Below are 57671 nucleotides of genomic sequence, written 5' to 3' on the forward strand. Positions count from 1 at the left end.
CCGGCAACCAGTCCGCCCACAGCACCGGCGTCACCGCCACCACCACAGGCGGCGGCGGAGGCGGCGGCAACAAGGTCCTCGGCTACTTCGTCCAGTGGGGCGTCTACCAGCGCGCCTACCACGTCAAGAACATCGACACCAGCGGCTCGGCCGCCAAGCTGACCCACATCAACTACGCCTTCGGCAACGTGCAGAACGGCCAGTGCACGATCGGCGACAGCTACGCAGACTACGACCGCTTCTACCAGGCGGGCGAGAGCGTCGACGGCGTCGCCGACACGTGGGACGCGGGCGCGCTGCGCGGCAACTTCAACCAGCTGCGCAAGCTCAAGAAGAAGTACCCCAACATCAAGGTGCTGTTCTCCTTCGGCGGCTGGACCTGGTCCGGCGGCTTCGGCCAGGCCGCGCAGAACCCGACCGCCTTCGCCGAGTCCTGCTACCGCCTGGTGGAGGACCCGCGCTGGGCGGACGTCTTCGACGGCATCGACATCGACTGGGAGTACCCGAACGCCTGCGGCCTCACCTGCGACACCAGCGGGCCCGCCGCGTTCAAGAACCTGATGTCGGCCCTGCGCACCCGCTTCGGCTCGAGCAACCTCGTCACCGCGGCCATCACCGCCGACGGCAACAACGGCGGCAAGATCGACGCGGCCGACTACGGCGGCGCCGCGCAGTACGTCGACTGGTACAACGTCATGACGTACGACTTCTTCGGCGCATGGGCGGCCCAGGGCCCGACCGCCCCGCACTCGCCGCTCACCAACTACAGCGGCATCCCGACCCCCGGCTTCTACTCCGACAACGCCATCCAGAAGCTCAAGAGCAAGGGCGTCCCCGCGAGCAAGCTTCTGCTCGGCATCGGCTTCTACGGCCGCGGCTGGACCGGCGTCACCCAGTCCGCGCCGGGCGGTACGGCCACAGGGCCCGCGCCCGGAACCTACGAGCAGGGCATCGAGGACTACAAGGTCCTCAAGACCCGCTGCCCCGCCACGGGCACCATCGCGGGAACGGCCTACGCCTACTGCGGCAACCAGTGGTGGAGCTACGACACGCCGAGCACGATCGGCGGCAAGATGAGCTACTCGAAGAACCAGGGCCTGGGTGGCGCGTTCTTCTGGGAGCTCAGCGGTGACACCACGAACGGTGAGCTGATCACCGCCATGAAGAGCGGCCTGGGGTGATCCCCGGCTAGCCCGTCAGGGCCGGTCCCCTCACACAGGGGACCGGCCCCTCGACTCTCCGCGAGAGCGCGGCTGATTTCCGGGAGCGCGGGACTGGTTTGTGGCAGCGCGGGGGCTGGTTTTCCGGGCGCCCCGGGAGGTGGCCTGGGTGGTCGGGCGGCGGGGTTCAGCGGGTGCCGACGAACAGCGAGTGGGTGGCCGAGCGGCTCAGGTCGTGGCGCTTGATCTGGCCGAGCCCGGCGTCCGCCAGCCAGCCCTCCACGGTGCGGGTGCTCGGCACGCCACCGCCCTGGGTGTGCCACAGGTTGAGGCCGAACCCCGCGGTGAAGGCTCCCTCCGCCACGCCCGCCCGGTGCTCGGCGATCGTCTCCAGGACCAGCACCTGCCCACCGGGCCTGGTGGCGCCCGCCGCCTTGGCGACGATCTCCGCGGCCTGAGCGGCGGGAAAGCCGTGCAGGACGTTGCACAGCAGCACCATGTCGTGCTTCCCCTCGATCGGGTCGCGGGTGAGGTCGGCCGCCACCCATCGGATGCGCTCGTGGTCGCCGTCGCCGAGCGCGCCTGGCAGGTCCACGACCGTGGCCGACAGCTGCGGATGCGTCCGGCAGAACGCCGCGCTGTAGGTGCCGTGCCCGCCGCCCAGGTCGAGCAGCCGGACCTCACCGTCGGGCGGCGGGGCGAGCGCGACCACCTCTTCGGCGAGCCATCCGGCCAGGCCGCGTTGGAGATCCTGGAACCTGGCCGACAGCTCAGGGCGTTCGGCGAGCCAGGGGTAGAAGTCGCCGCGGGGCCGTCCGGTCTGTACGGCGGTGGGCAGGTCCGCCCACAGGTCGCCGAGGATGGACTGCCAGACCAGCAGGACCTGGCCGTAGGACGACGGCGAGGCCGAGCACAGCCAGGCCGTGGCGGTCGGGCTGTTGGCGTAGCGCCCGTCGTGGAGCTCCACGTAGCCGGTGGCACGGAGCAGGTCGAGGAGCCTGGCCAGGCCTTCGGTGCCCGCACCGAGCCTGGCGGCCAGGTCGGCCGGGGTGCACGGTCCCTCGGCCAGCGCGTCGAACACGCCCGTCCGCAACCCGGCGGCGACCGCGTGCGTGGCCATCGCGCCGACCAGGTCGAGCAGGGGCGCGGGCGCCTGGCCTGTGGCGAAGGCGCGCACCTCGTCGGGCGGCAGGTCGAGCGGCATGCGGGATCCCTTCTACGGTGATCGTCGGCTGCGGAAATCGCTGCGGAGGCGCGGGCGGGTGCCGCCCCCGGAGACGGGTCGGATGTCAGCGGGCGGGGACGGGGTCGGATGTCGGCCCCGGAGACGGGTCGGATGTCGGCGGGTGGAGGCGCGGGTAGGTGCGGGCGCGCGGAGACGGGTCGGACGTCAGGGCGCGGGGACGGGGGCGGGCGCGTCGTCGGGCGCGTCGTCGGGCACGGCGTCGGGGAGGGTGGTCTCCAGCCTGCGCAGGCCGGGCGTGAACGCGGTGATGGCGGCCAGCGCCGCGAGCAGTACCGCGTCCAGGAGCAGCACGAACGCGATGCCGCGCCCCTCCCCCACCCCGATGAGCGGGCCGAAGCTGCCGGCGAGTCCGCCGCCCGGCATCAGCAGCGGTCCTGTGACGAACTCGGCGACCGGCGCGGCCAGCAGGTACGCCACGGGCGTCGCCGCGGTGCCGAGCGAGTGGGCGGTGCCGAGCACCCTGCCGAGGACCTCCCGTTCGATCTTGGTCTGCATCACGGCCTGCGCGCAGCCGCCCACGACGGGCAGCGTGAACAGGAAGGCCGCGGCGGCCACGCCGACGAGCAGCGGCGAGGGCCGCAGGGTGTGCAGGAACAGGGCCACGCCACCGGCGGCCATGAGCACCGCCATCCCGCGCACTCGCCCCTTCGGCCCGCCCCAGACCCCCATGAGCAGGCTCCCGCAGAACATGCCTGCGCCTCCGGCCAGCATGAGCACGCCGAGGACGTCCGCCGTGGCGAACGACAGGATCAACGGTTGCACCAGGACGCCCGCCGTGGCGAACACGAAGTTGAACCCCGTCTGCACGAACACCAGACCCAGCAGTTGCGGCCGCCGGCGCAGGTAGCGCCACCCGACGACCAGGTCGGTCCGCAGGTCAGGCGCCCCGGCCGTTCCGGCGGGCCGCAGGACGGCCGCGGGCAGCCGTACGAGCAGGAGGGTCAGCACCGCGACGGCGAACGTCGCGAGGTCGACGACCAGCACCCCCGCCGTCCCCACCGCGACCAGCAGGGTGCCGGCCAGCACGGGGGCGGCGATCTGCGTGGCCCAGGTGATCTGCATGAGCCCGTTGGCCCTGCCCAGGTGCCGCTTCGGGATCAGCAGCGGGGTCATCGCCTGGTAGGTGGTGGCGTGGAAGGTCCCGCAGGCCGCGGTGATCGCCGACGCCAGGTACAGGTGCCAGACCGCGAGCCGGTCGCCCTGGATCAGGAACACGATGGCGAGGGTGGGCAGCGCGGCCAGGCAGTCGGTGACGATCAGTACCCGGCGACGGTCGAAGCGGTCCACCACGATCCCGGCGAACGGGCCGATCAGGATGCCGGGCAGCAACCCGCAGAGCATGACCAGCGCGAACTGGGTGGGCGAGCCCGTCACCTGGTACACCCAGACGCCGAGGACGAACCCGGTGAGGCTGGAGCCGACGCCCGACAGCAGCGAGGCGATCCAGACGGCGGCGAAACGCAGGATGTCCGCCCTGGCCCTCACCGCCGGATCACCGCCACGACGCCCGCGATGGTCGGGTTGTCGAAGAAGTCGTCCAGCGGGACCTCGACGCCGAGCCGCTTGCGCATGCGGGCGATGATCTGTGTGATCGTCAGGGAGTGACCGCCGAGGTCGAAGATGTCGTCGTCCTGCTCGATGGGGGAGATCTGCAGCACTTCCTCCCAGATCTCCCGGATCTGTACGGCCAGCGCGTCCCCCGTTCCCCCGTCGTGCTGGTCCGAATGAGCCGAAGGCGTGGACGCCCCGGACACCGCGATGGACACGGAAGGCGTGGCGGGAGCATCGGTGAGAGCGGGCGCGATCAGCCGGCTCAACGGCCGTCCAGGATCGTCGGCCACGGCGTCGAGGACGGCCCGCAGGTCGGCGGCGAAGCCGGGCGCGTCGACCGGCTCCTCCGGGTCGTACCGGAGGCTGGCCTCGACCCCCGACGGCCCGTCGGCGAGCTGGAGCTGAAGGGCGCCCCGCACGCCGTGGTTGAACGCCAGCCACTCCACCTCGCCCAGCCGCGGCTTCTCGCCCACGCGGCGGTAGCTGATGGAGACGGGCGCGAGCGCGGCGTGCGGTTTGATCCCCGGCACCGCTCTGGCCAGCGGAACCTCGCGGAACCGGTAGAGCCGCCTGAGCTCGGCCCGCACCTCCGCGGCGAAGTCGGCGAACAGCGCGTCAGGCGAGGGGCCGGTGAACAGCGGCAGCTCGTTGACGTGGCATCCGACGCGGTCCTCCTCGGCGGGTGTCCTGGTGGACAGGTCGAGCGCGGTGACGACGCCGGCGTTGCCGTACGACCGCAGCAGCGCGTGGACCGCGGCGACCAGCACCTCGAACCTGGTGAGGCCGGGCAGGTCGGGAACCTCGCAGGGGAACTCGACGACAGCGCCCGCCGAGGCGCGGCGAGAGCGCAGCCCGCCGCCGCGCACGACGATCTCGCCTGGCTCCCGCCACCGGGGCGTCCAGAACGCGCCGGCCTCCTCCAGCAGGCTCTCGACGCGCTCCCGCTGCTCGGCGGCGACATCCGTATGGCGTGCTGCGGCGTCGACGCCGGGCACGGGCAGGGACTCACCCTCGAGCAGGGCGGTGAGGTCGGCGACGAGCACGTCCTTGGACCGCCCGTCGAAGACCACGTGGTGGGCGACGACCAGCAGCGTGTCGCCGAGCAGGGAGAAGCGGATCAGCGGTCCCCGTTCCAGGTCGAACGGCCGGACGACCTCCGCCCTGACCGCCTCCTCCCCTCCTTCCCCGACGCGGAGCGCGGGCGGGCAGGCGGCGGGGACCAGGTGGAGCACGCCGTCCCTGTCCTCCAGCGCGCACCCCAGCAGCGGGTGCCGGTCCACCACGCCCCTGCACGCCTTGGCCAGCGCGTCACGGTCGGCTCCGCCGTTCAGCCTGATCGGGATCGGCAGGTGGTAGACGGTGCCCGCGCCCGTCAGCTCGGTGATCCACATGCCGTGCTGGGTGAAGGAGACCTGGCTCATGTGAGCACCTCTCGGGTGGGTGGCTCGTCGGGGATCCGCCGGGCGGCGGCGATCGCCTCGCGCAGCGGGGCGGGCGGCCGGTCGCCGAATCGTTCGAGGTAGGCCCGCACGTGGCTGGGCACCTCCTGCAGGAAGGGGAAGTCGCTGGCGACCATCTGCCGGATCGCGAGCAACGGCACGGGGCTGTTCAGCGGCAGGAAGTCGGGGTTCCATAGACCGGACTTGGGCGGGGGGCCTGGATGGAACTCGCCGATCATGAGTCCGGCCTCCACGTACGCCGACTTGAGCTCGAGCTGGGCCGCGTCGACGACGGCGGCGGCCCGCGCGTCCGGCAGGTCGGGGAACAGCACGAGGATGGTGCGGAACTGCGGCGCGACGCCCGGCGGCGCCGCCAGCCGCTGGAACCAGTCGCGGTAGCCGGCGAGCACCCTGGAGATGTCCAGGACCGTCGGCTCGCCCTGGCAGACGGCCAGGTAGAACGTGCCCCTGTCGAGCGCGGTCTGGGCGTAGGGGCAGACGGCGCCCTTCCTGCCGAGGTCGGGGTGGGGGTTGCACAGGTACTCCCGTGCCCAGGTCACGATGCGGCGCAGCGGCTCGCCGTACCGCTTGACCAGCTCGTCTTCTCCGTCGAGGTCGCTCAGCTCGATCAGCGTGCGGGAGGGGTCGGCGGGATCGATGAGCATGGTCAGTGTCCCTTCCTGACGATCTTTCTCATCGCGGCCAGCGCGGTGGCGCCCGCGGCTGTCACGGCGGCCCAGCGCAGGATCGCGTCCTGGCGGCGGGCCTTGGCGAGTGCGTCCGCGTACGGCATCGTGGTGTGGGAGATCATCGTGTAGAGCGGGACCCAGCGGCCTGGGAACGTCCTGGCCAGCAGCAGGTCGGCCTGCCTGCGCAGATGGTGGAACGGCGAGCGGACGCGGTCGCGCAGCTCGACGAAGTTCTGCCTGGACAGCTCGTCCAGGACGTCGGTGTGCGGCCTGCGCGCCTGCTCGAACGCGGCGAACGCGCGCTCAGGATCGCCGGGATGCTCGCCCAGGCACCGGTCGAGGACGAGGCAGTCCTCCAGAGCCGAGTTCATGCCCTGGCCGTAGAAGGGGTAGACGGCGTGGCAGGCGTCTCCCACGAGCACGACCCTGCCCCGGTGGTGCCACGGCGCGGTGCGGATCGAGACCAGGTGCCCGACGGGGTTGCCGGCGTACTCCTTGGCCAGGTCGGGCATGAGCGGGAGCGCGTCGGGGAAGCGCTCGGCGAAGAAGGCCTCCGGATCGGTGATCTCGGCGAACCCGCCGGGCCCCTCGTGAGGAAGGAACAGGGTGGCGGTGAGCGAGTTGTCCATGTTGGGATGGGCCACGATGAGCCCGTCGCCGCCGGGCCACACGTGCAGCGCCTCCAGCCGCACGCGGGCGGAGCCGTCGTCCGCGGCGGGGATCGTCAGCTCCTTGTAACCCCAGTCGAGGACCTCCTGATGGAGGTCGGCGCGCAGCCCGCGGTGAAGCTGCGTCCTGATGGCGGAGAACGCGCCGTCCGCGCCCACGATCACATCGGCCGTGACCCTGCTGCTCTCGCCGCTCTCCTCCTCCACCACCTGGACGGCGGGCGCCTCCCTGTCCAGCTCGACCACCCTGTGTCCGAAGTGGAAGCTCACCTCCGGCCGGGCGTCGGCGTGGTCGATCAAGAGGGACACCAGGTCCCTGCGCAGCACCGAGTGAAGGATCTCGTCGTCGCGGGCGCCGTACGGATGGAAGGTCGTCTGGCCGCCAGGCACGTGCACGGCCCTGCCGCGCATCGGCACCGTGAGCGGCCACACCCGGTCCATCAGCCCGATGCCGCCCAGCGCGCGCACGCCGCGGGCGGAGAGGCCGAGGTTGATCGACCTCCCTTCGGCATCGGCCTTGCCACGCGGATCGGGGCGCCGCTCGTAGACGGCGACCTGATGCCCGCGTCCGGCCAGGTAGCACGCCAGCAACGTGCCCGCGGGCCCGGCGCCCGCGATCAGGAACCTCATCCGCGCTCCTGTGCGGTCCACGCGGCCGGCAGGATCACGCGTCCTCGCGCGATCTCGTGTTCCGCCTCCAGCGCTTCGTCGTCCTGCAGTGGTTCGGGTGACAGAAGGGGTTCACTCATGGCTCTCCTTGGAAGCGGCGGCCCCGACCAGGACGCCGGCTGCGATGAGGTGATCGAGATGACCGTCGAGCAGCGCCGACGCCGGCGGGCAGGTCAGCCCGGCCGTGGCCAGCGTGCGTTCTGTCGCCGCGCAGTCGAAGACGGGGCCCTTGGCGTCGCCGTACTCGGCGAAGAAGCGCGGGAAGGCGGCAACGGGGAGCGGCTCGCCCGCCGCCAGGCGCCTGCGTACCTCCGCCCGCCACCGCGAGCCCTGGACGAGGCGCACGGGAAAGCCCTTCGCGCGCAGCCCCTCGACGAGCTCGGCCGAGCTCAGCGTGCGGGGGTTGTAGTAGTGGAAGTCACCGGTCGCCCGCGTGCGCGCCAGGTGCCCGATGGCGGCCGCCACGTGGTCGACGGGGGCCAGGTCCAGGTTCTCGCCGTCGGGGACGCCGCCCATGGCGACGCAGGTGGCGAAGAATCTGCCGAGGAAGTCGTCGGGCGGGCACGCGCCGGTGCGGCTGTCGCCCGCGATCCTGGCGGGCCGGTGGATCGCGACCGGCACTCCCGCCTCGCGCGCCGACGCCGCCAGCCGGTCGGCGACCCATTTGCTCTGGTCGTAGCCGGGATGCAGCAGTTCGGGGTCGGGCAGCGGGTCGCACTCGCGCACGATGCGCTCGCCCGGCGTCAGGTGCACGCCGAGAGTCGAGACGACGTGCACGGGCGTGGTGAGCGCGCCGCGGCCGGCCAGGCGCAGGATCTCCAGGGTGCCGCCGACGTTCGCGGGCCGCAGCCTGCCGTACGGCCTGGCGAAGTCGACCTGGCCACCGCTGTGCACGATCAGGTCGAGGGTGTCGGCCAGGTCGTCGAGCCGCCCGGCCGGAAGGCCGAGCCCCCGCGCGGCCAGGTCGCCCTGCTCGGGGACGATCCTGGCCAGGTAGGCGTCGCTCCAGAGCCCGTACCGCTCCAGGTTGCGCCGCACGCGCTTGACCGGGGACTCGCCCCTGACCAGGCAGTGCACGACCGTGTCCGGGTCGCCGAGCAGGTCGGCGAGCAGGTAGGCGCCGAGGAAGCCCGTGGCCCCTGTCATCAGCACCCGCCGAGGTGGGGCGGCGGGCACGGGTCCGGCCGGCGGCGGGAAGTCGGCGGGAAGCGTGGCGTCGGCCATGAGGTCGGGCTTTTCCGCTGCGACGTCGTGCCCGTCGATGCGGGCGGCCAGCTCCGCCAGGTCCGCGGCGGCGAAGAAAGCGCCCAGTTCGACGGCGACGCCGGTGCGCGCGGCGATGCGGTTGACGGTCTTGGGCGTGAGCAGCGAGTGGCCGCCGAGGTCGAAGAAGTTGTCGCGCCGCCCCGCGCGTACGCCGAGCGTCTCCTCCCAGGCGGCGGCGACGGCGCGCTCGGTCGGGGTGCGCGGGCTCTCGTACGGCACGGCCTCCGCGTCGGGTGCGGGAAGCGCGCGGTGGTCGACCTTCCCGTGCGGGGTCAGCGGCAGCCCGTCGAGCATGACGACGGCCTGCGGCACCATGGCGGCGGGCAGCCGTTCCGCCAGGAATCCGCGCAGCTCGGCCCTGGAGACGGGCGCGCCGGCCAGGTAGGCGACCAGCCGCCCTTCGACGGCGGTGACCACGGCCTCGCGCACGGCGGGGTGGGCCAGGCAGGCGGCCTCCACCTCGGCGGGCTCGATGCGCACGCCGTTGATCTTGAGTTGCCTGTCGACCCTGCCGAGGAACTCCAGCCGGCCGTCGGGGCGGCGCCTGGCCAGGTCGCCCGTGGCGTACATCCCGGCTCCCGGGGCGAACGGGTCGGGCGGGAACCTCTCGGCGGTCAGCTCGGTGCGGCCCAGGTAGCCGCGTGCCAGGCAGGGCCCGCCCAGGTGGAGCTGACCGGGGACGCCGATCGGGGCGAGCCCGCCGACGTCGTCGAGCACGTAGGCCCGCACGTGCGGCAGCGGCGAGCCGATCGGCAGGTGCGTTCGCTCGCCGAGCTCGGAGCCGTCGACCGTGCGGTAGACGGTCGCGCAGACGGTGGCCTCGGTGGGGCCGTAGTGGTTGAAGAAGGCGAGGCGTCCGCCGGTGAGGCGGGCCCAGGTGCGCAGCCGGTCCACCGGGACGCTCTCGCCGCCGACCATGACCGTGGCCAGCGGGCCGGGGTCGACCGCGTCGAGGCCGGACAGGTCGTCGACCCACTGCTGCCAGAGCGCGGAGGGGGCGTCCACCATGGTGATCGCGTGGTCGGCGCAGAGCCGTAACAGCTCGTGGCCGGTGAGCGCGACAGGATCAGGGTGCAGCACGATCGCCGCGCCGCTGACGAGGGCGGGGTAGAGGTCGCCCGCCGAGGCGTCGAAGCTCAGCGGCGGGACCATCAGGACCCGCTGGCCGGGCCCGAACCCGTGCAGGTCGACGAAGGCCCGCGCGAGCCGCGCCACTGTGTCGTGCCCGACCACCACCCCTTTGGGCGCCCCTGTCGAGCCGGAGGTGTAGATCACGTACGCGGGGGCGTCGCCTTCCGCTCTCAGGCTCGGGGCGTCGGCGGGGGCGAGGAGTTCGTCGACGCGGGCGGTGGGCGTGCCTGCCACGCGGAGTCCTTCAGCCACGATGGCCAGGGCCGCTTCGCAGTCGGTCAGCAGCGCGGCCAGCCGTTCGGCCGGCTGCGACGGGTCGAGCGGAACGTAGGTCGCCCCCGCCTTGAGCGTGCCGAGCACCGCGACGATCGCCTCGGGGCCGGCCGTGGCGCAGACGGCCACCCGCTGTCCCGGCCGCACTCCGCGAGCGGCCAGCCCTCTCGCCAGCGCCTCCGCCTGGGTGTCGAGCTCCAGGTAGGTCATGGTCCGTTCGGGCGTGACGACGGCGGGCGCTCCAGGTTCGCGGCGCGCCTGCTCGGCGAACAGCTCCTCGAGGCGTACGGACGGGGCGGCGGCGGGCGGCGGGCCGTCAGGCAGCAGCACCGCGATCTCCTCGGGCGGCAGCATCGCCAGCTCGCTCAGTCGCGCCTCGGGCCGTGCCGGCATCTCCCGCAGCAGCCGCTCCAGATGACCCGCCATGCGCCGCACCGTGGCGGCCTCGAACACCTCGGTGCTGTAGGTGAACAGGAACTGCAGGGCGTCCGGGTACACCACGACATCGAGCGCCAGGTCGAACCGGGCGGAGGCGAGACCGGAAAGGACGGGCTCGCCCTCCATCCCGCCCAGCCTGAGCGGTTCCCCGTCGGGGTTGCCGAGCATGAGCATCGTCTGGAAGACCGGCGGGATCGCCGGGTCCCTTCCCGTCCCCAGCTCGCCGACGACCCGCTCGAACGGCACCGCGGCCCTGCCGAACCCGCGCAGCAGGCGCCTGCGCACGCGCTTGAACAGCTCCCTGACAGACGGGTCACCGGTCAGGTCCGCGCGCACGGCCAGCGTGTTGACGAAGAGCCCGAAGACCGCCTCGAGGTCCTCCTCGTCCCTGCCCGCGACCGGGGTGCCGACGCAGAAGTCGTCCTGGCCGCTGTGCCGCCGGAGCAGCACCTGGTAGGCGGCCATCAACACCATGAACGGCGTGCAGCGCTCGGCCCTCGCCAGCTCCGTGACGCGCTCCCACACCTCGATGGGCATCCGGTGGATGGCCATGGCGCCGTTCCCGCTCCTCACGGCGGGCCTCGGCCGGTCGATCGGCAGCTCGAGCGGCGGCACCCCGGCCAGTTCCTCCCGCCAGAAGGCCAGCTCTCCCGCGTGGTCCACGGCGCGCTGCGCCACCGCGTGGCTCCGGTACGGCGTGGCAGGCCGCGAAGGCGCGACGCCGCCCGAGGCGAAAGCCGTGTAGAGCTCGTCGAGCTGGGGGAACATGATCCGCTCGACCGACCAGGCGTCGCCGATGATGTGGTGCATCACCATGACGAGCACGTGATGGTCGACGCCGAGACGCATCAGGGTGACCTTGAGGAGCGGGCCCTCGGCGAGGTCGAAGGAGGCGTTGGTGCGCGCGGCCACGAGCGCCGCCAGCCGTTCCTCCGTCTCGTCCTGGGCCTCGACCAGCTCGACGACGACGGGGGCGGCCGGCCGTACGGACGCGACGGGGGTGCCGTCGATCTCCGGGAACACCGTTCGCAGCGACTCGTGGCGGGCGACGAACTCGGTCAGCGCCCTGGCCAGCGCGGACTGGTCGAGCGGGCCCCGCAATCGCACGCTGACGACCATGTTGTAGCTGGAGTCCCCGCCTGCCAGACGGTCCAGGAACCACATGCGCTCCTGGCCGTGGGACAGCACGGTGGTGAACTGATCTCTCGGGTTCCGACCTCGCGCCACAGGCAAGGACATCCTGACCGTCTCCCTCAGTGGGTGAGCCTGGTTTTCTGACCTGAGACTTGACAAAATAATTCTTAGGAAAGTTTCCTATTAATTAGCCGACCTGATGCTACACACTGGGACCGGAGGCGGACAAGCGCCTGCGGCCCATCGGCCATTCCACCTGCGCGATGGAGGAAACAATGGCGAGCCAGGGTGCCAGGAGAGGCGAGAGCCCCGTCCTGGCCGCACTTGCCGACGCCGTGCTTCAGCCGGGATTCGTCGGCACCACGCTGCCCGAATGGGTGCGACGACGGCTTTCCAGCGGCCTCGGCGGAATAGCCCTCTATTCACGAAATATCGTGACAAACGAGCAGGTCATGGACCTTACTGCGGCCATCAGGGCCGAGAATCCGCACGTCGTCATCGCCACCGACGAGGAGGGCGGTGACGTGACCCGCCTGGAGGCCAGGACGGGCAGCTCCCGTCCGGGCAACCTCGCCCTCGGCGCGGCCGACGATCCCCGGCTCACCGGACGCGTGGCCAGAGGACTGGGCCTGGAACTCGCGCGAGCCGGCGTGAACCTCACCTACGCCCCTGTCGTGGACATCGAAGGCGACCTGGACAACCCGGTGGTGGGCACCCGCGCGTTCGGCTCCGATCCCGCGCTGGCGGCCCGCCACGCCGCCGCGTGGGTCACCGGCGTCCAGTCGGCGGGGGTCGCGGCGTGCGCCAAGCACTTCCCCGGGCACGGGGCCACGTCCGCCGACTCCCACGACGAACTGCCCACCATCACCTATTCCGCGGAGGACCTGGCCCGCCTCGCCCTGCCACCGTTCAGGGCGGCCATCGACGCGGGGGTCAGGGCGGTCATGACAGGACACCTCCTCGTGCCCGCCTACGACCGGGACTCCCCCGCCACGATGAGCAGCCGCCTGCTGGTCGAACTGCTTCGAGGGGAGCTCGGCTTCGACGGGCTGATCGTGACCGACGGGATCGAGATGGCACCCGTGTCAGGGCGGTACGGCCTCGGCGGTGCGGCCGTCAAGGCGCTCGCGGCGGGCGCCGACGCCATCTGCGTCGGCGGCGAGAACGCCTCCGCCGGAGTGGTGGGACTGATCCGCAACACCATCATGGCCGCGGTGATGGACGGCACCCTGCCGGAGGAACGCCTGGCCGACGCCGCCGCCAGGGTCCGCCTGCTGGCCGACTGGGCCCACGAACACCGCCGAACCACCACCCCTGACTCCGGCACCACTACCGACACATCGACCACCACCGGAATCGGGACCGAGGCCAGGACCGGGACCGAGGCCGGGGTTGGAACGGGGCCAGAGTCGGAGGCGGCCCGGCGGGCGTTGCGCGTCACCGTGAACCGGCGACCCAGACCCGGCGCCCCGCCGCACGTCATCGAGCTGGCCTCCCCCACGAACCTCGCCGTCGACCCGATCACCCCGTGGGGCATGGCCGACGCGCTGACCTCACGCCTCCCCGCCACCACGGTGACGCGGCTCGCCGAACCGGACGGCCACGAACTCCTGAGAGCCGTGGAGGCGGCCCGAGCACGGCTGCTCGTCGTGACCGTCCGCACCGCACACCGGCACGCCTGGGTACCGGCCGCGCTGGACCAGATCCTGGCCAGGCGCCCCGACGCCGTGGTGGTCGAGATGGGCACACCCAGCACGGCCACACCCGGCGCGATCCACATCGCGACGCACGGCGCGACCAGAGTCTGCGCGCGGGCCGCGGCGGAGGCCCTCGCCGACCTCGGCCTGCTCGACCCGGACAACCTGCTCGACCCACCCGCCGGGCTCGACCCGCTCCGCTCGTTCGGCTCGTGAAGGCCGAAGCGATAGCCGGCGCCGGGACGTGGAGCTCGGCGGGGGATCTTGCGTCCCACCGGGCCCTGTGATTCCGTGCAGAAATGTAAAGGTTCTTTCCAGTTTCCTCCGCGGCCCACACCGTCCGGAGGCGAGCCGAGGCGAGGACGTCATCACCACGCTCACCGTGCGCTTCGAGGGACAGACCGACCGCCGCGGCCCGCTGACCATGGGCCAGGCCAACATGGCACGTTGCGTGCGGAGGGACCCGCCTCCGCACATGAACTTCCTGGTGGTCAAACGGCTGCCGAAGCGGGCCACGCTGGACCGCGTCGAGGCGGCCACGCGCGCGCTGCTCTGCCGGCACGAGGGCCTGCGCACGACCTTCACCGACGATGGCCAGCACGCGCACGGCGCTGGCGAGCTGGCCGTCCCCGTCCATGACGCCGACGGCGAAGCCAGGCTCGCGGCGGAGGAGGTGGGCGCGGGCCTGCGGGCGGCGAGGTTCGATCTGGCGGCCGAGCTGCCGGTCCGCATGGCCGTGGTGCGAGAAGGGGGGACGCCGCGTTTCGTGGTCTTCGTCCTGCCACACACCGCGGTCGACGCGATCAGCCTGGCCCAGGTCGTCAGCGAATGGGAGGGCCTGCTGCTCACCGCGCACCCCACGGACCCGCCACCCGCGCAACGGGCCGACCCGGCGGACCCACCACCGACACATCAGGGCAACCCGGCGAGCCCGCCACCGGCGCAGCGGGCCGACCCGGCGAGCGCGCCGCTGGTGCAGCCGATCGATCTGGCCGCCGCCGAGCGTACTCCGCAGGCGTCGCGCAGGGCCGCCTCCACGTTGCGCCACTGGCGTTCCGGCCTGGCCAGGGCGCCGCAGTCGATGTTCCCCGTGGCCTACGACGTCGAGCACGCTCTGCTCCCCCGGCTGCGCATCCGTTCGGCCGCCGTGGCCACTTCGCTGGAACGTGCTACCAGGCGGACGGGAGCGAGCCGTTCGGTCCTCGTGATGGCCGCGCTCGGCGTCCTGCTCGGCCGCCGCACCGCCCAGCCCACCTGCCTGCTGGCGTCGCTGTCGAGCAACAGGACCCATCCCCGGCTGCGTGGGCACGTCGGCCCGCTGGCCCAGGACGCGCTGATCGTGGCGGATCTCGACGCGGCCACGTTCGACGATCTGGTCGGCCGCTTCAGGGTCGCCGCGCTGAGCGGCTACCAGCACAGCAGGTTCGACGCGGCGGAGCTGTGGGAGACCATCCATGCCCTCGACGCCGAACGCGGCACCAGGTACGCCAGGGACTGCGTCTACAACGACATGAGCCTGCAGGCCGTACCGGCCGGGGAGCCGAGGCCCGCCTCGGACGTGGAGCTGAGCTGGTTGCCCGCGGCGTCGCTGCCGGCCAACCTGTCGCTCTGGGTGAACCGCCTGGACGACGAGCTCGACCTGGTGCTGTGGGCCAACCCGGAGGCCATGCCCGCGCGGGAGGCGGAGCGGTTCGGGACCGGGCTGGTCCGGCTGCTGGTGGCGGCGGGTGAGGGCGCGGTGGACCTGGCCTCGCTGGAGGAGGTCACGGGTGTGGCGTCCGTATCGTACGGGCCCGGGTGGGTGCGGAGCGGCGGGTCATGGGTGCGGCTCGAGTCCGTCAGCCGGCTGGTCGAGGCCGCCGCGCCCGGATTCCTGCCGCGGATCACCGCCCAGCCCGACGGCACCCTGACCTGCGACCTCGTCGCGCGCGACGCGTCGCGGAGAGCCGACGCGCCCACGCCCGAGCAGGTCCGCCGCGCCTGCATCGACCTCCTGCCCGGCCGCGCCGACGCGATCGCCCCGCACCACGTCGTCGTCCACGCGGGCGACCTTCTCCCCCAGTGAACGCCGGCCCCTCACCCCCGGCGCCTCCAACGCCGGGGCCCGCCCCCAGAGCTCCCCGCTCCTCCACCGAACCACCGGGCCGCGGTGACATCCTCGCGGGAGGACGCGGCGGTGACCCCCGGGGCGCGGCACGGACCGCGGGCGCGGGCGGCCCGTGGCCGCCCACTCCGCGCGGGGCGTCAGGGGCGGACGGCCGTGGCGTCGATCTCGAACAGCATGTCCGGCAGGGCGAGGGAGGCCACGCCGATCAGCGTCTGGGTGGGCGGCCTGTCCCCCCAGATCTTCCCGATCGCCGCCGCGACGACGGCCAGCTTGTCGAGGTCGTGGTCCACCACGAACGTGCGGATCCCCGCGACGTCCTCGAAGGACAGACCGGCCGCCGCCAGGGCAGTGCCCAGGTTCGACAGGGACTGTTCGACCTGCTCGGCGAAGTCCGGAGAGGTGACGTGTCCTTCGAGGTCGGAGGCGTACTGCCCGGCGACCAGGACCAGTTCGCCGGAGACCGCGGCGACGTGGCTGTAGCCGAAGGAGACGGGGTCGTGCAGGGTGGCCGGGTTGATGATGGTGACCGACATGTCGCGTTTCCTTATCTGGTGCGGGTGGTGATGGCGAAGGCGGAAAGCAGGAGTGCGGCGGCGAGCCACAGGGCGCCGACCGTGCCGAGCCCGTCGACGACCAGGCCGCCGAGCAGCGCGCCGAGCGCGATGGACAGGTTGAAGGTGGCGACGAACAGCGACGTGGCGGCCTCGGTCGCCTGGGGCGCGGCCTTGAGCATCCAGGTCTGCAGGCTCACCGACACGCCGCCGTAGGCGAGGCCCCACACGACCAGCAGGACGATCCCCTTGGCGGGCGTCCCGCCGTACGCGGCCATCAGGGCGGTGGCGGCGGTCAGCGCGAGCGTGATGGTCAGGAGCGTGCCCCGCGGGTGGCGGGCGGCGCGCGCGCCCGCGAGGAAGTTGCCCGCGATGCCCGCCACGCCGTATCCGAGCAGGAGGAGGCTGATGAGGTCAGGATCGACGCCCGCGACCGTCTGCAGGATCGGGCGGACGAAGGTGTAGGCGGCGAAGTGCCCGGTGATCAGCAGGAGGGTCAGGATCACGCCGGTCCGTACGGCCGGCGCCCGCAGCACCCGCGGCAGCTCAACGAAGGTGATCGTCTGCCTGGACGGCAGCGCGGGCAGGAGGAGGACCAGGCCCGCCAGAGCGACCAGCCCCAGGACCCCCACGGCACCGAACGCGACCCGCCAGCCGCCGAGCTCCCCCGCGAGCGTCCCGGCGGGCACGCCGACGACGGAGGCGGTCGACACCCCGCCGAAGATCACCGCGGTCGCGCGGGCCACGTGGGCCTCGGGCACCAGGCGGAGGGCGAGCCCGCCTGCGATGGCCCAGAACCCGCCGACGCTCACACCGACCGCGATCCTGGCCGCGAGGACGACGGCGAAGCTGGATCCCACGGCTCCGGCCAGGTTCGCCGCGCTCATGAGGCCGATGAGCGCGATCAGCATGACGCGCCGGTCGATCCGTCCTCCGACGACGGTGAGCAGGGGCGCGGAGAGCGCGGCCACCAGTCCCGGCACGGTCATCATCAGCCCGGCGACCCCTTCGGAGACACCGAGGCCGGTGCCGATCGGGGTCAGCAACCCGACGGGGAGCAGTTCGGAGGTCATCAGAGAGAAGATTCCCAAGGTCACGGCCGCCACGGCCGCCCATCCCCTGGCGGCCGCTCGCCCCGGCGCCGCATTCAAGACATCAGACATCCAGAATCACCTCCGACAGAGCCCGGTCAGGGCATTCGAATATTCTGGATGTTAAACGTCTAGAATATTCCAGGCAAACTCGGGGGTGGATGAGGCCGGCCGAGCGCTACGCCGTCCGGCGGGCGATCGTGATGATCTCAGGGCTCGCGTCGGTCAGCGGGCCCGAAGCCCAGTCGCCGAACTGCTCCTCGACCATCAGGCCCGCCGCCGCCAGGAAGGAGGACAGACCCGCCACGTCGAGGAAGCGCAGCGTGCTGCGGCTCACCTCTGGCCGGTCCCACGCGGGACTGGTGAAGGTGTGCGTGAACGACACAAGGCCATCCTCGACCGGGGTCTCGACCTCGCGTTCCATGCGCACGACCGCGCCCGAGGCGCCGATGATCTCGACCGGGTGGCCCGTCGTCCACTGCTCCCACGCCCGGGCCGGCGGATTGCGGGTCTCGAACACGAAGCGGCCGTCCTCGGTCAGCGCCGAGCGGATCGCGGCCAGCGCGACCCTCAGCTCCTCGTCCCCGAGCAACACCTGGAACGCGTGACCCGTCATCACGACCAGGTCGAACCCCTCGTCCCAGGAGACGGACGACAGGTCACCGAGCACCCACTCGATGTCCGGCCGCGCCCGTGCCACGTCGAGCATCGCCTCGGCGGGGTCGAGCCCGCACAGCCACCCCTCCGCGACCGCCATCGCATGACCGCCCGCGATCGGCGGGCCGCCCGCCCCTGCCCCGTCGATGCCGCCTCTCATGCGAGCGGTACGAAGCGGTACCCCATGCCCGGTTCCGTGATCAGGTGGGCGGGCCGCGCGGGGTCGCGTTCCAGTTTGCGGCGCAGCTGGGCCATGTACTGGCGCAGGTAGTGCGACTCCTTGAGGTACTTCTCGCCCCAGACCTCGTTCAGCAGGTACCGCTGGCTGACCAGCTTGCCCGGGTTGCGCAGCAGGATCTCCAGGATGTGCCACTCGGTGGGCGTCAGCCGTACCCCGTCGGAGACCGTCTTGTCGGTCAGGTCGATCACCCGGTCCCCCACCTGGACGCGGGCGAGCTCGGCCTCCTGCATGCCGGTCCTGCGGGTGACGGCCCGCATGCGCGCCAGCAGTTCCTCGATGTTGAACGGTTTGGTGACGTAGTCGTCCGCGCCCGCGTCCAGCGCCTCGATCTTGTCGTGGTTGCCCGTCCTGCCGGACAGCACGAGGATGGGCGCCGACGTCCACCCGCGCAGGCCGTGGATGACGTCGACGCCGTCGAGGTCGGGCAGCCCGAGGTCGAGGAGGATGAGGTCGGGGTGCTGTTCGGCCGCCTCCCTGAGCGCGGAGCCTCCGTCGGCGGCCACCGCCACGTCGTAGTGGCGCGCGACCAGGTTGATGCGCAGCGCCCGCAGGATCTGCGGTTCGTCGTCGACGACGAGGACGCGGGTCATGCGACCACCGTCCGCGAGGTGATGGCGAACGTGAGGGTCATGGTGAGACCTCCCCCTGGTGTCTCGTCGGGGACGAGGGTGCCGCCCATGGCCTCGGCCAACCCTCTCGACAGCGCGAGTCCCAGGCCGACACCCGTGTGGTTGTCGCGGTCGCCCAGGCGCTGGAACGGCAGGAAGATGCGGTCGTGGGCGTCGGCGGGGACGCCGGGGCCTCTGTCGATCACGCGGATCTCGACGTGGTCGCCGTGCCGGCTCGCGGTGATGAGCACCTTCTGGTGCTGCGGGCTGTAGCGCACCGCGTTGGCCATCAGGTTGACCAGCACTCGTTCGAGCAGCGTGGGATCGGCGACGATCTCGGGCAGCTCGACGGAGATGTCGCCCTCGACCCTGTCGCGCAGCGGGCCGAGGTCGTCGATCGCGCGGGGCACGACCTCCTCCAGCGCCACCGGCTGGTGGTCCACTCCGAGGACGCCCGCCTGCAGGCGGCTCATGTCGAGCAGGTTCGCGACCAGGCGGTCCAGCTTGGCCAGCGACTCGTCGGCGGTGGCGAGCAACTCGCAGCGGTCCTCCTCGCTCCATTCGATCGCCGTGTTGCTGAGGCTCTCCACGGCGGCCTTGGCGGAGGCGAGCGGGGTGCGCAGGTCGTGGCTGACGGCGGCCAGTAGCGCGGTGCGCATCCTGTCCGCCTCGGCCAGCGGCTTGGCCCGCTCCGCCGCCTCCTCCAGCCGCTGCTGGCGGAGCGCGACGGCGGTCTCGGCGGCGAACGCCTCGAGCACCCTGCGGTCCGCCGCGTCGAGCAGCCGTCCACGGGCGGCGAGGACCAGGTTCTCGTCGATGACCACGTCGGTGTCGGCGGTGGAAGGGGAGGTGCACGGCGCGCCGCCGGTGGTGGCGATGATCCGCCAGGCGTCGGGGTCGGTGTGGTCGTCCGGCATGCCGCCGGTGTCGGGCCGCCGTTCCAGCAGCGTGACGGAGGTCAGCCCGAACGTCTCCCGCAGCCTGGCCAGCAGCGAGGGCAGCGCGGCTTCGCCGCGCAGCACGTGCCCCGCCAGCGTGGCGAGGATCTCGGCGTCCGCGCCCGCTCGGGCCGCCTCCCTGGTACGGCGGGCGGCCACGTCGACGATCGTGCTCACCATGGCGGCGACCACGACGAACACGACGAGCGCGAACAGGTTCTCCGGATCGGAGATCGTGAACTCGCCGACCGGCGGGGTGAAGAAGTAGTTGAGCAGCAGCGAGCCGCCGACCGCCGCGGTGATGGCCGGCCACATGCCGCCGATCAGGGCGACGCCGACCACCGTGACCAGGTAGAAGAGGATCTCGGTCGGCAGCGACAGGTCGTTCCTGAATGGGACCAGCGCCGCCGTCAGCGCGAGCATGCCGGCGATGGCGACCGCCCATCCGGCCAGCCGCCGCTTCGCGGTCAGCGCCGCGTGGGCGCGTTCGGGACGCCGCCGGCCCCTCTTCGCCTCGGCGTGCGTGATCATGTGCACGTCGATGCTGCCGGACAGCGCCGTGGTCTCCACGCCGACGCCGCGGGAGAAGACCTGGGCGAACCTGCCCCGCCTGGACGCGCCGAGCACGAGCTGGGTGGCGTTGACGCCGCGGGCGAAGTCGAGCAGCGCGCGAGGGATGTCGTCGCCGACCACCTGGTGGTAGGTGCCGCCCATGCTCTCCACCAGCGTGCGCTGCCTGGCCAGGTTGGCCGGGTCGCCGCCGGACAGGCCGTCGGCGCTGGTGACGTGGACGGCCAGCAGGTCGGCGCCTTTGGTCCTGGCCGCGACGCGGGCGGCCCGCCGTACCAGGGTGTCGCCCTCGGGCCCGCCGGTGAGGGCGACCACGACGCGTTCGCGCGCCTCCCACGTGGTGGCGATCCCGTGGTCGGCGCGGTAGCGGTCGAGCTGCTCGTCCACCTTGCCCGCGACCCAGAGCAGGGCGAGCTCGCGCAGGGCGGTCAGGTTGCCGACCCTGAAGTAGTGGGACAAGGCGGCGTTCACCTTCTCCGGTGCGTAGACGTTGCCGTGGGCCATCCGCCTCCTGAGCGCCTCGGGCGACATGTCGACCAGCTCGATCTGGTCGGCGCGCCGTACCACCTCGTCGGGGACGGTCTCACGCTGGGGGATGGTGGTGATCTGCTGGACGACGTCGTTGAGCGACTCCAGGTGCTGGATGTTGACCGTGGAGATGACGTCGATGCCGGCGTCGAGGATCTCCTCGATGTCCTGCCAGCGTTTCGCGTTCCTCGATCCCGGCACGTTCGAGTGCGCCAGCTCGTCGATCAGCGCGATCTTCGGTTCGCGTTCGATGACGGCGTCCACGTCCAGCTCGGCGAAGGTGGCGCCCCGGTAGCGGATCGTCCTGCGCGGGATGACCTCCATGCCGTCGAGGAGCTCGGCGGTGCGGGGACGGTCGTGGGTCTCGGCGAGACCCACGACGACGTCCCTGCCACGCTCCAGTCCCCTGCGGCCCTCGCAGAGCATCGCGAAGGTCTTCCCCACTCCGGGCGCCGCGCCCAGGTAGACCCTCAACCGCCCGCGTGCCATCCCGCTACCCCTTGTCGAGGGCCAGGTTGAGCTCGAGCACGTTGACCACGGGCTCGCCCATGAACCCGAGCGGCCTGCCGGCGGTGTGCTCCTTGATGAGCTCGTTCACCTTCGCCACGTCGATGCCGCGCTCCTTGGCGACGCGGGGCGCCTGCAGCTCGGCGTAGGCGAGCGAGATGTGCGGGTCGAGCCCCGAGCCGCTGGCGGTGACCGCGTCCGCCGGCACCGCGGGCGGTCCCGCCGTGCCGCGCACGGGCACGGTACGGCCGGCCGCGTAGTCCTCGCCCGGCTTGCCGCACTCGACCGTGACGCCCTCGTAGGTGGCGACGAAGGGCCGCGCGGGGCAGACCTGGTTGACGCTGACGGCCCTGGTCGGCGGGCCGACCGCGGGGAACACCTTCAGCACCGCGCCCACGCCGTCGGCCGTGCAGTACGGCCTGGCGCCGCTGACGCCGTCCAGCTCGCCGATCGCCTTGGACCGGGCGCAGACCTGGGTGAGCAGCGACTGCCGGCCCTCGTCGGGATCACCCTGGTCGTCCTTGGCGCCTGGCACGGGCAGGGTGTCGACGACGTCCTCGGGACCGAGGTTGCTCGCCGCCGTGGACAGCATGTCGTACCCGTCACCGGCCGCGGACGGCCGGCTCTGGAAGTACTTCCTGACGGGGTTGCCGTCCTTGTCGGTGAAGAGCTGGCCGACGATGGCGCTCCCCACGGTCTTGCCGCCGCTCTCCACGGGGGAGCCGTTGGCCTTGTCGTTGAACACGGCCTGGGCGACTCCGGTGACGGCGAGCGGGTAGATCCCGCCGAGGATCACGGTCAGGACGATGACCGCGCGCACGGCGGCGAGATGCTGGCGGATCCAGCTGGGCAGGCGTTCCATTTACGACATCCCCGGAAGGAACTGGATGAGAAGGTCGATCAGCTTGATGCCGATGAAGGGCGCGACGATGCCGCCCAGACCGTAGATGTAGAGGTTGCGGCTGAGCAGCTTCGAGGCGCTCGAAGGCCGGTAGCGGACGCCGCGGAGGGCGAGCGGGATCAGCGCGATGATCACCAGCGCGTTGAAGACGACCGCGGACAGGATGGCCGACTGCGGGCTGGCCAGGCGCATGATGTTGAGCGCGTCCAGGCCCGGGTACACCGCGGCGAACATCGCGGGAATGATCGCGAAGTACTTGGCGATGTCGTTGGCGATCGAGAACGTGGTCAGCGCGCCGCGCGTGATCAGCAACTGCTTGCCGATCTCGACGATCTCGATGAGCTTGGTCGGGTTGGAGTCGAGGTCCACCATGTTGCCCGCCTCCTTGGCGGCGCTGGTGCCCGTGTTCATGGCCACGCCGACGTCCGACTGCGCGAGCGCGGGGGCGTCGTTGGTGCCGTCGCCCGTCATGGCGACCAGGCGGCCGCCCTCCTGCTCCTTCCTGATCAGGGCGAGCTTGTCCTCGGGTGTGGCCTCGGCGAGGAAGTCGTCCACGCCGGCCTCGTCGGCGATCGCCCTGGCGGTGAGCGGGTTGTCGCCGGTGATCATGACGGTGCGGATGCCCATGCGGCGCATCTCGTCGAACCGCTCGCGCATGCCCTGCTTGACGACGTCCTTGAGGTGGATGACGCCGAGCACGCGGCCCTTCTCCGCGACGACCAGCGGGGTGCCGCCCGAGCCCGAGATCCCGTCCACGATGTGGCCGATCTCGTCGGTCGGGTGGCCGCCCTGGTCGCGGACCCACTTCATGACGGCGGTGGCGGCGCCCTTGCGGACCTGCCTGCCGTCGAGGTCCACGCCCGACATGCGGGTCTGCGCGGTGAACGGCACCCAGTCGGCGTGGGCCAGCTCGCCGGGCTCGCGCTCCCGCAGGCCGTACGCCGTCTTGGCGTACACCACGATCGAGCGGCCCTCGGGCGTCTCGTCGGCCAGGCTGGACAGCTGCGCCGCCCGCGCCAGTTCCATCTCGGGCACGCCGTCGACCGGCACGAACTCCGACGCCTGCCGGTTGCCCAGCGTGATGGTGCCGGTCTTGTCCAGCAGCAGCGTGCTCACGTCGCCCGCCGCCTCGACCGCGCGGCCCGACATGGCCAGCACGTTGCGCTGGACCAGCCGGTCCATGCCCGCGATGCCGATCGCCGACAGCAGCGCGCCGATCGTGGTCGGGATGAGGCAGACCAGCAGCGAGACCAGCACCACGCCTGTCACGCCGTCGCCGGTCAGCGCCAGCGAGTCGGGGATGCCGGGGTTCACGTTCTTGGAGTAGATCGCGAACGGCTGCATGGTGACGGTGGCGACCAGGAAGATGATGGTGAGCGCGGCCAGCAGGATGTTGAGCGCGATCTCGTTCGGCGTCTTCTGCCTGTTGGCGCCCTCGACCAGAGAGATCATCCGGTCGATGAAGCTCTCGCCGGGCTTCTGCGTGATCTGGACGATGATCTTGTCGGAGAGCACCTTGGTGCCACCGGTCACCGCGGACCTGTCACCGCCTGACTCCCTGATCACCGGCGCGGACTCGCCCGTGATCGCGGACTCGTCGACGCTCGCGATGCCCTCGACGACGTCGCCGTCACCGGGGATCGTCTCCCCTGCTTCGACGACCACGAAGTCGCCCTGCTTCAACTCTGCCGCGCCCACGGTGTCCCACTCCGTGGAGGCGCGGCCCCTGAGCCGGCGGGCCGTGGTGTCGCGTTTGGCCGCGCGCAGCGTCGCCGCCTGCGCCTTGCCCCTGCCCTCGGCGACCGCCTCGGCCAGGTTGGCGAAGACGACGGTCAGCCACAGCCAGACCACGATCGCCCACGCGAAGAACGAGGGCTCGAGGACCGCCAGGACGGTGGTGAACACCGCGCCGATCTCCACGATCAGCATCACGGGGTTGCGCCAGAGCGTGACGGGGTTCAGCTTCACGAGCGCGTCGGGCAGCGATCTGACGAGCTGTTTCGGGTCGAGCAGGCCGCCGCCGACCTTGCCGTTCCTCTTGGGCGAAGGAGCGTTCTCCGACGCCTCGACCAGGTGGGTCGTCATGAAAGGAGTCCTTCTGCGAGCGGTCCGAGCGCCAGGGCGGGGAGGAAGGTCAGCGCGACCAGGATGATGGTCACGCCGACGACCATGCCGACGAACTGCGGCCTGTGGGTCGGCAGCGTGCCCGCCGACGCCGGCACCGGCGTCTGCCTGGCCAGCGAGCCGGCGAGGCCCAGGACGAAGACGATCGGCAGGAACCTGCCGAGCACCATGCACAGGCCGAGCGCCACGTCGTACCACGGGGTGTTCACGGTGACGCCGGCGAAGGCCGAGCCGTTGTTGTTCGACGCGCTGGTGAAGGCGTAGAGGATCTCGGAGAATCCGTGGGGCCCGGTGTTGAGCATGGCCGCGAGCCCCGCCTCGTTGCCCATGGCGACGGCCGTGCCGACCAGCACCAGGACCGGGGTGACCAGGAAGTACATCGAGGCCAGCTTGATCTCGCGGGCGCCGATCTTCTTGCCCAGGTACTCGGGGGTCCTGCCGACCATGAGGCCCGCGACGAACACGGTGATCATGGCCAGGACGAGCATGCCGTACAGGCCGGCTCCGACGCCACCGGGCGCCACCTCGCCCAGCATCATGTTGAACATCGTCATCATGCCGCCGAACGGCGTGTAGGAGTCGTGGAAGGAGTTCACGGCGCCGGTGCTGGTGAGCGTGGTCGAAGCGGCGAAGGTCGCGGAGTTGGCGACGCCGAAGCGCACGTCCTTGCCCTCCATGGCGGCGCCGATCGCCTGCGGGACGGTGGCCGCGCCCTGCAGCTCGAACACGTTGGTGAGCACGACGCTGACGAGGGCGATCGTGGCCATCACGGCGAGGATCGCGTAACCCTGGCGGACCTGGCCGACCATCCTGCCGAAGGTGCGGGTCAGGCTGAACGGGATGACGAGGATCAGGAAGATCTCGAACCAGTTGGTCCACGGGGTGGCGTTCTCGAACGGGTGGGCCGAGTTGGTGTTGTAGAAGCCGCCGCCGTTGGTGCCGAGTTCCTTGATGACCTCCTGGCTGGCCACGGGACCGCCGGTCATGTTCTGCGTGCCGCCGGCCAGTGTGGCGATCTCGTGCGGGCCCGTGAAGTTCTGCACCACTCCGCCGGCCACCAGCACCAGCGCGCCGATGAAAGCGATCGGCAGCAGGATCCGGACGGTGCCGCGCACCAGGTCCACCCAGAAGTTGCCGATGGTGTCGGCGCCCCTGCGGGCGAAGCCCCGGACCAGCGCGATCGCCACGGCCATGCCGACCGCCGCCGACACGAAGTTCTGTACGGCGAGCGCCGCCATCTGGACCAGGTGGCCCATGGTGCTCTCGCCCGAGTAGGCCTGCCAGTTGGTGTTGGTGACGAAGCTAATCGCGGTGTTCCACGCGATGTGGTCGGTCACGGGCGGGAAGCCGAGAGACAGCCACAGCTTGTCCTGCAGGCGCTGCAGGCCGTACACGACCAGGATCGAGACGACCGAGAAGGCCAGCACGCTACGGGCGTAGACGCCCCAGCGCTGCTCGGAGTCGGGACGCACGCCGAGCAGGCGGTAGATGCCGCGCTCGACGATGTTGTGCTTGACGCCGGTGTAGGCCCGGTACATGTGGTCGCCGAGCGGCTTGTACACCACGGCCAGCGCGACGACCAAGGAGGCGATGAAGATCCAGCCCATCAGAAACGCTCCGGGAAGAGCAGGGCTGCGATCATGAAGATCACCAGGCCGGCGGCCACTATCAGGCCGGTGGCGTTGACGGCGCTCACAGGCGCTCCACCGCCTTCACGACAAGCCCGAAGATCACGAAAATCGCGATCGTCAGGGCGACGAAGATGACGTCAGCCATCCCCACTCCTCAGGTCCGGATATTGCTTTCATGGCCAGCAAACCGGGTGATTTGGGGAGTTTTGCCGTTCTTGACGGGTTGTATACGGCGGAAAGCCGAGTATTGACACGATCCGTACGGGACCGCGCCCTCGGCGACGCCGCCGAGGTCGTCTATCCGCTCAAAAACGCGCGAGCCGGGACCCGGTCCCTTGACAGGACCGGACCCCGGCTCGTTTCGCCGCGAAAGACGTCAGACGACGGGAACGATGTTCTCCGCCTGCGGGCCCTTCTGGCCCTGCGTGACGTCGAAGCTGACCTTCTGCCCCTCGTGGAGCTCACGGTAGCCCTGGGAGGCGATGTTGGAGTAGTGGGCGAACACGTCGGCGCCGCCGCCGTCCTGCGCGATGAAGCCGAAGCCCTTTTCCGCGTTGAACCACTTCACGATGCCAGTCGCCATGTCGATCTCCTTCGATAGGCGCAGAAATGAAACCCGTACGTCACGAGCCCCACGTCGCCGCGCTGACCCATCCGGAAATGACCGGCCAAAACAGAAATGCGCCTGGGGGGTTACATCCCGTCAGGCGCACACAACGTTCATGGGTACCAGAACTGCAACACCTCAAAGTTATCACGTACCACGGCTGCTGTAACCCGCGTGCGCGGGTCGGTTCCTCCTTCGGCAGGATCCGGCCAAGGGAGTCCCTGCCGACGAGCGAGGGATGATTCGCGCTGGGAGGCGTAAGCTGGGCTCACCTGGGACATCTCGAATGTCGGCAGCCGTGTCGGCGTCGTCGCCTCAGACACACTCGGCGCTGAGCGCCGGAGACGGGCGGCACGTCTCATGCCGAATCGTGACCTGCACATCGTACGCACGCCGCTTCCGCCCCAGCGGACGCCCACCGCCCGGATCCATCTCGAGCCGACCCTCACGAGGGACGGCAGGCTCGACGGAGCGTGGTGGCCACGCTCGACGGATCCGCGCCTCGAGCTCCCCACGCTCGTCAGCGCGCTCGACACTCTGCTCGGCCCCGTGCTGCGCGTCAGGCTCGACCTGGACGCCTGGGACGACGTTCCCGCCGACCTCCTGGTAGACGGCCGATTCCTGCGGGTCAGCGGCTTCCCAGGGACGACCGACACGGTCAGGCTGATCCGCGGCGACCAGGACGGCTTCGAGCTGCTGGTGGTACCGCCGGACACCGCGCCGCCGACGGCCGCGGCCGCCATGAAGACCGCCGCGCGCACCGGCAACACCCTGTCCGCGACGGAGATCCTCGCACACTGCCGTCCACCTCACGAGGGATCGACTCTCGACATCGCGTTGCGTCCCTACAGGCCCTCCGACCAGGCGGCCGTGCTGGCACTGGTCGAGGCGGACCACCTGCCGGGCCAGCCCATCTGCTCGCCCGAGGTTCTCGACGAGGCCATCGAGGGAACCTGCCGCCGCGATCCAGGCCCCTGGGCCCTGTTCCACACGCCCAGGACCGAGGTGATGGTGGACGCGGACGACCAGGTGCTCGGCGCCGTGTCCTACGCGGTTCGCCGGGACGACGGCGAAGGACTGATCCTGTGGCTGCACGGCCGTGAGATCCTCGTCGTCGTCGAGGCACTCGTCTCCCACGCCCTTGAGGAACTGAGCGGCAGGCGGGCCGTCCACGCCTTCGCCTCCACGCTGGGCCTCGGCTCTTCTGCCCTTCCTTCCGGGCGCCGGCCCGTGACGCGCAAGGTGCTGGAGCATGCCGGGTTCTCCGGCCGGAACTCGTGGAGGTACCTGCGTCGCGCCACGCCGGAGCCCTGCCTCTCCGCGGCCCCCTGCCCGCTCGTCGAGGTGGTCCGCAGCATGGCCCCGCCCGGCTGGTGGCTGAGGAGCCGCGACGACGACCTCGCCGCCGAAGTGGTCGCCCAGACGCCGGCGGACCATGTCGGCGCCCTCTGGTGGTTCGGCGCGGACGCCCTCCACACGGACGAGACGTTCGAGCGCGCGATGCTGCGCGAGGCGATCACGCTCCTGCGCGGGCACGGCGCGTCGGAGACGGTGCTGTACGCCGACGACGAACAGGCCGAAGGACGCCCTACCTGGACGGTGTTCGCCGATGCCGGTTTCGTGGAGATCGACCGTCTCGTCTCGTACGCCAAGCGAGGCGGCGGCACGGTCACCATCGGCGGCGAGGCCTGAAGAGAGGCGAGGCCTGAGCGTCGTCCACCTGCCCGGCGTCATCGACATCTTCTCCAGCGACGCCCTGCGCCGCGCAGCAGCAGGCGTCACGGGCCCGCGCGATGGTTCCTCTTCCTGGCGTCGCCGAGGGCCCGCACCACGGTCTCGATGTCCTCGGCCCGCGTGCGGTGGCTGGTCACGCACAACCGGATGGCGGGCCGTCCCGCCAGGCTCACGGTGCTGACCCACGCCTGCCCGCCGCCGACCACGTCGCCGGCGACGGCGGCGTGCCACGCCGCGCTGCGCTCGGGGCCGTCCGCCTCCGCCTCAGGGGCGGCCACGCAGACGACCGGCAGCGGTGTGTCGTTGACCCGCCGCCAGCCCTCCTCCTCCAGGCGGCGCGCCAGCAGCTCTCCGAGCCGCACGTCCCGCTCGATCTGCGCGGCGTAGGCGGGCCTGCCCGCGATCGCCAGCGCGAGGAACACCTTGAGACCGGCGAAACGACGTGACCACTGCACGCTGGTGGCGTAGGGGTCGGGCGCGTCGTCGGTCTCGGCGGGCATGTAGGAGGTGGTCGCGCGGAAGCTCTCCGCCAGCGCCTCCGCGTGGGGGGTGAGGAGCATGCCCGCGCCCATGGGCGCCGACATCCACTTGTGCGCGTCCACCGTGACGCTGTCGGACTGCTCCACTCCCTTCAGCAGCGGGCGCAGCGTGTCCGACAGCGCGACCGCGCCCGCCCACGCGGCGTCGACGTGGAAGTGCATGCCCCACTCCCGGGCCAGGGCGGCCAGCTCGGGCAGCGGATCCAGCGCGCCGCCCGCCGTGGTCCCCGCGGTCGCGGCCAGCATGAACGGCGCGAACCCTGCGGCGAGGTCGGCCTCGCGCAGCTCGCGCAGCCTGCCGGTGTCCATGCGGTGCGCGGCGTCGACGGGCACGAGACGGACGGCGTCGCGCCCGATGCCCGTCATGTGCGCGATCTTGAGCCAGGCAAGATGGCTCTCGGCGGAGGCGTAGAGCGCGGGCCGCCGCGGCAGGCCGTACGTGCCCGCGTCCGCGTAGGACGGGAACATCCTGGTCAGAGCTATGATCACCGCGGTGAGGTTCGCCTCGGCGCCGCCCACCGTGAAGCTGCCCACCGTGCCGGCGGGCAGCCCGAGACGGCCGGCCATGAAGCGCAGCACGTGGCGTTCCACCTCGACGGCGGCGGGGGCGTGGCTGTAGGCGGCGAGCTGCGGGTTGACCGCCGCCGCGAGGAGTTCGCCCACCACGCCCCACCAGGTCGGCGTGGGGTTGAACAGCCCGAAGTAGCGCGGGTGCGTCGTGTGCACGCCCCATCGGCGCAGGGCCGCCATGACCTCGGGCAGCGTGCGCTCCGGCTCCCCCGCCGCCTCGAAGTCCTGTCCTGCCAGCCAGTCGCGCAGCTGGGCGGTGCCGGGCCACGCCGGTGCGACGGGCCCGTCGGCCACCTCCCTCGCGTGCCGTACGACCAGGTCCACGGCGGCGGTCAGCAGCCGGGCCCCTTCCTCCGCGCCGACGTCGAGCGGTCCTCTTTCGTCCATGGACACCACTGTCGCGGGGCGGGTGCCAGGCCACTAGTGGCATGAATGTCGTGTTCCACTAGATTTGCGCCATGGCCAGGATCAGCGTGGTCGTCCCCGTCCTGGACGACTGCCCGCTCTTCGAGCTCGCCGTACCGTGCGAGGTCTTCGGCAGGAACCGGCTCGACCTGACACCTGACTGGTACGACCTGACCCTCTGCGGGACCGCCGACCGCGAGCAGGAATCGCTCAGCGGGCTGTGGCTGCGCGCGCCCCACGGCCTGGAGGCGATGCGCTCGGCCGACCTGGTCGTGGTCCCCGCCTGCGCGGACGGCTCCTACCGGCCGCCGGAGGCGCTGCTGGCCGCTCTGGTCGAGGCGCACGAGAGGGGCGCGCGGATCGCCGCCCTGTGCTCGGGCGCGTTCGTCCTGGCCGCGGCGGGGCTGCTCGACGGGCGTGAGGCCGCCACCCACTGGATGCACGCCGACGAGCTGCGCAGGCGCTATCCGCGGGTGAGCGTCAACCGGCGGGCCCTCTACGTCGACGACGGCGACATCCTCACCAGCGCGGGCACCGCGGCGGGCATCGACCTGTGCCTGCACATCGTCAGGGGCGACTTCGGCGCGGCCGTCGCCGCGGAGGTCGGCCGCCGGATGGTGATCGCGCCGCAGCGGGAGGGGGACCAGACGCAGTACGTGTCACCCTCCGTGCCGATCCCCGCGCCCGACAAGGGCCTCGCCCCCGTGCTGGCCTGGGCGCTCGAGCGGCTGCACGAGCCGCTCACCGTTCCCCTGCTGGCCGAGCGGGGAGCGATGAGCACCAGGACCTTCATCCGCCGCTTCCACCAGGAGACGGGCCTCACCCCCATCAGATGGCTCACCCAGCAGCGCCTCGGCAGGGCGCGCGAACTGCTGGAGACCACGCGCCTGCCCGTGGACGTGGTGGCCGAGCGCTCGGGTTTCAGCACCGGCAACGGCCTGCGGCAGCACTTCACCAAGGTCCTCGGCACCACGCCCTCCGCCTACCGGCGCACCTTCCAGGGATCGGGCGCGGCTCAGCCCACCGCCAGGAGCGCGCGGGCCACGTCGGCGGTGGCAGAGGAGGTCTCGGTCGAGGCGTAGCCGTCGCGCAGCGAGGACTCCAGGTCCTTGAGCCCGTTGCCACTCAACGTGATCACGATCCTGCTTCCTGGCTCCAGCCTGCCCTTCGCGTGCAGGTCGAGCAGACCCGCGATCCCGGCCGCCGAGGCGGGCTCGGCGAAGACGCCGTCGCGCCGGGCGAGCTCCCGGTAGGCCTCGAAGATCTGCTCGTCGGTCACGGCGGCGATCAGCCCGCCTGACTCGTCGCGGGCGGCGACGGCGCCGTCCCACGTCGCGGGGTTGCCGACGCGGATCGCGCTCGCCTCGGTCTCCGGGGCCGCGACCGGCGCGCCGTGCACGAGCGGGGCGGCGCCCGCTGCCTGGAACCCCCACATGCGCGGGAGCCGGGTGGCGAGGCCCGCGGCCCTGTAGGTCTGGTAGCCGCGCCAGGTGGCGGTGATGTTGCCGCCGTTGCCCACCGGCAGGCAGTGGATGTCGGGCGCGTCCCCGAGCGCGTCGACGATCTCGTAGGCGACGGTCCGCTGCCCCGCGAGGCGCCACTCGTTGTCGACGGAGTTGACCAGGGCGACCGGGTGGTGCGCGGCCAGCTCACGGGCGACGCGGAGGCAGTCGTCGAAGCCTCCGTCGATCTCGATGATCCGCGCGCCATGCCGTACGGCCTGGCCGAGCTTGCCGAGCGCGATCCGCCCCTTGGGCACGAGCACGGCGGCCGTCATCCCCGCACGCGCGGCGTAGGCGGCCGCCGAGGCGCTGGTGTTGCCGGTGGAGGCGCAGATGACGAGCTCGGCGCCGGCTTCGGCGGCCCTGCTGATGGCCACGGTCATCCCCCGGTCCTTGAACGATCCCGTGGGGTTGGCGCCCTCGACCTTCAGCCAGACGTCGCTTTCCGTGACGGCCGACAGGTGCGCCGAGCGCAGCAGCGGGGTGTTGCCCTCGTTGAGGGAGACGGACGGGGTGTCGCCGGTGACCGGAAGCCAGCGCCGGTAGTCGCTGTCCAGCAGACCATGCCAGGTACTCATGGCCGTCACCGTAACATTCGTTTCACATCTCTTCCAGATAGGCCATTGGTGTAACATTCGTCAGCGTGGATGCCATCGTGAGCCGTCTGGGCGAGGTCTACGCCGAACTGCCGCGCGGCGAGCGGGCGATCGTCAGGGTGCTCCTCGACGACTACCCGTTCGCCGCCCTCGGTTCGCTGCGCGCGCTGGCCGACCGCGCGGGCGTCAGCCCGCCGACGGCCTCACGCCTGTTCGACCGGCTCGGCTACGACGGCTTCGCCGCCTTCCAGTCGGCCGTCAGGGCCGAGGCCCGCGAGCACGACAGGTCGCGACTCCACGAGTTCGTCACGCGTACCCCCGACACGCACAGGGCGGCGGAGGACCTCCGCTCCGGCCTCGACGGCACTCTCGACGCCGTGACCGAGCCCCAGCTCACGGCGGTGGCCGAGCTCCTGGCCGAGGCGCGTGGCGTCTGGGCCGTCGGCGGGCCGCTCAGCGAGTTGGCCGCCGAATACCTGGTCCGCCAGCTCGCGAGCCTGCGCCCCGGCGCGCGGCGCGTGCCCGAGTCCGCCTCCGAACGCGCCCGCGCCCTGCTCGACCTGGGCGCTTCCGACGTCGTCGTCGCCTACGACTTCCGCCGCTACTCCACCCGTACCGCCACGTTCGTCGAGGCGGCCAGGGCCAGGAACGCCCGCCTGGTGCTCGTCACCGACGCGTGGGAGTCACCGCTGGCGGCCCACGCGGACGTGCTGATCCGCCTCCCGCGGGAGGCGGCGGGCCCGATCGCGCCGCTGACGCACGAGATCGCGGTCACCGAGCTCGTCCTCGTGGCCACGGCCGCCCGCCTCTCCCCCGCCGCGCGGCTGGCGGAGCTCGAACAGCTCACGCAGGTGCTGCGGTGAATCCTGGCTACAGCCGGGTGAACGTCCTGCGGTAGTCCCGTTCGACGAGCGGCTCGCGCACCACCGCGACCGACCCGAACCCGGCTTCCCTGGCGATCCGCTCGATCCGCAGGTCGGTCGTCTCCAGCAGTTCCTCAGGGCGGCCTTCGGGCGGTGTCAGGCGGGGACGCTGCCGCTCGTGGCGGCCTTGACGCTCTCGCGCAGCTGCTCCTCCTGCTCGTGGCTGAGCGAGGTCTGCAGGATGTGTCCGCCGTACTGGGCGATCTGGGGGATGACCTTGTCCGGCGTGCTCTCCACGACCAGCAGGAACAGGGCGGCCGTGCCGGGCTCCAGCTTGGCGCCGAGCTCGCGCATGAACTTGTCGTCGACGCCCACGTCGGTCATCGCGCCACCGGCCGCGCCGCCCGCCGCGCCGAGCGCCATGCCGAGCAACGGATTGAGGAACAGCAGCCCGATCAGGCCGCCCCACAGCGCGCCGCTGGCGGCCCCCATGCCGACCAGGCTGTGGGCCTGGTGCAGCTTGATCTTCCCGTCGGCCTTGCGCTCGACGACGGCCGCGTCCGCGAGCTTGATGAGGTTCTGCTTCTGCAGTTCGATCAGCTTGTCGCGGACCGTGGTGGCGGTTTGGACGTCCGGGTAGGAGATGGCGATGAGGTGACTCATGACGGTCCTGTCTTCCTGTCGTGCTCGGCGTTCCCGGCCCCGGCCATGCGGAGGTCGGCCATGAGTTCGTCTTTCCCGATGCCGGTTATACAGAAGTTCGCAAAACTCCCAAAACCCGCATACATCCGAGAGGTGTCACTCGGCGAGCGACTTCGCTTCGCGGCCGTGGACGATGAGCGCGTACAGGACCAGCACGTCGACGGCGATGACGGCCAGCGACCACCAGGGGTTGACGGCGATCCACGTGAGCTGCGTGATCGCGTTGATCATGAGGAGGACGACCGCGGCCACGCGCGCCCAGTCCTTGCCGACGCTCACGGCCACACCGGTGATGGTGAGCAGGATGCCCCAGACCAGGTGGATCCAGCCCCATCCGGTCAGGTCGAACAACAGCAGTCTCGTGAACGTCTGCACGTAGACCTCGTCGTTGATGATGGCGTTCAGTCCGGTGATGATGTTGAAGATCCCCGACATGATCATCAACATGCCGCCGAACCAGATCCAGCCGACCCATCCGGTCACGCGTTGGGTGTGGAGAGCCATAGGTCGAACCTCCCCCGAAGTTGCGAACCCTCTGTGGCGGGTGTTCCCAGGTCACACACCAGGCATGCGAATTCGGGACGACCTTTGATTAGGGTGATCAACGTGCAGAACCCGTCCAGTCCTTTCGAGGAACAGCTCTGGGCGGCGTTCGAGGCAGGCAGGACGGCCCTGTGCCTGAGCATGCTGAAGGACGCCGACTTCGCGCTGCCGATGTCAAGAGCCGCCGCCGAGGGGACCGAGCGGGTCGCGTGGCCCACCGTCTCGGACGGCGAGCGCACGTGGATGCCGGTCTACACCTCGGCCGAGGCGATGCTCTCCGCCGGCGCGGGATTCACCGAGCACCACAGGATCGTCTCGATGGTGGAGCTGGCCGCGGGCTGGCCCGACCCGCGCTGGGGACTGGCCGTCAACGCGGGACTACCTGTGAGCTTCCTGCTCGAATCCGGCACGGTCGCCAGGCTCGCCGTCCCCACGCTGGCACAGGACCTCGCCCTCGACCCCGAGGCGGGCGTGCCGGTGGTGCAGAAGCTGCTGCGCCCCTCCGACCTCCACGATCTGTTCTCCGGCGGCGAGCCCAGGATCTCCGGCTACTGCCACCACGCCCTCGACGTCTCGCACATCGCCACGCCCTCCGTTCTGGCCGAGGCGCTCGGGCAGCCCGACTACCTCACCCCCGAAGGGGGGCTCAACCTGCTGCGCTGGCGTCCCGTCGGGCTCGACCTCTACCGCACGCCGTACGGGGGTCTCGACGACGAGCGGCGTGACGCGGTCGCCGGATGGGTGGTGGAGGAGCCGCCGTTCGTCGGGCTCGGCCTGGTGCCCAACGTCGACCAGGTCATCCGCGAGTACAAGGTGTACGGCGTCGGCCTCACCCATGGCGCGGAGATCTGGGAGCTGACCTATCAGGGCACCGAGCACAGGCGCGCCTTCTACCACGGCGACCTGCGGCGATGGCTCCTGGTGGGGCGGCGCTCGTGACCCGGTCCCCGTACCGCGCCCGATGGCGGGGCGCCGACTATCCCGCGAGCCCCGACGCGTCCGCGCTGGAGGTCTGGCTGCGGCTGCGCCGCGACGATCCCGCAGAGGGTTTCACCGAGGTCGAGGACGGTTGCCACGTCAGGACCGTCCCCGCCGCCGAGTGCGAGTCCGTGTGGTTCGTGACCACGGTGTGCACATGGCGCGGCATGGAGTTCCTGGTCCACGACGAGCGTGCGGGCGAGGTGCTGCTGGAGTACGCCGGCGGCTCGGCGCCCGAGGCGGTCGCACTCGGCCTGGAACGGATCGAGCGCGGAGTCTACCGCCTCTGGGTACCCCGATCGGACGTGGGTGAACTCCAGGAGCGTGCCATCTCACTGGACCTGTGAGGCCTTGCGATAGATAAGCAATTCGCGGGACTTTCTTGTCGAATGATGTTCATGTGCCGGAAACTAGCCAGTAACACATGCGATGCAGGAGCGCATGATGGGGCCAGGGAGGTGACATGGAGTCCTTCGGCGAAAGGGACACCGCGGGTCTGCAGGCCTATGCGGACGAGCTGCGCGCGACCTTCATGCGACTCCGGGAGGAAGGAGCCGAGCTTCACGCCAAGGCCAGGGCCGTACAGGTGACGGAGAAGTCGCGTGACGGCCTGGTGACGGTCACGGTCGGATCGCGCGGCGAGCTCGTACGGCTCGACCTCGACCCTCGCATCTACCGGCATCCCGACGCCAGAGGCCTGGCCGACACGATCGCCGAGACAGTCCAGCGGGCCGCCGCCAAGGCGCAGGAGCAGATCATCGATGTCTTCGCCCCGCTGGTCCCCGCCGAGCAGATGCAGGCGCACCTCGACGGCGACCTCGAAACCGTGATGAACCAGCTCGCCGACCAGATGGGTGGGAAGCGATGAACGGCGCCTTTCCCGGTTTGATGATCTCCAGGACCGAGCTCCATCGCGGGCTGTCCGAGTGGAACGTCAACGCCTCCGACATGGAAACCGCGTACGAGAAGCTGGCGGCGAGGATCAAGGAGCTCAACGCCGCAGCGCCGTGGGGCGGCGGCACGGAAGGCCGCTCGTTCCAGGCGTCCTACATGCAGAACGACGCCCCGAACACGCTGCTCACCAACGGCGACGACCTCGTCCACCAGATCGCCGACCTCGGGCCCACGGTGTTCAAGGGCTCGGAGAACGTGTTCGGCACGGACAAGGCCATCGAGGACGGCGTGCGACGGGGCGCCACGCAGGAGGTCTGAGCGCCGCCGGCGGCGTCCACACGGTAGGAACCAGGTCAGGTCAGAACGGGGCTGCGTGACCACGAACTCCATTGGCACGGACACGATCGGGCAGGGCGGTCAGGCCAGCCGCCAAGGCGCGGTCAAGATCGACAGGGACGTCACTCCCGCGTGGGAGACCGACGCCCTGCCCGACTGGGTGGTCTACGTGGTGATCCCGCTGCTGTCGGCGGGTCAGAAGTGGCCCGAGGCCAGCGAGAGCAAGCTGTCGGAGCTCGCCCAGGCGTGGGACGCGCTCGGCGACGGCATGCAGCCGTACACCGAACCGGCGGGCAAGGCGGTCCGTGCCATCGTCTCGGGCTACCAGGCGCCTTCCACCGCCACGTTCACGCAGTGGGCCAGGACCCTGTTCGGCTCGCAGTCCGGCGTGGCGGGCGTGCGCAGGAACTCGGCCGCGTACTCGGCCAAGACCAGCGACTTCGCCGTCGAGACGCAGTACTCCAAGCTGTCCATCAACGTGGCCTTCTGGGTCACGGTCGTCGCCATCGCCATCTGGCTGTTCACCGCCTTCTTCACCGCGGGCTCGACCGCCCCGCTGGTCGGCCCCTACGCCGCGGCGGCCCGTGCGGCCATCAGCCGTATCCTCGTCCGGCTCGCCACCCTGGCGGGCAGGGAGGTGGGCGCGGTCAACCTGGCCAGGGTCACCGCGCTGAGCGGCGCGACGGGCCGCGGTCTCATCACCCGCGTCCTGGGCTCGCCGGTCGGCAAGGAGCTCGTCGAGGAGATGGGCGAGGAGGGCTTCATCGACGGCTGGGCCCAGCACCAGCAGATCCAGATGGGCACCAGAGAGGAGTGGGACTGGCAGAAGTCGCGGGCCGCGCTGATCGGCGCGGGTACCGGCGCCGTCGTCGGCATGGGCGTCGCGGGGCCGGTCTCCCGCATCACCAGCGGCGTGCCCGGCTTCGCGGGACGGGCGCTGAACACGGGCCTCACCAACATGGTGGCCTCGCCCGCGGGCAGCTTCGTGGCGAACGGGGTGGTCTACGGCCAGTGGACCAACCCGTTCAGCGAGGAGGCGCTGCAGGGCGCGTTCTGGGGCGGCGTCGGACGTACCACGTCGATCAGCCCCTTCAACCCTGAGGTCTTCACCGCGCTGGCCCACCCCACCACCTCGCTCGCCACCGCCTACGATCTGGCCGCCGCGTCCGACGCGGCACGCGCGGGCATGACCGGACCGTACGGCGGGTCTCCGCCCCCCGGCTCGCCCATGCCCAACGGCCCGGACGGCGGCCCCAACGGACCCGGCCCGACCGCCGGGACCGCCCCCGTTCCCACCGCGCCCTCGCCGGTGAACACCACCTCCACGAGCACCAGGCCCAGCCAGCCGGTCGGCGCGGGGAGCCCGCACGCGGGGCAGGCGAGCCAGGACCCGGGGGACGCGGGCAGGCGGGCAACGCCTCAAGGCGACCTGGACCCTTCGGGTTCGCGGCGCACGACGGACCCCGACCGTGCGACGGACCCCGACCGCCAGACGGCTCCCGCTCCCGACGAGCGGGAGGAGCAGGACGAGCGGGACGAGCGGTCGCGGCCCACCGGCACCCCCTCGGCGGCGACCACCTCCGAACCTGCCGTCATGTCCGACCCGGCGTCCCCCGCGGCGGCCACCGGCGAGTCCGCCACCGACCCCGCGCCCCTCTCGCCGCAGGCGGGGGACGGCACCGGCGCGCAGCAGGCGGGCGAACCGGCGGCCGGCGAGACGACGGGCGACACCGGTGGCGACACCTCGGCGGACACCGACGTCAGCGCCGGCACCGCACCCGAGACCGGATCCGACGGCGTGCCGGACGGCGCGCCCGAGGCCGGATCCGACGGCGTGCCCGACACCGCGCCCGACGGCGTGCCCGACACCGATGCCCAGAACGCTCCGGACACCGCCACCGCACCCGCGGGGGAAGACACGTCTCCGTCCACCGACGGCAGGAACGGCACCCGGGATCAGGACACCCAGCTCGCCCAGGGCGGTGTGCTGCACGCCGCCAGAGCCAGGGACGCGGTGACCAGCACGCTCATCGACAACTACCCGAACACCGTCATGCTCCCGGACGGCAGCCTCATCGTCCCCATGGGCGACACCGACGTCGTCCTGCCCGCCGCCGCCGTCAACCGCCTCACCAACAGGCTCCAGGAACGCGCGCGGCAGGTCGGCGACACCCAGCTGCGCGCCGACGCCAAGATCATGCTGGACGCCCAGCTGGCCGACGCCGCGCAGGACGAGTTCTCCCCTCTCCTGGCCGCCGCGCAGCCCGCGGGACTGCGCGCCCACGGCGCCATGCGGTACGCCGTGAGCAGCCTCGCCCCCGCCGCCGTCGAACTGGCCGACGGCAGCCTGGTGGTGTCCGACGCCCGGGGCGACTACGTGATCAGCGGTGACCTGCTCGCCCGCCTCCGCTTCACCCTGGAAGCCTCGGCCCACGCCCACAGCTCTCCCGCCATGCTGCGGACCCAGGCACTGGCGGCGCTGACCGAGGTCATGGAGTTCAGCGCGGTCACCTCCCCCGCCCCCGCGCCCGTCGCCAGCCGCCCCGGCACGGTCACCGCCCGTCCCGTCGCGGGCACGAGGTTCGTCACCGACGCCAGGCCCGACGGGTCACGGCTGTCCCTCGGCAGGATCCACGCCGCCATCGACGAACTCCTGGCGTCCGACTTCCAGAACGAGGGCGTGCTGAGCTGGGAATGGGACGGCCTGACGCTGATCGTCACCACCCAGTCGCACGGCGAGCAGCACTTCCGCCCCCGGCTGCTCAACATCGACCCCGCCGGCCTCATGGCCGAGACGACGGTCAGCGCGGACTCCTCGACGACGCCGCACATGGTCACGTTCAACGCGACGGTCGCCGACGACCAGGTCGCCAGGATCTGGCTGCACGAGATCACCGACACCCTGCACAGGCTGGCCACCCCCGCCTCGCAGAAGCAGGGCGTCGTCCGCAGGATGCTCCCCGGCGGCGGCAGGAAGGAGACCGTCGACGAGTGCGTACCCGCGCGGCTCAACGAGCACGCCTTCCTGGCCCGCCAGTGGCTCGCCACCCCCCAGTCGCCGGAGCGCCAGAGGATCCGGCTCGACCTGGACGGCGTCGCCCGCGAATTACGCGCCCATGGACACGTGCCGCCCACTCCGCCGTGGACCCCCACCACCGTCGACCGGTCCGTCCACACGCCCAACACGTTGACGGGCGCCGCCACCGAAGAGGCGTTACGAGAGGTGATCGACGCCCTTGTGAGGGCGGAGGCCGAGCTCGCCACGCAGATCAAGAGCAAGCAGGACAGCGCGGAGAAGGCAGGCGAGGACGCCAAAGCGGCCACGAAGGAGGCCGAGAAGCAGTCCAAGATGAAGGACAGGGCCAAGGACGCGCGGGCCCGCAAGGAGGAGAAGGAGAGCGAGAAGCACCTCGCCAAGCAGGAGCGGGACCTGCGGATCGCCCAGGCGTACGAGCAGGCGCTGGCCAAGGCGAAGCAGACGCGCGCGGCCTACGAGAAGGCGCTCGGCGCCACGGTCCTGTCCGAGCGGTCCTCCGGCCAGGAGAAGGTCCTGGCCGCGGCCACCGCACGTGACGCGCTTCGTACGGCGGGCGAGCTGCACACGCAGTACAAGGCGGCGGTGGACAAGGCGCTCCCGCTGGCGGTCACGCTGTCCTCGGCGCTTCCGACGGCCAGGCTGCCGCACCTGACCAAGCTGACCGACGAGCTCAACGAGCTGCTGAAGACGAAGGGCGTGAACCAGCGGTTCACGCCCAGCGAGCTCGAGCACATCATCCGCGCCGACTTCCGGGTCATCGTCTCGAACGACGGACTGGTCATGCGGGTGGGCGACGGCGAGCAGTCGGCCGAGATCAAGATCAAGCTCGACCTCGCCGACATGGTCGAGATCCTCAACCCCGAGGTCAAGGCATCCGAGATCATGCTCGGCACGCTGCCTCAGGGCGGCAGGACCATCAAAGCCACCGAAGCGGGCAGCACCGGCTTCAACGGGGGGATCAAGCTCGCCCAGTTCGCGCCCGAAGGCGGGTGGGCCAAGGCCCTCCTCGACATCACCGACCCGTCCGTCGGTGCCGCGGCCGGACGCGGATGGTCGCGCGGCCCCAGCTCGGCCGAGTACTTCCTGGGCGGAACGGTCGAGGACAACAGGGGCGAGTCGATGCTGTTCGACGCCGCCGCCACCTGGACCGTCCAGATCAGGTCCGCCAAGACCAACGGCTGGGAGGACGGCATCACGGTCGCCTCCGGTCATCCGGATGACGCGAACTCCATGCGGTTCTGGGTCGCGCACACCTACGCCGACCAGGCCCCTGGCAGCCCGGAATACATCGACCCCGCCAAGCGGGTGAACGTGCTGCCCGAGTCCGTCGTCAGCAACATGTCCGGGCTGAACAAGCTGGCCGACGACGTCCTGGCCGAGTTCGACGACGAGCACACGGCGTTCGGGAGCGTCGTCCGCGACCAGGTCCGCATCATGATGACCGAGGATCTGCCGAGCAATCTCGGCGAGGCGGTCAACAGCAAGCTGGGCATGATCCGCGACATCACCGACGACACCGGCAGACCCATCGCGACCGTGACGGTGAAGTCCCGGGTCGTCGTGGAATCGGCGGTCATGGTGGGCGGGCGAAGCCGCGACCACTGGATGGAGCGGCTGCGCGTCGGCTTCTCCGTCGCCGCCGGCGGCGGCGGTGTCAGCGGTTTCATGAACGCGTTCCTCTCGGGAGGGCTCGGGTTCTCCGAGCTGGAGAACGTCGACGGGCCGGGCGAGTACACCCCGACGATCGGACCGGGCTGGAAGGGCTCGCGGTCGGTCTCCAGGTCCCAGTCCGCCTTCGTGAACGACCAGGCCATCCACCCGAGCGTCCAGCGCATCACCGGCCACACCCAGGGCTACCAGGTGCGGGTCGTGCACGAGGTGTCGGTCCAGCACCTGACGGGGGCGCAGGCGAGGCGCCCCGTCCGCGGCGACAGCCGGGCACTGATCAGGATGCCCGAGGCCGACGCCTACCGCTACGGCCTGCCGGTCAGCCGCGACGCGCTGATGAGGGACAAGGGCAAGCCCATCCTCGGCGACGACGGCGTTCCCGTGCTCGTCGACGACCCGAAGAAGGACCCGCCCAAGGGCAGGCTGGGCCAGCCCCCGTCATGGCTGGGAGATGGTCCTGGCCAGCTGAGAGGCGCGGGACCCGCCCTGGTGCAGAAGCTGGAGGGAGTGGACGAATTCGCGCTCGAGCTGCTGAAGAAGCTCAGCGTGCACGGCGTGGTCCCGAAGGTCAACGACGACGGCACCCTGGAGTACTCGGGCAACCGGCTCGAGCAGGCCAGTCAGCGGGCCAACCTGCGCGAGGTCCTCCGCCAGGTCAACCCGCAGCGGCTCGAGGCCGGCTACGACCAGGCGGCCCAGGACGGCATCCCGATCGACCTGGTCCACTACGGGTTCAACCGCGCGCCCGAGCACTACACGGTGAACGTCAAGCTCAAGCAGAAGTTCAAGGATCCGCGGACGCGGTACGTCGGCCGTACCGAGGGCCTGGCCGTGGTCAACCTCGACATCGGTTCCGACACCGCGGGCCGCGCCAGCGGCAGGGGATGGAACATGGGGGCCGAAGGCTCCCTGGGCTTCGGCGACGGTCCCGAGGAGGGCCAGGACGGGCTGACGCACAAGGTCGGCGGCTCCGCGAACGCCTCCTACTCCCGCAACATCGGCTCGAGCGCGGCGACCACGTACAACCGCGTGGGGCTCGGTGAGAGCGACGGCGAGGTGGCGCTCATCAACATGGAGCACGAGCTGTCCGCCGACATCTTCCGCAACGGCACGAAGGTGGACTCGGTCGATGCGGTGGACGGCAGGGCCCAGCTGGTCTTCGCCGCCGACCTGCTGCCATCCGCGAAGCCACGGCACACGCACACGATCAGCCAGGAGGCGCTCGCCGATCTGATGCCCCACGCGATGGTGGCGCACATGGACACGACGGGCATGGAGCAGGCCCTGAAGGAGGTGCTGTCGACCGGGATGCGGCCCGATTCGCCCGCCTTCCACTATCTCGCCGCGGCCGCCAACGTGCGCAGCCTCATCGCGCATCCCGAGTGGTACCTCGGCCAGTACGGCGCAGGCCTCGGCGTCAGACCCCAGGGGGCGCTGCCGACGCAGGCGGGCTTCACCATCTCGGGCGACATGACCGGCGGCACCGTCCTGGAGCCGATCGCGTTCGTGATGGGCGACATCGGCCTCTCGCTGGGCAGCGCGGGGATCTCGTGGGGCGGCAGCCTGGGCTACGGCACCGGCTCGTCGCTCAGCATGTCCGACCTCGACGACCACGGGGCTTCCAGGGACGGCGGCTCGGGCAACCACTCCCGCTCCGCCGGACGGTCGAGGGGCAAGTCCATTCTCGACATCTTCGGCGTCGAGGTGCTGACCATCCTGCTGGGCAACCACATCCCGATCATCGCCGAGGTCGACCTCGCGATCACCGGAACCGAGGGGAAGGCCAACCCGGCGGAGCTGGGCGGCAACATGCCGGGCACGCCCAAGTCCACGCACCGGCGCGCGAAGGTGCTCATGTTCGTTCCCGAGTACCACATGCTGCTCTCCTACGCCGACGGGAAGGACAGCATGTCCCTCCAGGACGTGGGCGACGCCGTGGAGAGGTTCATCAACGGCACACTGACGCTGGACAGGTCCCTGGCCACCTCACTCCTCCCGAGGTATCTCGCCGCCGTGCAGGAGGCACGCGCGAGGAACGAGGACGTCTCCTTCGCCGACGAGCACACGCCCGAGGCCCTGATGAAGGCGCTGGCCAAGGTCGATGGCCTGGCCCCCGCCATGGCCGACCCCGACGCCCAGGGCAAGACCCCGGAGGAGCTGCTGGACGGCGCGCTGAGCCGCGCGATCGCCCTGACGGAGGAGCTGAGCAACGTCCAGGTGGCGCCCCAGTACGCGGGGGTGATGGGCCTGAGCGGGGTGGAGTCCTTCACCATGACGGACCCCGACACGAAACAGCCCGTCGGCATGCTCGACGCGGTCACGGCGGCCGTCGACCAGGTCGCGCCGGGAGCGCTCGCGAACGACCCGACCTTCGCCCGCAGTCTCAGCGGCGACCTGGCGATCGACCGGTCCGAGGGCTACCTCGACGCCATGCTCAGCGATCGCGGGTTCGTCAAGGGCTACCCGACCGTGGTCAACACGACCTCGGGCCGATCCGAGCTGGTCACCGTACGGGCGAAGCTGGTGCCCAAGGGGGAGGCGGACAAGGGCAAGCTCATCGGGCACAACCCGCACGCCGGCCTCATCAGGCAGCTCTACGGATACCTGGAGACCGGCGTGTCCCGGGGCTACAACGCCTCCAACGGCTTCGGCCTTGAAGAGTCGAGCGGCGACAAGGTCGACGGCGACAGCCTCGGGCTGTCGACCGACAGGGGCCGGTCGTTCTCGGCCAACGTGAGCGAGCAGCGCACCAAGATGCAGCGGTTCGCCCAGTTCGGCGGCCTGGACCGGCTCATGCAGGAGTACACCCTCGAGATCACCGTGGAAGTCGCCCCGATGCGTCGGGGACCCTTCAGGACGAGAACGCGGAAGGCGGTCGACTGGGTCACGCGCAAGACCAGGAAAGCCGGCCCGATCAGGCTCGACGCCCAGCTCGTCCGCCTGCTGCCGAAGGGCATGACCAGGCCGGCGAGCACCTCAGAGAACACGAAGAGAGTGGTCGACACCCGACGCTTCCACATCCCTCCGAAGTTCATGGTGTCCTCGATCCAGGACGCTCCGAACAAGCCGACCCTGTTCGACGTGATCGTCGCCGAGCTGTCGAAGAGGGGCGAGCGGCTGTCGCAGAAGGACCTGATCGAGCTGGAGGCCAGGACCTCGCCCGTGTCGCTGGCCAGCCGGTTCGGTCAGCTGGCCGGCGAGGGCGGGTACCCGCTGATCCGCAACGTGCGCAAGGGCTTCCGCAACCAGGGCACCAACGTCCAGGTCGAGGGGCACCTGTCGGACCTGGAGGTGCTGACCGAGCCGTTCGAGGCCGAGCTCGGCGAGGTCGACCGCGAGATGCGCACCTCCAACCTGGGAACCGGGCGCAGCCGCGTGCTGCCCGTCGCCGGCAGCATGGGCGACTCGAACGAAGGCAGCGGCACCTCGAGCGGCATCTCCGCAGGCGAGCAGGCCTCGGAAGGCGTCAGCGAGGTCAACGGGCGTCGTGTGGAGGCCAGCGAGTTCATGAAGGGCAAGGTGGTGCTCATCCGTGCCCGCGTGGACTGGGACCTGACCTTCCAGGACATGGCTCGCCTGCCGGACGGCGTCGAGAAGTCGCAGGGCAAGCCCAAGTTCATGCCGGGCGCCGCCACGAGCGTGGTGGACATGGCCATCTTCGAGGCTGACCTGAAGGAGATCAGGGCCATGCAGGCGCGGGGATACAGCGTCCGCTGGAACTTCGACGAGGACGGCAGGCCGACATACCGCTTCGTCCCCGAGCTCGCGGAGATGAGCCTGGTCCAGCAGCTCACGAACGCGAGGATCAAGGCCAGGGAGACCGGCGAGCTGTACTCCGTGGAGATCAGGAAGGACGGCAAGAAGCACACCTACGTGGCGGCTCCGAACGGCTCGATCCACAGCATGACGGCGGACGGCGGCTTCGCCGAGGCGATCGCCACGCTGCCGCCCGAGGTGCTCGACGCCCTGGAGGCCAACCCCGGCGTCGACCTGTACGAGATCTTCATGGATTCGACGGTTCTCGGCACGTTCACCGACCAGGTGATCGCCTACCTGAAGGTCAGGAACGTGAACGTCGAACCGGCCAAGCCCACCTGGCCGGTTCAGCAGGCGGAGAGCGCGGCACCCGACGGCGGCAGCGCCGGCCAGCTCGCCAGCGCGCAGAACGCCGGCGGCGCCGCCGCAGGCGGCATCAGCGCGCCCTCGCCGGCGATACCCGGCACCCTGTACGACGCCCACGCCAGGCCCGCCGACATGCCTGCCCTGTCCATGCCGGAGCTCGTCGGCCAGGACGTCGCGGCCGGCGACATCGGCGTCGACGGGTTGACATGGACGAACGCGCAAGGCTTGCCGGTCACGCCGGGCACCGTGGGAGACCACGCGATCCTGGTCGTGTCGCATGGGGGCGTCGACCAGCACATGCGTGTGGCCGTGGGCGTCCCGGGCGACGGCCTGCTCGGCTCCACGGACCTGCGGTCGGGCACGGCCGAGGACCCGCATCTCACCTGGATCGCCCCGGGGACGCACCCCGCCGTGGTGTCGTCCGTCCTGGTGCACGAGATCACGCACGTCGCCCAGGAGCAGGCGGCCGCCGCCGCGGGTGCGCCGCAGGGGGCCGCGAGGACCTCCCTGTCGGAGAGCGAGCACGCGGAGGGCACCGATCACTGCCTGACGCCGCGTCTCAACGAGCACGCCCACATGTCGCGCAAGTGGGCGCAGGCCACCGACCCCGTCACGCAGAGCTCTATCGCCGACGCGATCGACACCATCGCGGCCGACATCACCAGGCGCGGGCACACACCGCCCCTGCCCCCCTGGGGATCGGGGCCGAGAGTCACGGAGACCGGACCATCGAAGATCACGATCGCGGACCTGCTCGGCGGGGGAGGTTCCCCCTCTGTGGGCGCGGCCGTCGGGGCGCTGCCGACCTCGCCCGACGCGCTGCGAACGCTCGCGACCCAGGCGGGTGTGGCGTCGATCACGCCCACGGATCGCCCCGGCGTGTTCACGGTGAACGCGGGCGCCTCCACGTTCACGCTGGCGCTCACGGAAACGGACACCGCCGCGTCCCTCCCGACCGGCACCGGGCTGACGGTCGGCGTCTCGTCGAACGCCGACGCGGCGAGTGCCGCGGCCGACGCCGCGGGCCGGATCGCGGGGCACGTCGCCCAGATGGCGGGACGTCCGGCCACCAGCCTGCTGGGCCGGGGCCCCGCACCCGCCGGCCTGCTGACGGGAACGCCCGCCTTCGGCGTTCCCGACGCGGTGACGTTCGCCAGGCTCCGTAGCCTCGCGGAGGCGCTGGCCGGCGCCTCACTCCTGACCCGAGGCGGTGTCTCCGCCGCGCTGCGGGCCGAGGCCGAGACCGCGGGACTCGTCCAGGGCACCCCTGGCGCGACGGCCAGGCTGGTGGCCGCCGCCAGAGCCGGAGAGCTGTCCCCCGCGCACATCGCGGCGATCCAGGGCACGTCGATCACCCTGCCCGAGATCGCCACCGCCCAGGCGGTGGAAAGGACGGCGACCGCCATGGGCGTCGCCGTCCGCGACCTCGGCAGGGGCATCTACGACATCCTGCTCCCCGGCAGTCCGCCGATGTCGGTCCACGTCACCCGGGGCGACCACCCTGGCATGGTGGCCGTCGAGGACGGCGTGCTCGTCTACCACGTCGCGAACCATTTCTCGATCGGCGCCAACGAGCGGGCGGTGGCCTCCCTGGTGGCCGGCGCCCTGGCGGAGGCGCTCGGCATGCCCACGTCCCCCACGGTCCTTTCCGGCGACCCGAACGCCACCGTGCTGACCGTGAACGACCTGCGCGCGCTCGCCGAACTGGGCGAGGCCGTACGGCAGGTGGCCACGGCCACGGCGCAGCAGCGAACGAGCAGGATGCGCGTCTTCGCCGAACTCGCCCACCAGATGGGGCTGATGAACGGGGGCGTGGAGAGGTTCAGGGCCACGGTCAACGGCGCGCTGCTCGACCAGGTCGCCGCGCTGATCGACGGCCCGCAGCCGCGCGGCGTGCGTGACTACCTCGAGCGCATGCGCCGCATCGCCAACGGGACCGGCTGGTACCCGCCCGAGCGCGAGTACACCTTCACCTGCCTGTGCCCTGTGGAGGCGCCATGCGTCTGCGGCAGGAGGGTGCAGGAGGATTCGCTCAGGGCATGATGGGGGCTTCGGAGGAGAGGAAGGCTATGACGTTCGCGGTCGCACGGACGAGGGACGAGGCGCATCTGTACCTCGACCTGCATCCGTGCAAGGAGTGCGGTTCGGTCGAGACCACCTGGGACAGGGGGGTGGTCAGCGTGGAAGGGGAGCTCGCCGACCGCTACGCGGGCACGTGCGAGGACTGCGGCGCCGCTCGCGAGTTCCTGTTCGGGCTGCCCGAGCGGCCCGTCATGCCGGCGGGCTATCCGACGTTCGGCGGCCAGGAGCCCTCCCAGCTTCTGGACGCGGGCGAGTGGATGTGGGTGGCCGACCTGACCGCGGGCAACGTGCCCGCCGACGACAGTCAGGAGGCGCACCGCACGCTGTCGGTGGCCACCGCGGCGGTCGAGGAGGTCGTCAAGTTCATCCCGCCGGGGCAGGAGGAGGTGCCGGACGACGGGTTCTGGTCCGAGCGCGGACGGCAGATGCGCCTGGCCGAGCCGGGCCGCTTCCGGCTCGAACGCCTGCTGATCGTCCGTGACACCTACCGTGACCTGGCGGCACGCCATGTCTGAGGTCCCCGGCGAGCCGTCATGGCTGGACGGCGTCTACGGCGAGGGCTCCGCGCGCTCCCTCGTCGAGGGCTACGTCCACCTCGATCTGACCGTGCTCGGCGAGGGGCCGGGCGCGGCGGAGCGTGCCGTACGGACCGAGGAGGAAGAGGGCTGGCGGATCAGGCTCGACGACGCCGAGGTGTTCGTCCCCCATCGGGCCGAGGCCGAGGCGCGGCGCGACGGCCTGACCTTCGGCACGGGCATCTCCGAGCTGATCGACCCGGGGCAGTGGGTGCTGCTGGGCGCCACCTACGGGCGCAGGGCGGTCGAGGCGGGCCTGTTCTTCGCCGTCGACCCCTCGTCGGACGAGAAGTACGCGGCCATCGTGGCGGACTGGCGCTTCGCCGCCGACGCCGCCGCCGAGGCGCTGAAGTTCGTGCCCGACGGCGCCGAAGAGCTGGGCGCGAACTCGTTCTGGACGGACATGGGCAGGGCCGCCTTCGCCCGCGAGCCCGAGCGTTTCACCCGGGCCAGGATGGAGAGCGACCTCGCCTACTACCGCGAGGGGCTCGACGGCTTCATGGACCTGCACGCCGAGCCCTAGCGGTCAGGCGAAGCGGCTGACGACCTTGTCGAAGACGGCGCGCTCCTCGGGCTTGGGCGCGTAGCAGACGATCTCGTCGAAGCCGATCGCCTCGTAACGCTCCACCATCCTGGCGAAGTCGTCGACCGAGGCCCACGGCGTGATCGAGCCGTACGCCAGCAGGATCCTGCGCACCTGCCTGCCGCGCTCGCCGCAGAGCGCGTCGAGGGTCCTGCCGCGCTCGACCGAGGCCTGGTAGAAGTCGTCCTCGGCGGCGGCTCCCGTGAACGTCACCCATGCGTCGGCGTGGTCGGCCACCACGGCGAGCCCCTTCGGCCCGTTGGCGGCGACGATGAGCGGGATGCGCGGCTGGACCGGCGCGGGCGACAGCGCCGCGCCCGCGTGGGGGTAGTGCGGGCCGGCCTGGTCGCCGGTGTCGCCCGACAGCAGCCGGTCGACCACGCCGACGAACTCGCGCAGGCGCTCCGCCCGCTCCCTGGGGTCCCAGAAGGGCACCCCGGCCATGGCGTGGTCGGCAGGCCACAGGCCGGAGCCGATGCCGAGTTCGAACCGCCCCGCCGAGACATGGTCGATGCTCACCGCCTGCTTGACCAGTACGGTCGGCCGCCGGTAGGCCATGTTGGCGATCAACAGGCCCACCCTGATCCGCGTCGTGATCGCGGCCCACGCGGTGATGATCGTGGGCCCGTCGTGCACCGGTGTGGCGGCATCACGCGAGTTGCGCAGGTTGTCGCCTGTCCACAACCCGTCGAAGCCCGCCTCCTCGGCGATCCGCGCCCATTGGGCCGCCTCCTGCCAGGTGCCGGGGTTGACCTTGAGGCCGAAACGCATGGGGGTCCCCTCTCGCCGAGATCTGCCGCGACCAGTGTCGCCCAACACCCGGCGATCGCGACGAAGGGGTCCTGTGGTGACGCCCGCAGACGTGACGGGCGGGTCCTTCAGGAGGCGGGTGCGCCGACCATCTCCTGTTGCGGCGCGCGCGGCACGAACGTCGCCGCCACCAGGGCGACGGGCACCACGTTGGCCAGGAAGATCCACCTGTAGGAGAACATCTCGGCGACGTAGGCGCCCCAGACGACTCCGCCGAGGTAACCCACGACGATCGCCGCGGCCACCGCCGCGACCAACGGCCACATCCTGCCCCCTTGGAAGGCGGCCACCAGGAGCGCGAGCCCGGCCCTGAGCGCCACCGCGGCGGCCAGTCCCTGTACGGCTCTCGCGCCGATCAGCAGGCCTGCCCCTTCGGTGAAGGCGATCACCAGCGAGGCGAGGCCGAAGAGCGCCACCGCCGAGACGAACACGCTCCTGCGCGCCTTCAGCGGGATCAGCACCCCCGCCAGGGCGATGAGATAGGCGTCCGCCGCCCAACCGACGGCGGACGGGGTGGTGTCATGGCCCATGGCGACCAGGTCCTCGATGGCGTTCATGGCGGCCGCGTTGACCGCGAAGAGGAGAGCCGCGAGAGCATAGGAGGTCAGCGATAACCAACGTCTGAACATGGGGCGGATCGTAGGAAGCGTCACTTGACGATCACTTACACCGCTGGTCAGGGCGAGGTGGGCCGCCAGGGAACGGGGCTGGACAGGACCATCGAGCTGGACGGCGTGCCGTACGCCGCGAGCCTGTCGATCAGTGACTCGAAGTCCTCCATCGTGGCGACCGCGACCCGCAGCACGCAGCACGCGCCGCCGGTCACCCTGTGCACCTCGAAGATGTCGGGTGAGTCGAGCATCTCCGGGTGGCGCAGCACGCAGCCAGGCCCGTAGCAGGACATCGTGACGAGCGCGACCACGCTGCGGCCGGTGTGCCGTGGGTCGACGTGCGCGCGGTAACCGCCGATGACGCCCGATTCCTCCAGCTTGCGCACCCGCTCGGCGACCGCAGGAGGCGACAGGTGCACCCTGCGCGACAGCTCGCTGAAGGACAGCCGAGCGTCGGCCTGCAGTTCACCCAGCAACAACCAGTCCAGATCGTCCACTTTCACTTCCAAAGGCCGCAAGGCGAAATCCGCCACGAACGTAGGGGTAAACAGCCTAAGGACCGTTCGATCGGCATTCCACCTGACGGGTCGCGAAGGCAGGATGAGCCGCATGGAAGTCATGCCGATCACCGCCGTCGAGAGGGACGAGAGAGCCGACGCCAACGGCGGTGCGCCGACACTCGAGTTCGACCGTCACGTGCCGTACGACCGGTATGTTCGCGCGAGCACGCTGCACACGCTGCAGCGGACGCTGAGCGACGACCCCGGCGAGATGTCCTTCCTGATGATCAGCCAGATCATGGAGCTGTACTTCGGGCTGATCCGCTTCGAGCTGCGCCAGGCACAGGGCCTGCTGCGCGAGGACGACGTGTGGGGCGCGCTCGCCCCGCTGCGCAGGGCAGCGCTGCATCTGGACGGGCTCAACGCCGCCTGGCGCGGGCTGCGCTGGATGACGCCCGCCGAGTTCAACCGCTTCAGGGACCTGCTGGGTGAGGGTTCCGGCTTCCAGTCCGCGATGTACCGGCACCTGGAGTTCGCGCTCGGGCTCAAGACGGAGTCGCTGATCCGGCCGTTCAGGCGCCAGCCCGAGGTCTACGCGGAGCTGGTGGACAGCCTGGAGTCACCATCACTGTGGGACGAGGTGATCGCGCTGCTGGAGCGCCGCGGCCTGGTCGCCGGCGGCGAGGGAGTCGTCGACGCGTGGGTGTCGATCTACGGCGACACCGGGCCAGGCAACTACCTGCGCATGCTCGGCGAGGCGCTGGCGGACGTGGCCGAGGGCTTCGGCGACTGGCGATACCAGCATCTGCAGGCCGTACGGCGGGCGATGGGTGCCAAGGCCGGCAGCGGCGGGTCGGCGGGACTGGTCTGGCTGGAGCGCAGCATGGCGCGCACGGTCTTTCCCGAGCTGTGGACCGCCCGCACCTTCATCTGACACGCCACGGCCACCGCATGATCTCGGGTGATCATGCGGTGGCCGGCTCTCGTGCGCCCTGTGCGGGCGAGAGCGGGATGTTAGCTCGGCGGGGTCAGGTCCCAGAACGGCGAGCAGTTGGCGGGCCAGTCCTGGTTGTCGTCGTGGCCGGGCTTGGGGTACACCGTGCACGAGCTGTGCGCGATCTTGCCCTCGGCGTTGCGCACGACGACGTGCAGTTCGGGACCCGAGACCGCCAGGGCGACGGCGACGACGTTACCCGGGTAGTCCTCCACCGTCGACAGGTCCTCCCAGTAGCCGGTGCGCTGGTCGCGCACGAGGGTCCTGCCGTCGTTCGTCGCCGTCGCGACGTACTTCTTGTCCTTGAGGAACGCGGTGGCGACACTGCCACCAGGTCCCGCAGGTCCTCGTTCGCCCTTGGGGCCCTGAAGACCCTTGGGACCGGCAGGACCCTGGGGACCCCTGGCGCCCTGCGGACCCCTGGGGCCCTGCGGACCGCGGGGGCCCTGCTTGCACCGGCAGCGGTGCCCGTGGTTCCGGTGGCAGCAGCTGCGCCAGCCGAGCGGCGAGTTTACCGAGGAGAGGACCGCCGGCTGAGCCGCGGTCTGGACTCCGGCGAGAACAGCGCCTGACGCACCCCACGCCTGAGCGGAGGGCAGGAGGAGCGCACCCATGGCGAGGGTGGCCAGCGTCAGCTTGCGAACACTTCCGCGTCGTTGCGGAAGGCCGGTCTGTATCGTCATTTTTGTCCATTTCGTGTCATGCATGGCCTGCAGAAGTACGAACTTCGTGACAGACCTGGGTAGCGGCGATCTACCCAGCGCATGACCGTGTCAGCCGTGAACGCTCCCCATATGACGCCCAAGACTCGATACTCAAAGAGAAAGAGGGACATACCCGCGAAAGCGCGCCATTAGTACTCCAGTCGCATTTTGCCTCGCGGGCGCGGCGTCATTATGGCGCGATATGGCACATATAGGACATTTGCGGCATTGTGGCCGGACATACTCAGCCGGCATGCCCCAGGACGCCTCCTTTGCTAAAGGAGGTGTGGAGTGTCCGCCCTGAGACTATCGCCCGTTCCTGACAGGGATTCTGCCGTTTCCCCTTTCCTGTAGGGCTTTCGGGGTGACGGCCGAGATGTCCGGCTAGTCAACGCGACACCAGAACGGAGTCAGCGGGCCCGACCTCCCGCCGATTCGCCCGACCGGCCTGAGTTTTCCGCTGCCCAAGAGAGAACAAAAAAACGAGGACCGTTTCTCGACCGCAGGCAAGGAACGCCCCGCGTAATACATAGATTCTCGGGGGTCCAGGTTTAGAGGAAGAGCCCCAAGACTACCGAAAGAATACTGACCTTTGGTCCTGGCAGGATGGGATTGCACTTGAAAGCCAGCAAGCGATAATCCATTATGATTGCCGAGCGCTTTGGTGCTCTCGCCATAAAACAACTAACGGCAGCGGTTATCCGCGGGCCATCTCAACGGAGGACAACAAACATGCTTCGTCGCATTCTCGTTGGTGCAGCCATCGCCACCACCGTCTTCGCGGGTACCGCCGCCCACGCGGACAACTACACCAAGCCGGAGAAGGGTGACAACGAGTGCAACAACTCCAACGTCGCCGCCGGCGGTCTCATCGGTGGCGTGCTGAGCAACATTCTGACCTTCCAGAACAGCCCGCTCACCGTCAACCTGCTGGCCAACAACCAGCAGGAGTTCGAGTGGTGCGAGGACTAGTCCGTCGCTCGCTGGACGCGAGATAATTCTGACACCCATCCGTCCCGATGAAATGAATTGCAATCCCCCTCCTGGCGCAGTTCTTTCAGGTGTCAGCGGTGCGGTCCGCTTCTTTGGAGCGGACCGCCCATCGCGCCCAGCATGGCACGAGGCTGGTAACGCCGTTTGGAACGGCGCGCGCCTGGCCGAGCCCAGGCATTTCAGGAGATGACGGCCACGCTCCAGAGCGGTTCACCGTCACCTGAAACGGTAGTAAGCGAGTCCGTCCCGCTGGAGATCTCCGGTTATCCGGTCGCGACCACAGACGTCGCCGGAGCCGTCTCGGCGGGGCGGACCGCGCCCATGTATCCGCGCCTGATCAGCGGCGCGAAGGTCACGTACCCTCCTGTGGACGGCGCGTGCACGATCCTCTCCCCATCCACGGCGATGCCCACGTGCTCGGGCCCCGGCGACGCCGGATCGCTGTCGTAGAAGACGAGATCCCCCGGCCGCACCTGCCCCTCGGGGACGCGCCACCCTTTCTTCCACTGCTCCCGCGCCGTGCGCCCGACGCGGACCCCGGCCCGGGCCCACGCGTACTGCGCGAGCCCCGAGCAGTCGAATCCGAATGTCAGCGCGCCGCGGCCCTTTCCAAAACTCGGGCCGTCCGCTCCGCCGCCGCCCCACGAATAGGGGACGCCGAGCATTTCCACTGCCGCGGTCACGGCGAGTTCCCCGGCAATAGGCGTGCCATACCCGCTTCCCAAGCAGCCGAAAAGTAGGATGGCCGACAGTCCTCGTCTGGTCCTGGTCATCGGTTCACCACGCGATCTTTCCCTGGAGAAAGTCCTTCTACCCAGCCGCCCCCTGCGACACGCGGGCCATTTGCCGTAGTCGCCGCACAGTTGGCAATAGAGTGCGCGTTGCGGCGCGAACTTGGTCTCGACGGGAGACCTTCGCGACGCTTTCGCGGGCACCGGAAAGCACGTGATTGACGTTTTCAGAATGCACGAGGCAGCGCCCCGAATAACCATCGAATCAGGCAGTGGATAGGTTATTTTTTTCATGTCCACCGAAGGGACGGCAGCCTTGCCCGTTCGATTCTCAACGGGCAAGGCTCCTGTCCTCTCGACAGCCGCGTGCCGACCCGCTCCGAGGTCAGTCGAGTGAGGTGTCTCCCATCGACTCGAGCAGCATGCGCAGCAGGCCGCTGAGCTGATCGCGTTCGGCGGGGCCGAGCGCGGAGAGCATCCTGATCTCGTTCTCGACGTGCAGCCCGACCAGCTCGTCGACGAGGCGCAACCCCTCCGGGGTCAGCCTGATCCGTACCGACCTGCGGTCCTCGCTGTCGCGGATGCGCTCGACGAGGCCCTTGGCCTCCATCCTGTCGATCCTGTTGGTGATGGCCCCTGAGGTCACCATCGCCGCCTTGAGCAGCGCCCCGGCCGTCAGCTCGTACGGCGAGCCCGAGCGCCGCAGCGTGGCCAGCACGTCGAACTCGAAGCTCTCGAGCCCGTGCTCGGCGAAGAACCGCTTGAGCGTCTGCTCCACGAGGCGGGACAGCCGCGAGAGCCTGCCGACGACGCCCATGGGCCAGACGTCGAGGTCAGGTCGTTCCTTGTTCCACTGTGCGATCACCGCGTCCACCGCGTCCGCCATAACCAGTCCTCTCAACGGAAATAATCTCAACGTTCACAGACTTGACGTTCACACACACATGGTGATGTTATCTCAACGTTGAGATTATCAATGAGAGGTGATCGATGTGACCACGATCGAGGCTCCGCCGATCGCGCGCACCCGCTACACGAGCGACCTGGCCATGGCCGCGCTCGCTCCCGTGAGCTGGGGAACCACCTATGTGGTCACGGCGACGCTGTTGCCGCCGGACAGGCCACTGCTGGCCGCGACCTTGAGAGCGTTGCCGGCGGGCCTGGTGTTGCTGGCCATGACGCGTCGCTTGCCTCGCGGTTCGTGGTGGTGGAAGGCCACGGTGCTCGGCATGCTCAACTTCGGCGCCTTCTTCCCCTTGCTGTTCTTCGCCGCCTACCGGTTGCCCGGTGGGGTCGCGTCCACGATCGGCTCGGTCCAGCCGCTGGTCGTGGCGCTGCTGTCGATGGTGATCCTGCGGTCGAGGCCGGCCCGCGCCGTGCTGTACGCCGCTGTGGCGGGCACTGGCGGCGTGGCCCTGCTGACCCTGACCGCGCAGGCCCGCCTCGACCCGCTCGGCATCGGCGCCATGCTGCTGGCCACCTCGCTCATGGGAGCGGCCATCGTCCTGACCAAGAAGTGGGGGCAGCCCGAGTCGCCTCTGGTCATGACCGGCTGGCAGCTCACCATCGGCGGGCTCGTCCTGGCGCCGCTCACGCTCGCGGCAGAGGGCCTGCCCTCCACCTTCACAGGACAGAACCTCCTCGGTTTCGCCTACCTGGGCATCATCGGCACCGCCCTGGCCTACGCCCTCTGGTTCCGCGGCATCGATGCCCTCGCGCCCACCTCCGTCTCCCTGCTCGGCCTCACCAACCCCCTGGTCGCCACGCTGGCCGGTCTGCTGGTGCTCGGGCAGACCCTCACCGGCTGGCAGATCGCCGGCTTCGCCATCGCGCTCGGCGCGCTCGTCGCCGGCCAGACCCTGAGCAGGAAGTCCTCATGACCACCACAGCCCATCCCGACGAACGGGTATCACTGAAGACCTGGCTGGGCGTCGTGGCCGTCGCGGTGGGGACCTTCTCCGTCGTGACCGTCGAGCAGTTGCCCGTGGGCCTGCTCACCTCCATCGGCGGCGACCTCGGCGTGAGCGAAGGCACCGCCGGCCTCATGGTCACCGTGCCGGGCCTGGTCGCCTCGGCCGTCGCGCCCCTCCTGCCCGTGGCCATCCGCCGTCTGGACCGGCGGGTGGTGCTCATCGGCCTGCTCGGCCTCATGGTCCTGGCGAACGCGCTGTCGGCCTTCGCGCCGGGTTTCGCCGTCCTGCTCGCCTCACGCTTCCTCGTCGGGATCAGCATCGGCGGGTTCTGGGCGCTGGCGGCCGGCATCGCGGTACGGCTGGTGCCCGACAGGCACGTGCCCCGCGCGACCTCGCTGGCCTTCGGAGGGGCGACGGCGGCCAACGTGCTCGGCGTCCCCGCGGGCACGCTGATCGGCGGGCTCACCGACTGGCGCGTGGCCTTCGCCGCCGTCGGCGCGCTCGGCCTGCTCGTGGTCGCGGGCCTGTGGCTGCTGCTGCCGCGCCTGCCCGCCACCGAGCCCGTACGGCTGCGCGAGCTGCCCCTGCAGTTCCGCAACCCCGTCGTCAGGACCGCGGTGCTCTCGACGTTCCTCCTGGTGAGCGGCCACTTCGCCGCCTTCACCTTCGTGAGCCCCATCCTTCAGGACATCTCGGGCGTCAGCGAGAGCCTGATCAGCCCGCTGCTGCTCGCCTTCGGGGTCGCCGGCGTGGTCGGCACCTTCATCGCGGGGGCCGGAGCCTCACGCGACATCAGGAAGACCATCATCATGCTCGGCGTCGCGCTCGCGGCGATCCTGGCGCTGTTCCCGCTCCTCGGGGGGAGCCCGCTCACCGGGTCGGCGCTGCTGATCCTGTGGGGCCTCGTCTTCGGCGGGGTGCCCGTGGCCGTACAGACGTGGATCTTCAAGGGCGCGCCCGACGCGACGGAGGCCGCCACCGCGCTGAACACCTCGGTGTTCAACCTGGCCATCGCGCTGGGGGCGCTGCTGGGCGGCGTCGTCGCCGACGTGGTGGCCATCACCGGCGTCCTGTGGTTCGGGGCGCTGCTCACGCTCCTGACGTCACTGGCGGTGTGGCGGACCAGAAGCGAGTGATCCAACAAATCTGCGCAGAATCCGTTATCGCCGCCTCGCCGCCCGATCTCCCATGCGCCGGACCGACCGGCGCACATGAGAGAGAGCGACTTGCATGCACCAGAACCACAGCGGGCGGGGCAGGCTCCTGGCGGCGGGAGCGGGCGCGACGGCGACGGTCGTCGCCGGGATCCTCCTCTTCGGCGGAGCGGGCAACGCGTACGAGACGGTGAACGCCGCGGCGGGAGCACCCGTGAAGGCGACGACTGCCGCGGGCGCGTCGACCCCCGGGGCCCCGACGAGGACTCCGGCACGAAGACCTCACCCCGGCCCGAGCCGGTGCACGTGTTGTCCCTTCGCTCGGAGACGGAGACGTGTCCGGACCGACGGGATAACAGGAATCTCGCCGCATGGAGGCATTTGTGGCGGTTTGACCGCAGGAATCCTACGGCGAAGGGGGCCGTGGCGTCCCACGACCCCCTTCCGCCTCCGAGGTCAGCTACGCCCGGCGAAGAAGGCGCGGACGTCACCGGCCAGCACCTCGGGCACCTCGTGCGCGGCGTAGTGGCCGCCGACGTCGTAGGTGTTCCACTGCGCGATGCTCTTGTGGTCGCGCTCGGCGAAGCGGCGGATCGACTGGAAGTCGTTGGCGAAGCCCGCCAGGCCGATCGGCACCGTGGTCGGCTCGGTCGGGTGCTCGGCCTTCGCGTCCTCGTAGTAGAACCGGATCGACGAGCCCGCGGTGCCGTAGAACCAGTGGATCGCGATGTTCGTCAGCGTGAAGTCCCGGTCGAGGTGTCCCCCGATGAGCTGCCCCATCCAGCCGAGCAGCCCCGAGGGCGAGTCGGCGATCGCGTGGGCCAGGGTCTGCGGAGACTGCGACTGGAGCTGGTTGAAGGCGCCCATGTTCTCCCAGAACCACTGCAGGTGCCGCATCGCCGCCTGCTCGTCCTCCGTCAGGTCCTGCAGCTCGGCGGGGTCGCCGGTGGGGAAGGAGAAGATCTGGGTGACGTGCACGGCGACCACGTGCTCGGGGTCGACCCTGCCGACCTCGGGCGAGACCAGCGAACCACCGTCGTTGCCGACCACGCCGTAGCGCTCGTAGCCCAGGCGGGCCATCAGCTCGGCCCATGCCTTGGCGGTCCTGTA

General features: G+C 70.7%; 45 protein-coding genes (1 of these 45 running past the window's edge). 17 read left to right on the forward strand and 28 right to left on the reverse strand.

The window, feature by feature from the left end; all coding sequences use genetic code 11:
• The coding region (locus ACFSKW_RS23995; protein WP_379574620.1) for a glycoside hydrolase family 18 protein at window positions 1-1181 on the forward strand (1181 nt) is incomplete at its 5' end.
• Between the two features lie 166 nt (window positions 1182-1347).
• Here the strand turns inward: ACFSKW_RS23995 and ACFSKW_RS24000 are convergent.
• The 7 genes from ACFSKW_RS24000 to ACFSKW_RS24030 all read right to left on the reverse strand — a co-directional run bounded on the left by ACFSKW_RS24000 (window position 1348) and on the right by ACFSKW_RS24030 (window position 11757).
• Complete coding sequence (locus tag ACFSKW_RS24000) at window positions 1348-2364, reverse strand: methyltransferase (protein WP_379574621.1); 1017 nt, start codon at window positions 2362-2364, stop codon at window positions 1348-1350.
• 186 nt (window positions 2365-2550) lie between these two features.
• The gene (locus ACFSKW_RS24005) at window positions 2551-3891 is read right to left on the reverse strand and encodes an MFS transporter (protein ID WP_379574622.1); all 1341 of its coding nucleotides are present in this window, start codon (window positions 3889-3891) and stop codon (window positions 2551-2553) included.
• Window positions 3888-5378: a condensation domain-containing protein gene (locus ACFSKW_RS24010; RefSeq protein WP_379574623.1), complete on the reverse strand. Its 1491-nt coding sequence runs from the start codon at window positions 5376-5378 to the stop codon at window positions 3888-3890. The genes ACFSKW_RS24005 and ACFSKW_RS24010 overlap by 4 nt, the downstream gene beginning before the upstream one ends.
• Window positions 5375-6061, reverse strand: a complete 687-nt coding sequence (locus ACFSKW_RS24015; RefSeq protein WP_379574624.1) for a DUF6875 domain-containing protein — start codon at window positions 6059-6061, stop codon at window positions 5375-5377. The genes ACFSKW_RS24010 and ACFSKW_RS24015 overlap by 4 nt, the downstream gene beginning before the upstream one ends.
• Window positions 6062-6063: 2 nt before the next feature.
• Complete coding sequence (locus ACFSKW_RS24020; protein ID WP_379574625.1) at window positions 6064-7383, reverse strand: FAD-dependent oxidoreductase; 1320 nt, start codon at window positions 7381-7383, stop codon at window positions 6064-6066.
• Window positions 7380-7502: a hypothetical protein gene (locus tag ACFSKW_RS24025; protein WP_379574626.1), complete on the reverse strand. Its 123-nt coding sequence runs from the start codon at window positions 7500-7502 to the stop codon at window positions 7380-7382. Before ACFSKW_RS24025 ends, ACFSKW_RS24020 begins: the two co-directional genes overlap by 4 nt.
• Window positions 7495-11757 (reverse strand): non-ribosomal peptide synthetase, encoded by a 4263-nt coding sequence (locus ACFSKW_RS24030; protein ID WP_379574627.1) that lies wholly within the window; start codon window positions 11755-11757, stop codon window positions 7495-7497. The genes ACFSKW_RS24025 and ACFSKW_RS24030 overlap by 8 nt, the downstream gene beginning before the upstream one ends.
• 182 nt (window positions 11758-11939) lie before the next feature.
• Here ACFSKW_RS24030 and ACFSKW_RS24035 point away from each other — a divergent pair, with 182 nt between their 5' ends.
• Both ACFSKW_RS24035 and ACFSKW_RS24040 read left to right on the forward strand, forming a co-directional pair.
• Window positions 11940-13577, forward strand: a complete 1638-nt coding sequence (locus tag ACFSKW_RS24035) for a glycoside hydrolase family 3 N-terminal domain-containing protein (protein ID WP_379574628.1) — start codon at window positions 11940-11942, stop codon at window positions 13575-13577.
• Window positions 13578-13743: 166 nt separating this feature from the next.
• A complete protein-coding gene (locus tag ACFSKW_RS24040) occupies window positions 13744-15426 on the forward strand; it encodes a condensation domain-containing protein (protein ID WP_379574629.1) in 1683 nt (560 codons plus the stop codon).
• A gap of 179 nt (window positions 15427-15605) precedes the next feature.
• Here the strand turns inward: ACFSKW_RS24040 and ACFSKW_RS24045 are convergent, their stop codons facing one another.
• From ACFSKW_RS24045 to ACFSKW_RS24090, 10 genes are all read right to left on the reverse strand, one after another.
• Entirely contained in the window at window positions 15606-16001 is a 396-nt protein-coding gene (locus ACFSKW_RS24045) for a RidA family protein (RefSeq protein WP_379574630.1), read from the reverse strand.
• 11 nt (window positions 16002-16012) lie between these two features.
• Window positions 16013-17182 (reverse strand): MFS transporter, encoded by a 1170-nt coding sequence (locus ACFSKW_RS24050; protein ID WP_379574631.1) that lies wholly within the window; start codon window positions 17180-17182, stop codon window positions 16013-16015.
• A gap of 106 nt (window positions 17183-17288) precedes the next feature.
• A complete protein-coding gene (locus tag ACFSKW_RS24055; RefSeq protein WP_379574633.1) occupies window positions 17289-17927 on the reverse strand; it encodes a class I SAM-dependent methyltransferase in 639 nt (212 codons plus the stop codon).
• Window positions 17924-18598, reverse strand: a complete 675-nt coding sequence (locus ACFSKW_RS24060; RefSeq protein ID WP_379574634.1) for a response regulator — start codon at window positions 18596-18598, stop codon at window positions 17924-17926. The genes ACFSKW_RS24055 and ACFSKW_RS24060 overlap by 4 nt, the downstream gene beginning before the upstream one ends.
• The gene (locus ACFSKW_RS24065; RefSeq protein ID WP_379574635.1) at window positions 18595-21141 is read right to left on the reverse strand and encodes a DUF4118 domain-containing protein; all 2547 of its coding nucleotides are present in this window, start codon (window positions 21139-21141) and stop codon (window positions 18595-18597) included. The genes ACFSKW_RS24060 and ACFSKW_RS24065 overlap by 4 nt, the downstream gene beginning before the upstream one ends.
• Before the next feature lie 4 nt (window positions 21142-21145).
• Window positions 21146-22021 carry a potassium-transporting ATPase subunit C gene (locus ACFSKW_RS24070; protein ID WP_379574637.1) on the reverse strand — a complete coding sequence of 292 codons (876 nt, stop codon included), beginning with the start codon at window positions 22019-22021 and terminating at the stop codon, window positions 21146-21148.
• Window positions 22022-24145, reverse strand: coding sequence for a potassium-transporting ATPase subunit KdpB (gene kdpB, locus ACFSKW_RS24075; protein ID WP_379574638.1), 2124 nt, complete (start codon window positions 24143-24145; stop codon window positions 22022-22024).
• Entirely contained in the window at window positions 24142-25791 is a 1650-nt protein-coding gene (gene kdpA, locus ACFSKW_RS24080) for a potassium-transporting ATPase subunit KdpA (protein WP_379574639.1), read from the reverse strand. Before kdpA ends, kdpB begins: the two co-directional genes overlap by 4 nt.
• Window positions 25791-25880, reverse strand: a complete 90-nt coding sequence (gene kdpF, locus ACFSKW_RS24085) for a K(+)-transporting ATPase subunit F (RefSeq protein WP_379574640.1) — start codon at window positions 25878-25880, stop codon at window positions 25791-25793. The genes kdpA and kdpF overlap by 1 nt, the downstream gene beginning before the upstream one ends.
• 311 nt (window positions 25881-26191) lie before the next feature.
• Complete coding sequence (locus ACFSKW_RS24090; RefSeq protein WP_379574641.1) at window positions 26192-26398, reverse strand: cold-shock protein; 207 nt, start codon at window positions 26396-26398, stop codon at window positions 26192-26194.
• A gap of 384 nt (window positions 26399-26782) precedes the next feature.
• Between ACFSKW_RS24090 and ACFSKW_RS24095 the strand changes: the two genes are divergently transcribed.
• Window positions 26783-28114: a DUF5994 family protein gene (locus ACFSKW_RS24095; protein WP_379574642.1), complete on the forward strand. Its 1332-nt coding sequence runs from the start codon at window positions 26783-26785 to the stop codon at window positions 28112-28114.
• A gap of 86 nt (window positions 28115-28200) precedes the next feature.
• Here ACFSKW_RS24095 and ACFSKW_RS24100 read toward each other — a convergent pair whose 3' ends face one another.
• Window positions 28201-29652, reverse strand: coding sequence for a pyridoxal phosphate-dependent decarboxylase family protein (locus ACFSKW_RS24100; RefSeq protein ID WP_379574643.1), 1452 nt, complete (start codon window positions 29650-29652; stop codon window positions 28201-28203).
• A gap of 71 nt (window positions 29653-29723) precedes the next feature.
• Here ACFSKW_RS24100 and ACFSKW_RS24105 point away from each other — a divergent pair, with 71 nt between their 5' ends.
• Window positions 29724-30752, forward strand: coding sequence for a GlxA family transcriptional regulator (locus tag ACFSKW_RS24105; RefSeq protein ID WP_379574644.1), 1029 nt, complete (start codon window positions 29724-29726; stop codon window positions 30750-30752).
• On the opposite strand, the gene thrC is transcribed toward ACFSKW_RS24105, so the two are convergent.
• Window positions 30686-31750, reverse strand: a complete 1065-nt coding sequence (gene thrC, locus ACFSKW_RS24110; RefSeq protein ID WP_379574645.1) for a threonine synthase — start codon at window positions 31748-31750, stop codon at window positions 30686-30688. The two genes, ACFSKW_RS24105 and thrC, sit on opposite strands and share 67 nt — an antisense overlap.
• 65 nt (window positions 31751-31815) lie before the next feature.
• Between thrC and ACFSKW_RS24115 the strand changes: the two genes are divergently transcribed.
• On the forward strand, window positions 31816-32631 hold the full coding sequence (locus ACFSKW_RS24115; protein WP_379574646.1) for a MurR/RpiR family transcriptional regulator: 816 nt from the start codon (window positions 31816-31818) through the stop codon (window positions 32629-32631).
• Between the two features lie 156 nt (window positions 32632-32787).
• On the opposite strand, the gene ACFSKW_RS24120 is transcribed toward ACFSKW_RS24115, so the two are convergent.
• Together ACFSKW_RS24120 and ACFSKW_RS24125 are read right to left on the reverse strand one after the other, a co-directional pair.
• A complete protein-coding gene (locus ACFSKW_RS24120; protein ID WP_379574647.1) occupies window positions 32788-33294 on the reverse strand; it encodes a DUF1269 domain-containing protein in 507 nt (168 codons plus the stop codon).
• Window positions 33295-33429: 135 nt separating this feature from the next.
• The gene (locus ACFSKW_RS24125; protein WP_379574648.1) at window positions 33430-33837 is read right to left on the reverse strand and encodes a DUF7144 family membrane protein; all 408 of its coding nucleotides are present in this window, start codon (window positions 33835-33837) and stop codon (window positions 33430-33432) included.
• A gap of 102 nt (window positions 33838-33939) precedes the next feature.
• Here ACFSKW_RS24125 and ACFSKW_RS24130 point away from each other — a divergent pair, with 102 nt between their 5' ends.
• From ACFSKW_RS24130 to ACFSKW_RS24160, 7 genes are all read left to right on the forward strand, one after another.
• The gene (locus ACFSKW_RS24130; protein WP_379574649.1) at window positions 33940-34815 is read left to right on the forward strand and encodes an SseB family protein; all 876 of its coding nucleotides are present in this window, start codon (window positions 33940-33942) and stop codon (window positions 34813-34815) included.
• A complete protein-coding gene (locus ACFSKW_RS24135) occupies window positions 34812-35201 on the forward strand; it encodes a hypothetical protein (RefSeq protein WP_379574650.1) in 390 nt (129 codons plus the stop codon). Before ACFSKW_RS24130 ends, ACFSKW_RS24135 begins: the two co-directional genes overlap by 4 nt.
• A 116-nt stretch (window positions 35202-35317) precedes the next feature.
• A complete protein-coding gene (locus ACFSKW_RS24140; protein ID WP_379574651.1) occupies window positions 35318-35722 on the forward strand; it encodes a YbaB/EbfC family nucleoid-associated protein in 405 nt (134 codons plus the stop codon).
• Window positions 35719-36066, forward strand: coding sequence for a hypothetical protein (locus ACFSKW_RS24145; RefSeq protein WP_379574652.1), 348 nt, complete (start codon window positions 35719-35721; stop codon window positions 36064-36066). The genes ACFSKW_RS24140 and ACFSKW_RS24145 overlap by 4 nt, the downstream gene beginning before the upstream one ends.
• A 55-nt stretch (window positions 36067-36121) precedes the next feature.
• Window positions 36122-46954, forward strand: a complete 10833-nt coding sequence (locus ACFSKW_RS24150; RefSeq protein ID WP_379574653.1) for a WXG100-like domain-containing protein — start codon at window positions 36122-36124, stop codon at window positions 46952-46954.
• A 26-nt stretch (window positions 46955-46980) separates the two neighbouring features.
• Window positions 46981-47508: a hypothetical protein gene (locus ACFSKW_RS24155; protein ID WP_379574654.1), complete on the forward strand. Its 528-nt coding sequence runs from the start codon at window positions 46981-46983 to the stop codon at window positions 47506-47508.
• A complete protein-coding gene (locus ACFSKW_RS24160) occupies window positions 47501-48091 on the forward strand; it encodes a hypothetical protein (RefSeq protein WP_379574655.1) in 591 nt (196 codons plus the stop codon). Before ACFSKW_RS24155 ends, ACFSKW_RS24160 begins: the two co-directional genes overlap by 8 nt.
• Window positions 48092-48094: 3 nt before the next feature.
• On the opposite strand, the gene ACFSKW_RS24165 is transcribed toward ACFSKW_RS24160, so the two are convergent.
• The 3 genes from ACFSKW_RS24165 to ACFSKW_RS24175 all read right to left on the reverse strand — a co-directional run bounded on the left by ACFSKW_RS24165 (window position 48095) and on the right by ACFSKW_RS24175 (window position 50069).
• Window positions 48095-48922, reverse strand: a complete 828-nt coding sequence (locus ACFSKW_RS24165; RefSeq protein WP_379574656.1) for an LLM class flavin-dependent oxidoreductase — start codon at window positions 48920-48922, stop codon at window positions 48095-48097.
• Window positions 48923-49029: 107 nt separating this feature from the next.
• A complete protein-coding gene (locus ACFSKW_RS24170; RefSeq protein ID WP_379574657.1) occupies window positions 49030-49590 on the reverse strand; it encodes an MFS transporter in 561 nt (186 codons plus the stop codon).
• Between the two features lie 47 nt (window positions 49591-49637).
• Window positions 49638-50069 carry an Lrp/AsnC family transcriptional regulator gene (locus ACFSKW_RS24175; RefSeq protein ID WP_379574658.1) on the reverse strand — a complete coding sequence of 144 codons (432 nt, stop codon included), beginning with the start codon at window positions 50067-50069 and terminating at the stop codon, window positions 49638-49640.
• 112 nt (window positions 50070-50181) lie between these two features.
• Here ACFSKW_RS24175 and ACFSKW_RS24180 point away from each other — a divergent pair, with 112 nt between their 5' ends.
• On the forward strand, window positions 50182-51006 hold the full coding sequence (locus ACFSKW_RS24180; RefSeq protein WP_379574659.1) for a tryptophan 2,3-dioxygenase: 825 nt from the start codon (window positions 50182-50184) through the stop codon (window positions 51004-51006).
• Window positions 51007-51086: 80 nt separating this feature from the next.
• On the opposite strand, the gene ACFSKW_RS24185 is transcribed toward ACFSKW_RS24180, so the two are convergent.
• Complete coding sequence (locus tag ACFSKW_RS24185; protein ID WP_379574660.1) at window positions 51087-51749, reverse strand: hypothetical protein; 663 nt, start codon at window positions 51747-51749, stop codon at window positions 51087-51089.
• Between the two features lie 753 nt (window positions 51750-52502).
• On the opposite strand from ACFSKW_RS24185, the gene ACFSKW_RS24190 reads away from it, so the two are divergent.
• Entirely contained in the window at window positions 52503-52742 is a 240-nt protein-coding gene (locus ACFSKW_RS24190) for a hypothetical protein (protein WP_379574661.1), read from the forward strand.
• A 284-nt stretch (window positions 52743-53026) separates the two neighbouring features.
• Here ACFSKW_RS24190 and ACFSKW_RS24195 read toward each other — a convergent pair whose 3' ends face one another.
• Both ACFSKW_RS24195 and ACFSKW_RS24200 read right to left on the reverse strand, forming a co-directional pair.
• Window positions 53027-53446 carry a C40 family peptidase gene (locus ACFSKW_RS24195; protein ID WP_379574662.1) on the reverse strand — a complete coding sequence of 140 codons (420 nt, stop codon included), beginning with the start codon at window positions 53444-53446 and terminating at the stop codon, window positions 53027-53029.
• A 433-nt stretch (window positions 53447-53879) separates the two neighbouring features.
• Window positions 53880-54395, reverse strand: coding sequence for a MarR family winged helix-turn-helix transcriptional regulator (locus ACFSKW_RS24200; protein WP_379574664.1), 516 nt, complete (start codon window positions 54393-54395; stop codon window positions 53880-53882).
• A 91-nt stretch (window positions 54396-54486) separates the two neighbouring features.
• Between ACFSKW_RS24200 and ACFSKW_RS24205 the strand changes: the two genes are divergently transcribed.
• The gene (locus ACFSKW_RS24205) at window positions 54487-55374 is read left to right on the forward strand and encodes an EamA family transporter (protein WP_379574665.1); all 888 of its coding nucleotides are present in this window, start codon (window positions 54487-54489) and stop codon (window positions 55372-55374) included.
• Complete coding sequence (locus ACFSKW_RS24210) at window positions 55371-56543, forward strand: MFS transporter (protein WP_379574666.1); 1173 nt, start codon at window positions 55371-55373, stop codon at window positions 56541-56543. Before ACFSKW_RS24205 ends, ACFSKW_RS24210 begins: the two co-directional genes overlap by 4 nt.
• Window positions 56544-57017: 474 nt before the next feature.
• On the opposite strand, the gene ACFSKW_RS24215 is transcribed toward ACFSKW_RS24210, so the two are convergent.
• Window positions 57018-57671, reverse strand: partial view of an epoxide hydrolase family protein gene (locus ACFSKW_RS24215; RefSeq protein WP_379574668.1) — the 3' portion only. It continues 429 nt past the right edge of the window; 654 of the gene's 1083 nt are visible here — the last part of the coding sequence; its start codon lies beyond the right edge, outside the window — the gene reads right to left on this strand; it ends in the stop codon at window positions 57018-57020.

The organism is Nonomuraea mangrovi (genome assembly GCF_042681425.1).
GTDB classification, from domain to species: Bacteria; Actinomycetota; Actinomycetes; order Streptosporangiales; family Streptosporangiaceae; genus Nonomuraea; species Nonomuraea mangrovi.

What these genes read in the sequence shown, in the direction of transcription:
- ACFSKW_RS24000 (WP_379574621.1), bottom strand. Translation starts at nt 2,364, where the DNA reads ATGCCGCTCGACCTGCCGCCCGACGAGGTGCGCGCCTTCGCCACAGGC.
- ACFSKW_RS24010 (WP_379574623.1), bottom strand. Translation starts at nt 5,378, where the DNA reads ATGAGCCAGGTCTCCTTCACCCAGCACGGCATGTGGATCACCGAGCTG.
- ACFSKW_RS24015 (WP_379574624.1), bottom strand. Translation starts at nt 6,061, where the DNA reads ATGCTCATCGATCCCGCCGACCCCTCCCGCACGCTGATCGAGCTGAGC.
- ACFSKW_RS24020 (WP_379574625.1), bottom strand. Translation starts at nt 7,383, where the DNA reads ATGAGGTTCCTGATCGCGGGCGCCGGGCCCGCGGGCACGTTGCTGGCG.
- ACFSKW_RS24025 (WP_379574626.1), bottom strand. Translation starts at nt 7,502, where the DNA reads ATGAGTGAACCCCTTCTGTCACCCGAACCACTGCAGGACGACGAAGCG.
- ACFSKW_RS24035 (WP_379574628.1), top strand. Translation starts at nt 11,940, where the DNA reads ATGGCGAGCCAGGGTGCCAGGAGAGGCGAGAGCCCCGTCCTGGCCGCA.
- ACFSKW_RS24045 (WP_379574630.1), bottom strand. Translation starts at nt 16,001, where the DNA reads ATGTCGGTCACCATCATCAACCCGGCCACCCTGCACGACCCCGTCTCC.
- ACFSKW_RS24050 (WP_379574631.1), bottom strand. Translation starts at nt 17,182, where the DNA reads ATGTCTGATGTCTTGAATGCGGCGCCGGGGCGAGCGGCCGCCAGGGGA.
- ACFSKW_RS24055 (WP_379574633.1), bottom strand. Translation starts at nt 17,927, where the DNA reads ATGAGAGGCGGCATCGACGGGGCAGGGGCGGGCGGCCCGCCGATCGCG.
- ACFSKW_RS24060 (WP_379574634.1), bottom strand. Translation starts at nt 18,598, where the DNA reads ATGACCCGCGTCCTCGTCGTCGACGACGAACCGCAGATCCTGCGGGCG.
- ACFSKW_RS24065 (WP_379574635.1), bottom strand. Translation starts at nt 21,141, where the DNA reads ATGGCACGCGGGCGGTTGAGGGTCTACCTGGGCGCGGCGCCCGGAGTG.
- ACFSKW_RS24070 (WP_379574637.1), bottom strand. Translation starts at nt 22,021, where the DNA reads ATGGAACGCCTGCCCAGCTGGATCCGCCAGCATCTCGCCGCCGTGCGC.
- kdpB (WP_379574638.1), bottom strand. Translation starts at nt 24,145, where the DNA reads ATGACGACCCACCTGGTCGAGGCGTCGGAGAACGCTCCTTCGCCCAAG.
- kdpA (WP_379574639.1), bottom strand. Translation starts at nt 25,791, where the DNA reads ATGGGCTGGATCTTCATCGCCTCCTTGGTCGTCGCGCTGGCCGTGGTG.
- ACFSKW_RS24090 (WP_379574641.1), bottom strand. Translation starts at nt 26,398, where the DNA reads ATGGCGACTGGCATCGTGAAGTGGTTCAACGCGGAAAAGGGCTTCGGC.
- ACFSKW_RS24095 (WP_379574642.1), top strand. Translation starts at nt 26,783, where the DNA reads ATGCCGAATCGTGACCTGCACATCGTACGCACGCCGCTTCCGCCCCAG.
- ACFSKW_RS24100 (WP_379574643.1), bottom strand. Translation starts at nt 29,652, where the DNA reads ATGGACGAAAGAGGACCGCTCGACGTCGGCGCGGAGGAAGGGGCCCGG.
- ACFSKW_RS24105 (WP_379574644.1), top strand. Translation starts at nt 29,724, where the DNA reads ATGGCCAGGATCAGCGTGGTCGTCCCCGTCCTGGACGACTGCCCGCTC.
- thrC (WP_379574645.1), bottom strand. Translation starts at nt 31,750, where the DNA reads ATGAGTACCTGGCATGGTCTGCTGGACAGCGACTACCGGCGCTGGCTT.
- ACFSKW_RS24120 (WP_379574647.1), bottom strand. Translation starts at nt 33,294, where the DNA reads ATGAGTCACCTCATCGCCATCTCCTACCCGGACGTCCAAACCGCCACC.
- ACFSKW_RS24125 (WP_379574648.1), bottom strand. Translation starts at nt 33,837, where the DNA reads ATGGCTCTCCACACCCAACGCGTGACCGGATGGGTCGGCTGGATCTGG.
- ACFSKW_RS24140 (WP_379574651.1), top strand. Translation starts at nt 35,318, where the DNA reads ATGGAGTCCTTCGGCGAAAGGGACACCGCGGGTCTGCAGGCCTATGCG.
- ACFSKW_RS24145 (WP_379574652.1), top strand. Translation starts at nt 35,719, where the DNA reads ATGAACGGCGCCTTTCCCGGTTTGATGATCTCCAGGACCGAGCTCCAT.
- ACFSKW_RS24155 (WP_379574654.1), top strand. Translation starts at nt 46,981, where the DNA reads ATGACGTTCGCGGTCGCACGGACGAGGGACGAGGCGCATCTGTACCTC.
- ACFSKW_RS24160 (WP_379574655.1), top strand. Translation starts at nt 47,501, where the DNA reads ATGTCTGAGGTCCCCGGCGAGCCGTCATGGCTGGACGGCGTCTACGGC.
- ACFSKW_RS24165 (WP_379574656.1), bottom strand. Translation starts at nt 48,922, where the DNA reads ATGCGTTTCGGCCTCAAGGTCAACCCCGGCACCTGGCAGGAGGCGGCC.
- ACFSKW_RS24170 (WP_379574657.1), bottom strand. Translation starts at nt 49,590, where the DNA reads ATGTTCAGACGTTGGTTATCGCTGACCTCCTATGCTCTCGCGGCTCTC.
- ACFSKW_RS24180 (WP_379574659.1), top strand. Translation starts at nt 50,182, where the DNA reads ATGGAAGTCATGCCGATCACCGCCGTCGAGAGGGACGAGAGAGCCGAC.
- ACFSKW_RS24185 (WP_379574660.1), bottom strand. Translation starts at nt 51,749, where the DNA reads ATGACGATACAGACCGGCCTTCCGCAACGACGCGGAAGTGTTCGCAAG.
- ACFSKW_RS24190 (WP_379574661.1), top strand. Translation starts at nt 52,503, where the DNA reads ATGCTTCGTCGCATTCTCGTTGGTGCAGCCATCGCCACCACCGTCTTC.
- ACFSKW_RS24210 (WP_379574666.1), top strand. Translation starts at nt 55,371, where the DNA reads ATGACCACCACAGCCCATCCCGACGAACGGGTATCACTGAAGACCTGG.